This is a genomic window from Shinella sp. G-2, assembly GCF_050172695.1.
Taxonomy (GTDB): Bacteria; Pseudomonadota; Alphaproteobacteria; order Rhizobiales; family Rhizobiaceae; genus Shinella.
In genome coordinates, this window is sequence record NZ_JBBEYH010000009.1 from 112358 (window position 1) to 169015 (window position 56658).

Below are 56658 nucleotides of genomic sequence, written 5' to 3' on the forward strand. Positions count from 1 at the left end.
CCCTCGCCCGCAAATACAATGCCGCCATCGTCTATGCGCAGCACGAGGACTATCCGGAGATTGCCGACGTGACGGCGGACTTCGTCTATGCCCGCCTGCAGAAGGGCTCGGACGACATCAAGACCTGCTATCCGGAAAAGGCGCTCGACGAATGGGCGGCGCGTCTGAAGGATTGGGCCGGCGGCGGCGAGCCCTCGGATCTGCCGAAGATCGACCCCGACACCAGGCCGGCGAAAAAGCCCCGCGATGTCTTCGCCTTCTTCATCACCTCGGGCAAGGTGAATGCGCCGAACGGCGCGCGGGCGCTTCAGACGCGCGTGGGATGAGAAGGAGCGTCGGCGTCAGATGACGCCATGCGCCTTCAGCAGCGCCTGCTCGTCGCCGGAGACCCAGCCAAACACCTTTGGCTGGCCGTCCAGCATCTGGACAAGGTAGTGAACGTCGAAATCGATGGCGATATCCGGCTGGTCCGCACGCGTGTAGAGCGCGGTCCATGCGACATGCGCCAGGCAATGGCGGTCGTCTATCGGAGAAAGGCGGATATCGCGGATGCGCATTTCCTTTGTCCCGATGTCCCGGTAACGCGCATAGCCTTCAGTCATGGCCTCTCTGAAATGCCCGTCGTTCTTCCCGGCCGCCACGCCGGCGGGCGAGGCCGCAATGAAGTCCGTCGCATAGAGGGCCGCGACGTCCTCCATGTCAGCGTCTCCACCGAGCGACTGGTTGAAAAGCCTCTCATACCGCTCGAAGAAGGCCCTGACGCTGCTTTCCATCGACGAACCTCCTATGGCCATGGCGGGATCGCCTCCGGCAGATCTTCCGCAATCAACCCTTCGCCCGCTTTGTGGCCCGCCGCGCCGTGGCGCCATACGGCGCTAGCGGCCGCTTCGAAGGCGGGCATGCCCTGGGCAAGATGCGCGCCGACGATGCCGGCGAGCACATCGCCGGAGCCGGCTGTCGCAAGCCAGGGCGGCGCGTTTTCGTTGACGAGCGCGCGCCCGTCCGGCGCGGCGATAACCGTATCCGCCCCTTTGAGAACAAGCACGGCATTGCTGCGCGCGGCCGCACGTTGCGCACGCTCGATTTTCGAGAGGCTCCTGTCGGCGGCAAGATCGGGGAACAGCCGGGCGAATTCCCCGTCATGGGGCGTCAGCACCAGGCGTGGATTTCCACCGGCAAAGAGGGCGAAAAGGTCGTCCGGCGCGTCGCGGAAGGCGCTGATGCCATCGGCATCGAGCACGAGGCTGCGGCCGCTTTCGGCGAGCTGGCGGACATAGCGGCGCGCCTTGCCGGCATCGCCGAAGCCAGGGCCGAGCACGAAGGTTTTCAGCCGTGCGTCTTCGATGAGGGCGGCAAGATCCGCTTCGCTATCGAGGGATTTCAGCATCACGCCGGTAAGATGCGCCGCGTTGGCGGAAAGGGCCTCGCCGGGCGACAGCAACGTGACGAGCCCTGCCCCCGCATGCAGGCCTGCCAGGGCGGAGAGCCGGGCCGCGCCGGTGGCCGTCGCCGGGCCGGAAAAGACGGCAAGATGGCCGCGCACATATTTGTGCGTCACCCCCGTCTGCACCGGCAGCGCCAGGCGCCAGACCGCCGGACGGTTGATCCGCATGTGGCCGGCATGGCGCGCGAGGATGCGCGCGGGAATGCCGATATCGAAAACCTCCACCGTCCCTGCCATCGCCCGTCCCGGCAGGAGCAGATGACCGGGCTTGCGGCACTGGAAGGTGACCGTCGCCACCGCCTCGAAGGCCGCGCCGCGCACCTGCCCCGTGCGCCCGTCGATGCCGGACGGCAGATCGACCGCAAGGACGGGCAGGACAGTCTGGCCGACGGCCGCGATGAGCCGCGCCACCGTCTCCGGCACGTCGCGCGACAGGCCCGCACCAAACAGCGCGTCGACAACGACATCGCCGGCTCGCGGAACATAATCGGCCAGCGGTCTCGTTGCGCCCGCAAAGGCGGCGAAGGCCGTCGCGGCGTCGCCCGTCAAGGCCGCGGCATCGCCGAGCGTGTAGACGGCAATATCGGCGCCGGCCTCCTGCAGGGCACGGGCAGCGACATAGCCATCGCCGCCATTGTTGCCGGGGCCGCAGAGCACGGCAAAGCGCAGCGCGCCGGGAAAAAGGCGAAGCGCCGCGGCGGCAACCGCGTGCCCGGCCCGCTCCATCAGCCCGTAGCTCGAAAGGCCCGATGCGGCGGCGGCGCGGTCAATGCGGCCCATGTCCTCGGGCGTAGCGATCAGCGTATCGATCTCGTGGTGCATGCCGCCAGCATGACCGTAAAGCGGTGGCCGAGGCAAGCCCGGAGGCCCATCCAGTCTCAAGCCTGTTTTTTATGCATATGCCCATTCGATATGCTCAAATTTGCAGCTTTCGACGCCACCCCTGCGCGCGACGGCGCAGGCATGCGGCGCGTGACGGAAAAAGAGATAATTTTTAGGCAGTTGCCTCTAGCCCTTTTGTCCGGAAAGCCGCATCATCGCCGCCGTGAGGACGAGCGGGATCGTGCGGCAAGCGGATTTATTCCATCTGGCACGCATTCTGCTTTCAAGTTGGCATGCCACGTGCATTAAAGTTCCCAGCGGGCGCAGTTCCGCGCAAACGGGAGAAGCGGAGAGACATTTTCTCATGAAAAAGATCGAAGCGATCATCAAGCCTTTCAAACTCGATGAGGTGAAGGAGGCTCTTCAGGAAGTCGGCCTGCAGGGTATCACCGTCACCGAGGCGAAGGGCTTTGGACGCCAGAAGGGGCACACGGAGCTTTACCGTGGCGCCGAATACGTCGTCGACTTCCTGCCCAAGGTGAAGGTCGAGGTCGTTCTGGCGGACGAGAACGCGGAAGCCGTGATCGAGGCGATCCGCAACGCGGCCCAGACCGGCCGCATCGGCGATGGCAAGATCTTTGTCTCCAACGTCGAGGAAGTCATCCGCATCCGCACCGGTGAAACCGGCGTCGACGCCATCTAATCCCGCCCGGCCGTCCGGCCGAGGCTCTACTCGTCATTTCACACAGGGACCAATACACATGACGACTGCCAACGAAATCCTCAAGCAGATCAAGGAAAACGACGTCAAGTTCGTCGACTTGCGCTTTACCGACCCGCGCGGCAAGCTGCATCACGTCACGATGGATGTCGGTTGCGTCGACGAAGACATGTTTGCCGACGGCGTCATGTTCGACGGCTCCTCGATCGGCGGCTGGAAGGCCATCAACGAGTCCGACATGGTCCTGATGCCCGATCCGGCGACGGTGCACATCGATCCGTTCTTCGCCCAGTCGACCCTCGTCGTCATGTGCGACATCCTCGAGCCGGTCTCGGGCGAAGCCTACAATCGCGACCCGCGCGGAACGGCCAAGAAGGCAGAAGCCTATCTCAAGGCCTCGGGTATCGGCGACACCGTCTATGCCGGCCCGGAGCCGGAATTCTTCGTCTTCGACGACGTCAAGTACAAGGCCGACCCGTACAATACGGGCTTCAAGCTGGATTCGTCCGAACTGCCGTCCAACGACGACACCGATTATGAAACCGGCAACCTCGGCCATCGTCCGCGCGTCAAGGGCGGCTATTTCCCGGTCCCGCCGGTCGATTCGTGCCAGGACATGCGTTCGGAAATGCTCACGGTGCTCACCGAGATGGGCGTCACCGTCGAAAAGCAGCACCACGAAGTGGCTGCCGCCCAGCACGAGCTCGGCGTCAAGTTCGACACGCTCGTGCGCAGCGCCGACAAGGTGCAGATCTACAAATACGTCGTGCACCAGGTCGCCAATGCCTACGGCAAGACGGCCACCTTCATGCCGAAGCCGATCTTCGGCGACAACGGCTCGGGCATGCACGTTCACCTGTCGATCTGGAAGGATTCGAAGCCCCAGTTCGCCGGCGACGAATATGCCGGCCTGTCGGAAAGCTGCCTCTACTTCATCGGCGGCATCATCAAGCATGCCAAGTCGATCAACGCCTTCACCAACCCGACGACGAACTCCTACAAGCGTCTCGTCCCGGGTTATGAAGCGCCGGTCCTGCTCGCCTACTCGGCCCGCAACCGCTCCGCCTCCTGCCGCATTCCGTTCGGCACGGGTCCGAAGTCCAAGCGCGTCGAAATCCGCTTCCCCGACCCGCTCGGCAACCCCTATCTCGGCTTCGCCGCCATGCTGATGGCCGGCCTCGACGGCATCAAGAACAAGATCCATCCCGGCAAGGCCATGGACAAGGATCTCTACGACCTGCCGCCGAAGGAACTGAAGAAGATCCCGACGGTCTGCGGCTCGCTGCGCGAAGCGCTGGAGAACCTCGACAAGGACCGCAAGTACCTGACGGCCGGCGGCGTGTTCGACGACGACCAGATCGATTCCTACATCGAGCTGAAGATGGCGGAAGTCATGCGCTTCGAAATGACGCCGCACCCGGTCGAGTTCGACATGTACTACTCGGCCTGATCGGCCGGTTTCCTCCCGCCTTCGGGCGGGAGGGTCCAGAAGACGAAAAACCCGGCCACTGGCCGGGTTTTTTATTGTCTGAACGGTTTGGCGCAGCTCGCGCTACTGCTGAAGCCGCTGCTTCAGCAGGTTCAGGTATTCCTCGTTGGAATCGTCGGCATTCGCCCCGGACGCGGCGCCCGCCGCCGGCTTGCAGCTTGGCTTGTAGTCCAGCGCCATGCCGGCCTTGACGCAGACGCCGACCTGCCAGCCGGGCGGCAAGGCCGTGAGGTCGACGGTCTTCCATTTGGGGTGGCCGGTGGTCTTCAACTTGTCGAGCCCACCGATGATGAGGTTCGAAAAATCCGCCACCGTCTTGCAGCTGTCGCGATGATAGGCGTTGCGCTTGGTATCGTAGTCATAGGTCATCATCACGGCCTTCACCGCGATGAGATCCACCGGCTGGTCCTGGAAGGAATAGGTGCCGGCGTCGATGCGCGAGGGCGTATAGGTCGCCAGAAGCGGCGCCTCGGTGATCGGCACCAGGTGGAATTTCGCCTTGTCGATGCTGTTGCCGGTAAAGAGCGCGGCCGGCGCGCCGGCAACGTAGAAGAAGGCGTCGATCTCGCCGGACAGCAGCTTCGGCAGCGCCTCGTCCGGGTTGATGTCCATGCGCTCGCCGGCCTTCACCTGCAGGATGTCCATGATGAGCGTCGCGGTGAGGAAGGTGCCGCTGTCCTTCTTGCCGACGGCGATCTTCTTGCCGGCAAGGTCCTTCATGCTGGCGATGTCCTTGCGGGCCAGCACATGGATTTCCTCGTTGTAGAGCGGGAACATGATGCGCACGCCCTTCACGGCCTTCTGCACCTCCGGGTCGTTCGCCTCGAAGGTCTTCAGATATTCCAGCACGTCGCTCTGCACGATGCCGAACTGCGTGTTGCGCCGGTTGCGCACGCCGACGAAGTTTTCCAGCGAGCCGGCGCTTTCGACGACGTTCAGCTTCAGGCCGCAGTCGGCGCCGAGGGCGGCGATGTCGCGGCCGATCTTGATATAGGTGCCCTGCGGGCCGCCCGTCATGATGTTGCGCTCAAACCCTTCGGCCGATGCGCCGCCGGCCGAAAGCGCAAGGCCGAGTGCGGCCGCCAGAACAGATCGCTTCATCGAGGTCTCCTTCCCAAGGGCATTTCCGGCAAACGCTTGTCGTGTTGGCGTCCGGAAGTGCGAAAATAAAACCGGCGGCCGGACCGCGGTCAAATCAGCAATCGCTGTCGAGATCGCGCATCATGTTGCGAAGCGTCAGGACCGGCACGCGCTTGAAGACATTGCCAAGCGCATTGGTGACGCATTCGCCGGAAAGCAGCGTGCGTTCCAGCTGGTCGCGCTGCACGCTCGTCAGACGGTCGAGCCCGGGCGTATCGCGCATCGCCTCGGCCACCAGCGCGGCATTGCGCGGGCTGCGGCCTTCGGCGGGCCTGGCATTGTCGAGCGCCGGCTTGTCGCCGCCGTCCTCCTCCGGACGGCTCGGCTGCACGGCGCGCGCGGCTGTCTCCAGCGCGCCGATGCGTTTTGTAAGTGCCGCATTCCGGGCGTTGAGTTCGGAAATCGTCTGGTCCCTGCGCGCGATTTCCGCGCGCAGGGCCGGCACATCCTGCTTGCGCAGCGTGTCTGCGGCCGATTGCGCCTGCTTGAGCTGGGCGCGCAGATCTTCCGCTTCCGCGCCGAGACGTTCGGCCTCGGCACTGCGTGTGGTCTGCTGTTGGTTGCGGGTCTCTTCGAGCGTCTTTTTGAGCCGTGCGATCTCATCCATGCTGAGCGAGAGCTGCCGATCCCGGTCGCGCTTGGCGTCTTCGGCGCGTTTTTGCAGTGCCTCGGCATCGGCGACCCGTTGCCGCGCGAGCTCGAGGTCGTTCTTCAGCCCCGGCACGATCTCCTGCGTCAGCTTGGCATTCTCGGCGAGCGCGACCGTCGCCTCGGAGGTATCGGCAGCCTTGGACGTATCGGCGTTCTTGCCGAGGGTTTCCACCTGGCGCTTCAGCGCGCCGTTCTCCTCGCTCAGCGTCTGCGCCTTCTGCGTGCTTTCCTCGATCTGCGCGACGCGGGCATCGAGTTCCCTGGCAAGGTCGGCGATGCGCTGGTCGCGCTGCTCGATCTCGCCGGAGGGCGTTGCCCCGTCCATCATGCGGAAAGCGCCGTAGCCGCCGGCCGCCCCGAGCGCGAGGCTCACCACGGAGGCGAACAGGATGCCGCCGATACCGGAGCCGCCGCCCGCTGCCGATCCGTTGCCGCTCCTGCCCCACTGATTGTTCATGCTGTCAGACCCATCCAGACCTCTATCTTCGAGGTACGCCGAAACGCCTGGTGGCGCAAGCGCCGCTCCCCTCGTGTGAAGAACGGATGACGGATGGGAACTATTGATGTTTCAACGCAATTACCCAAATATAAGCGGAAAGGTAGGTACGCGATGAAGATGCGTGACGCAAAATTTGCCATCGGCGACGTGGTCCGCCACCGGATATTCCCCTTCCGCGGCGTGATCTTCGATGTCGACCCCGAATTCGCCAATACGGAAGAGTGGTGGAACGCCATTCCGGCCGAAATACGGCCCTCGAAGGATCAGCCCTTCTATCACCTCTTCGCGGAGAACGAGGACACGGAATACGTGGCCTATGTCTCTGAACAGAACCTCATTCCCGATGACAGCGGCCAGCCGATCCGCCATCCGCAGGTCCGGGCGCTGATGGACTCCGACCACGGCCATTATCGCTGGAAGGAACAGAGCGGCATCTTCCACTGATCGCCATCTTCCACTGGCCGCCATCTTTCACTGGCTTGTCAGACCTTGACGCAACAAAAAACCCGGCCGATGGCCGGGTTTTTCATGATTGCATGGGCGTTGCCGCTTACTGGCTCTTGGCTGCCTTCTGGGCGTCTTCGAGCTTCTTGCGGGCTTCCTCGGCCTTCTTCTGCATTTCTTCCTGCAGCAGGCGCTGGCGCTCTTCGAGCTGCGACTGTTCGATCGGCTCGCCGTCGAACACGCCGGTGAAGCCTTCGAGCGAGATCTTGATCGGGTTCGGTGCGCGCTGGAAGTTGATCGAGGTGAAGACCACCTCGCCGCCCTTCTTCAGGCTTGCGATCATCTGGTCGCTCAGCAGCACTTCGGCGACGCACTTGTCGGGCATGCAGATCGCGTAGTCGATCTTCTGACCCTTGCCGCCGTCGATCTGCATCTGGACGCCGGCCGGGATGAGACGCGCGCTCGGCACCGAAATCTGCATGATCTTGCGGTTCGTCTTGCCGGATACCGTGATGAGGCCAACGGCCGTGATGAGCTGGCCGCTATTGGCCGTCAGCAGGTTCTGCACGATGCAGACGTCGTTGTCTTCCTGCTTGGTGCAGACCTTGAACCAGCCCTTCGGCGGAGCGGCCTGCTGCTGTGCCAGCGAAGCCGACGGTGCGGCCGCCAGGGCGACGGTAGCAGCAAAGGCGGAAAGCACGGTCCGCTTGATGAGATTCGATGTGAAGATCATAACGAGTTCGGTCTCCTGAAAATCCGGTGCCGGAGCGACGCCGCCCCTCCTAAAGCCCCTCGCGGGCGTTGTGGTCAGCCGTGCGCTCTCCTGTCGGCGAATTGAGGCATTTGCATGACCCGCTTCGGCGTAACCTGTTACAATGGGCCGCGCCGGATATCCAGCCTTTCCTTGCGAAAATCCTGCGCGCCTTCTATTTCCGCCCCGCCACGGTACTGTCCCCATTCGGGCGGCTATAATGGACAAGAATCATTCCGGACCAGACTCCGGCCCAGACAAGGAGACACCCTTGCGCGCCTTCCCGATGGCCTTTGCCGTCTCACTGCTCGCCCTTTCCGCCCTGCCCGGGCGCGCCGCGCCGCTGCACGGCATCGCGATGCACGGCGAGCCGGCCCTGCCGCCGGATTACAAGCATTTCAGCTACGTCAATCCGGACGTGAAGAAGGGCGGGCGCATCGCTTATGGCGTCGTCGGAACCTTCGACAATCTCAATCCCTTCATCCTGAAGAGCATGCGCACGACGGCGCGCGGCGTCTGGGATCCGGAATTCGGCAATCTTGTCTACGAATCGATGATGCAGCGCTCGCGCGACGAGGCCTTCACCATGTATGGCCTGCTCGCCGAAACGGTGGAATGGGACGAGGACCGCACCTTCGTGCAGTTCAACCTCAATCCGAAAGCGCATTGGGCGGACGGCAAGCCGGTGACGCCCGAGGACGTGATCTTCACCTTCGAGCTTCTGCGCGACAAGGGCCGCACGCCCTTCAACCGGCGCCTGGAAGGCGTCGGCAAACTGGAAAAGCTGGGCGAACACAGCGTCCGCTTCACCTTCAACGACAAGGCGGACCGCGAACTGCCGCTGCTGCTCGCCCTCTCTCCGATCCTGCCGAAACACGCCATCGACGTCGAGACCTTCGACCGCACGTCGCTCGCCCCGCCGCTCGGCTCCGGTCCCTACAGGGTCAAGGAGGTCAAGCCCGGCGAGGAGATCGTCTATGTCCGTGACCCGGACTATTGGGGCAAGGACATTCCTTCCAAGATCGGCTTCGACAATTACGACGAGATCTCCGTCGAGTATTTCCTGCAGGAGAACACGCTGTTCGAGGCCTTCAAGAAGGGCGAGATCGACCTCTATCAGGAAGGCAATCCGACGAAATGGGCACGCGGCTACGATTTCCCAAATGCGCTGTCGGGCGCCGTCGTCAAGGATAGCATCGCGCCGAAGACACCCTCCGGCATGCTCGGCTTCGTCTTCAACACCCGCCGCCCGGTCTTCCAGAACCAGGACCTGCGCAAGGCGCTGACGCTGGTCTTCGATTTCGAATGGGTAAACCGCAGCCTCTTCGAGAACGCCTACAAGCGCACGGAAAGCTACTGGCAGAACTCCGACCTCAGTTCCATGGCCGCGCCGGCCGATGCGCGCGAACGCGAGATCGCCGGCCCGGCGCTGGCGCGGATCGAGCCGGATATCCTCGCCGGCACGCATCGCCTTCCCAGGACCGACGGTTCCGGCCGCGACCGCAAGGTGCTGCGCGAGGCGATGGATTACTTCGAGAAGGCCGGCTACGCCATCAAGGACGGCCGCATGGTGGATGCTGGCGGAAAGCCGCTCGTCTTCGAGATCATGACGCAGAATGCCGACCAGGAGAAACTGGCGCTCGCCTACCAGCGGTTCCTTGCCGCGCTCGGCGTGCGTGCCGGCATCCGGACGGTCGATGATTCGCAGTACCAGAGCCGCAGCCAGACCTTCGACTACGACATCATCATCAAGGCCTTCCCCTCCTCGCTCTCGCCGGGCATCGACCAGATCAGCTATTGGGGCTCGATTTCGCGCGAGCGGCAGGGCAGCTCGAACTTTGCGGGCGTTGCCGATCCCGATGTCGATCGCATCATCGACGCCATGCTGAGGGCGCGCACGGCGGAGGACTTCCGCTCGGCCGTGCGCCTGCACGACAGGATGCTGCTTTCCGGCTATTATGTCGTGCCGCTCTACCATCTCGGTCAGCAATGGGTGGCCCATTCCAAACATATCGCCCGGCCGGAGACGGTTCCGCTCTACGGATTCCAGTTTCCGACCTGGTGGGATGCGCGGGCGCAATGACAAGGGGCATCCCCAGAATTGGGGTTACATCGAGGTAACCTGTTGAAAGCGGCGGCGGGCCGGCCTATCTCGGCGGTAACTTCGAACTTGCCGCGCAATGTCCTGTAACGATTTTCATTTCAGGTGTTGCGCGAGCGCCGGCAGATGCCGGCAGCGTGAAAGGAAAACCGGATGGAAGCCATTTCGATCGATGTCGTCTCGGATGTCGTCTGCCCCTGGTGCTATCTCGGCCGCCAGCGCCTCGAACAGGCGATCGACAACGTGAAGGACGAACTCGCCGTCTCGGTGACGTTCCGACCCTACCAGCTCAATCCCGACATGCCCGCCGAAGGCGTCGACCACAAGAAGCACCTTGCCGAAAAGCTCGGCGGCGCCGAGGCCGTCAACCGCGCCCACGACACCTTGACCGGTCTCGGCCAGCAGGACGGCATCGCCTTCGATTTCCCGGCGGTGAAGATCAGCCCGAACACGCTCGATGCCCATCGTCTGCTGCGCTGGGCGATGATCGAGGGGCCGCAGGTGCAGAGCCGCGTCGCGCTCGCCCTCTTCAAGGCCTATTTCGAGGAAGGCCGCAATGTCGGCGACCGCGCCGTTCTGCTCGACGTCGCCGAAACCGCCGGTATGGACCGGGCGGTCGTCAGCGCGCTGTTTTCCGCCGGCGCCGATGTCGATTCGGTCAAGGAAGAGATCGGCATGGCCCGCGACATGGGCGTTACCGGCGTTCCCTGCTTCATCATCGACAACAAATACGCGGTGATGGGGGCGCAGTCGGTGGATGTGCTGACCAATGCCTTCCGCGAGATCGCGGCGATGAAGGCGCAGGAGCGCATCGGAAAGAACTGAGCCTTGAACGGCAGCCGTTCATCCGGCTGCCGCCTCCTTCTCCGGGCGGGAGAAGGACGACAGGAGATACGGATGACGGACGGTCCCGCTCTCAGGTCGGCTGCTTCGCCAGCCCCGCCAATTGCGTCATCACCTGCGCCGCCCCGGTCAGGCGCTTTTCCGGCGTCGGATATTCGCGCGCGAGGAACAGGCTCTGGTCTGGCCGGATCTTCGCCATCGTTCCCTGCTTGGCGATATAGCCGACCAGCGCCGCAGGGTTCGGGAACTCCTTGTGGCGGAACTGCACGACGACGCCCTTCGGCCCGGCATCGAGCTTTTCGACATTGGCCACGCGGCAGAGCGACTTGATGTAGACGATCTTCAGGAGGTGCTGCACCTCGAGCGGCAGCGGCCCGAACCGGTCGATCAGTTCGGCGCCGAAGGCGTCGATGTCGCCAAGCTCGGTGATCTCGCCGAGGCGGCGATAGAGGCCGAGGCGAAGATGCAGGTCCGGCACGTACTCGTCGGGGATCATCACCGGCGTGCCGACGGAGATCTGCGGCGACCAGCCGCTATCGGCAATCTCCTCGTCACCCTTGATTTCGGCGACCGCCTCCTCGAGCATCTGCTGGTAGAGCTCGAAGCCGACTTCCTTGATATGACCGGACTGTTCCTCGCCGAGCAGGTTGCCCGCGCCGCGAATGTCGAGGTCGTGGCTGGCGAGCTGGAAACCGGCGCCGAGCGTGTCGAGCGATTGCAGCACCTTGAGGCGGCGCTCCGCCATGCCCGTCAGCGTGCGGTTGACCGGCAGCGTCAGGAGCGCGAAGGCGCGCACCTTCGACCGGCCGACACGGCCGCGCAACTGGTAGAGCTGCGCAAGGCCGAACATGTCGGCGCGGTGGATGATCATCGTGTTGGCCGTCGGCACGTCGAGGCCGGATTCGACGATGGTGGTCGACAGCAGCACATCGTAGCGGCCTTCGTAGAAGGCGTTCATGATGTCTTCGAGTTCCGTCGCCGGCATCTGGCCATGCGCGACGGCCACCTTCAGCTCCGGCACGTCCTGCCGCAGGAAATCATGGATTTCCGAGAGATCGCTGAGGCGCGGGCAGACATAGAAGCTCTGGCCGCCGCGATAATGTTCGCGCATCAGCGTCTCGCGGATGACGAGCGGATCGAAGGGGGAGATGAAGGTGCGCACCGCCATGCGGTCGACCGGAGGCGTGGTGATCAGCGACAGTTCGCGCACGCCCGTCATGGCAAGTTGCAGGGTGCGCGGGATGGGCGTTGCCGACAGCGTCAGCACATGCACGTCGCTCTTCAGCTCCTTCAGCCGCTCCTTGTGCTTGACGCCGAAGTGCTGCTCCTCGTCGATGATGAGGAGGCCGAGATTGGCGAACTTGATCGAGCTGCCGAGCAGCGCATGCGTGCCGACGACGATATCCGTCTTGCCCTCGGAAAGCTCCTTCTTGGTCAGCGCCAGTTCCTTCGAGCCGACGAGGCGGGACGCCTGCTGCAGGCGGATCGGCAGACCGCGGAAGCGGTCGGAGAAGGTCTTGAAATGCTGGCGAGAGAGCAGCGTGGTCGGTACCACGACGGCGACCTGCACGCCGTTCATCGCCGCGATGAAGGCGGCGCGCAGCGCCACTTCCGTCTTGCCGAAGCCGACGTCGCCGCAGACCAGCCGGTCCATCGGACGGCCCGCGCCGAGATCCTCGCGCACCGCGTCGATGGCATTCGCCTGATCGTCGGTCTCGTCATAGGGGAAGCGGGCGGCAAATTCGTCATAGACGCCGTCGGGCGCGGCGAGCACCGGCGCATGGCGCACGAGGCGCGCGGCGGCAATCTGGATGAGCCCGTTCGCCATGTCGAGCAGGCGCTTCTTGAGCTTGGCCTTGCGCGCCTGCCAGGCGACGCCGCCCAGCTTGTCGAGCATCGCATCGGTGCCCTCGCCGCCATAGCGCGACAGCAGGTCGATGTTTTCGACGGGCAGGAAGAGCTTGGCCTCGTCGGCATAGACGAGTTCAAGGCAGGCATGCGGCGCACCGGCCGCCTCGATGGTGCGCAGGCCGACGAAACGCCCGATGCCGTGTTCGGCATGCACGACGATGGAGCCTTCGTCGAGACCGGCGACCTCGGTGAGGAAGTCCGCCCCGCGCTTGCGCCGCTTGGAGCGCCGCACCATGCGGTCGCCGAGAATGTCCTGTTCGCCGATGACGACGACATCGCCCGCCTCGAAGCCGCTTTCGAGGCTGAGGACGGCCGATCCCGCCTCGCCCGGCTTCAGCTTGCGCAGATCGCCGAATTTCTCGACGGGCACGACATTGCCGAGCCCGTGTTCGGCAAGCACCTGCAGCAGGCGATCGAGCGAACCTTCCGACCAGCCGGTGACGAGCACCTTGGCGCCGGTGGCCCGCTTGTCGGCAATGTGTTTCACCGCCTGGTCGAAGACGTTGACGCGCGCGCCATCGGCATCCTCGCTGCCGGCCGGCCGCGCCCAACGCATGCCGGTGCGCGCCTCGACGGCCTCCACATGGCGCGCCTCGCCTTCATGCTCGTTGAAGGGCGATAGCCGGATGGCGTTGCGTTCGTCGAGCTCGCGGGCGAAGCGTTCGGCGTCGAGATAGAGCAGGCCCGGCGGCACCGGCTTGTAGGGCGTGGCCTGCGCCACCTGCCCCTTGCCGGGCGTCGCGGAGGCAAGGCGCGCGTCGTAGTAGTCGCGCACCAGGCGCGAGCGCTCGATAGCCGCCTCCCGTACGGTATGGTCCGTGACGATACGAAAGCCGTCGAGATAGTCGAAGGCCGTTTCCAGCCCGCCGTAGAACAGCGGCAGCCAGTGCTCCATGCCCGCATAGCGCCGTCCCTCGGAAACGGCCTGGTAGAGCGCGTCGTCGCGCGTCGCCGCACCGAAGGAAGAGAGATACTGCTTGCGGAAATGCGAGATCGTCTCCGGCGTCAGCGTCACCTCGCTCATCGGGTTGAGATCGAGGGAGCGCGCCTGGCCGGTCGTGCGCTGGCTGGCGGGGTCGAAGGACCGGATCGATTCCAGCGTGTCGCCGAAGAAATCGAGGCGAACGGGCTCGAGGCTCCCCGGAACGAACACGTCGAGGATACCGCCGCGCACGGCATATTCGCCGACCTCGCGCACGGTCGCGACCCGCTCGAAGCCGTTGCGCTCCAGCCGGGCGGCAATATCGTCCATGCGGACCTGGTTGCCGGGCCTTGCCGAGAAGGCGAGGCTTTCGATGGTCGGCCGCGGCGCCGTCTTCTGCAGCATGGCATTGACGGTGACGAGCACGATGGCCGCATGCGGCTTCTTCTGGTGCGCGATCAGCGCCGACAGCGCGGAAAGCCGCCGGGCGGACACTTCGGCGCTGGGCGAGACGCGGTCATAGGGAAGGCAGTCCCAGCCGGGCAGCGTCAGCACCGGAATGTCGGGCGCCACGAAGCCGAGCATCTGTTCGAGGTCGGAAATGCGCTGGCCGTCGGAGAGCACATAGGCGACGGGGCCGGTCTTGCGGGCAAGGTCGGCAAGGATCAGCGGCTCGACGCCGGAGGGGACCGCGCCGATGGTCATCGGCCGGCCCGCCGCGGCGATGCGTTCAGGGGAGAATCCGGGGATCATGCGCTGGTATCTTTGAAGAGCGGCGAAAAATCGGGGCGATAGGCGGCGATGCGCGGGAAGAGACCATCGCGGAATTCGGCCGGCACCGGCTTTTCGCCGGTCACCCACTTCACGAGGTCGTTGTCCTCCTCGGCCATGATGCGTTCGAGTTCGTCCAGTTCCTCCTCGGAGAGCGTGGCGATCTCGGCATCGGCGAAGGCGCCGAGCACCAGGTCCATCTCGCGGATGCCCCGGTGCCAACAGCGGAAAAGGATGCGCTTGCGCCGCGGGTCGATCTCGGCGCTCGAGCGTGTCGTTCCCGTCATGATCGTCCTCGCTTTCCAAGCCGCAGTCCAGTTGGCGCTTCTATAGACCGGCAAAAGCCGCTTGTCAGCCTTGCCAAAGGCATGATCTCCGGCGATTTTGCCCGCCATGAGACCTGCCCTGCTCGATCCGCTCTTCGCCCCCCTCTCCTCGCTTCCCGGCATCGGCCCGAAGCTGGGCGATCTTTTCGCGCGCCTTCTCGGCCACGAGAGCATCGAGGATTGCCGGGTCATCGACCTCGTCTTCCACTTCCCCCACTCCATCGTCGACCGGCGCAACCAGCCGGGCATCGCCAATGCGCAGCAGGGCGTCATCGTCACCATCACCGGCCGCGTCGATCGCCATCAGCCTCCGCCGCCGGGCAAGGCGAACATGCCCTACCGTGTCTTCCTGCAGGACGAGACGGGAGAACTGGCGCTCACCTTCTTCCGCGCCAAGGGCAACTGGCTGGAAAAGGCACTGCCCATCGACGAGACCGTGGTGGTGAGCGGCAAGGTCGACTGGTTCAACGGCCGTCCCTCCATGGTGCATCCGGACTACATGGTCCGGCTCGGCGAGGCGGACAACCTGCCGCTGGTCGAGCCCGTGCATGGCCTGACCGCGGGCCTGACGGCGCGCGTGCTGCGCAAGGCGGTAGAAGCCGCGCTCACACGCGTGCCGCACCTGCCGGAATGGATCGATGCGACGCTGGCGCAACGGCAGAGTTTTCCTTCCGCCTTCGATGCCTTCCACCGCCTGCACGATCCGCGCGACGAGACGGATCTCGATCCGCAGGCCCCGGCCCGCCGGCGCCTTGCCTATGACGAATTCCTCGCCGGTCAGATCTCGCTCGCCCTCGTGCGCCAGCGTCTGCGCAAGGTGGCTGGCCGGCCGGTGAACGCCACGTGTGCGCTCAGTCGCCCGGTCATCGACGCCCTGCCCTTTTCGCTGACCAACAGCCAGCAGACGGCCATTGCCGAGGTGCTGAAGGACATGGCCGGCGAGCAGCGCATGCTGCGGCTGCTGCAAGGCGATGTCGGGGCCGGCAAGACGGCGGTGGCGCTGATGGCGATGCTGGCGGCCGTCGAATCCGGCGGCCAGGCGGTGCTGATGGCGCCGACGGAAATCCTCGCGCGCCAGCATTTTGCAACGCTTTCCCGCATGGCGGCGCCGGCGGGCGTCACCATCGACGTGCTGACCGGCCGCACCAAAGGCCGCGAGCGCGACGCCATCCTCGAACGCATCGCCTCCGGCGAGACGCAGATGGTCATCGGCACGCATGCGCTCTTCCAGGACAATGTCGCCTACAAGGATCTCGTGCTTGCCGTGGTCGACGAGCAGCACCGCTTCGGCGTGCACCAGCGCCTGCGCCTGACGGCCAAGGGCATCTCGCCGCACATGCTCGTCATGACCGCGACGCCCATTCCCCGCACGCTCGTTCTCGCCGCCTTCGGCGACATGGACGTTTCCAAGCTCACGGAAAAGCCGGCCGGCCGCAAGCCGATCCAGACCGTCGTCGTGCCGCAGGAACGCACCGGCGATATCGTCGACCGGCTGCGCGCGGCGCTCGCCGAGGGCAAGAAGGCTTACTGGATCTGCCCGCTGGTCGAGGAAACGGAAGAAAGCGAGCTGATGTCCGTTGAGGAGCGGCACGCGACGCTCGCCAGCATCTTCGGTCCCGCCGCCGGCCTCGTGCACGGGCGCATGAGCGGGCCGGAAAAGGACGCCGCCATGCTGGCCTTCAAGAATGGCGAGACGCGGCTTCTGGTGGCAACGACGGTTGTGGAGGTGGGCGTGGACGTGCCGGATGCCTCCATCATGGTGATCGAACATGCCGAACGCTTCGGCCTTGCCCAGCTTCACCAGCTGCGCGGCCGCGTCGGGCGCGGCGCGGAGGCGTCGAGCTGCATCCTGCTCTACAAGGGGCCGCTCAGCGAGAACGGCCATGCGCGCCTGTCCATCCTGCGCGAGACGGAGGACGGCTTCCGCATCGCCGAGGAAGACCTGAAGCTGCGCGGCGAAGGCGAGCTTCTCGGCACAAGGCAATCCGGCACGCCGGGCTTCCTCGTGGCCAGCCTCGAAGCCCATGGCGACCTTCTGGAAATCGCCCGCAAGGACGCCGTCTATGTGCTGGAACGCGATCCGGACCTGACGAGCGAACGCGGCGAGGCGATCCGCACGCTGCTCTATCTTCACCGCCGGGACGAGGCGATCCGGTTCCTGCGCGCCGGGTGACCACACAATCGTGATTTCGTGGCTTTGACGCAGGGGCGCATACTCGCAGCGCATCAGCGAAAAAGGAGAAATGCCATGAAGACAGTTCTCGTCGTCGCAGCAGCGCTCGGCCTTTCGGCATCCGCGGCCCTTGCCGATTGCGCCTGGCACAACAAGACCTCGGCCGACGCCAAGGTCGACAAGACCATCACGACGGCAAGCGTCGTCACCACCGAAAAACAGTCCCGCCTTCCGGCGACAACCGACCCGATCCTCCTGCAGGAGCAAGAGGACGCGGCTGTCGCGGACTAGGCGCCCGGGGCCGTCCCGTCCTCGGGACGGCGTCCCCGGAGCGTTTCCGCTTCGGCTGGAAAGGCTTTAGCCCTTTTTCTTGCCCTTCGCCCTGGCCTTGCGCTCGTCGCTTTCGACCAGTTGCAGCGTCTTTTCCGGTGGCGTGACGAGACCGACCGAAATGATGAGCTTGGCGGCATCCTCCGCGCTCATGTCGAGCGGGACGAGCTTCTCGCGCGGCACGTAGACGAGAAAGCCGGCTGTCGGAAACGGTGTCGGCGGCAGGAAGCAGGCGACCATGTCCCGGCCCATGGACTGGAACTTCGTCGCGATCTCGCCGCGCGCATCCGTCGCCACGAAGACGATCGACCAGAGGCCCGGGCTCGGATATTCGATCATCGCCGCCTTGTTGAAGGAATTGCCCTTGTCCTTCAGCACCGTCTCGAAGATCTGCTTCAGGCTCTTGTGCACCGTGCGCACCAGCGGCGTGCGGTTGAAGAGCGAATCGCCGAACTCCACCACCGTGCGGCCGATCAGGTTCTTGCCGAGGAAACCGACAAGGGTGATCAGCACCAGCGCGATCAGCAGACCGAAGCCGGGAATGGCGAACTGGAGGTAGTTTTCCGGGTTGTACTGCGCGGGGATATAGGGCTTCACCCAGCTATCCGCCCAGCGGATGAAGGTCCAGGTCAGCCATATGGTGATGGCGATCGGCGCGCAGATGACGAGGCCGGTGAGGAAATTGTTGCGCAGTCGCATGGCAAGCGACTGCCTGGGAACGAGGTCGGTCATCGGCGATCCAGCTTGAGGCGAGCGTGGGAGGCCGCTCAGCCGTAGAAACCCGGATGATAGGAAACGGTTCCCTCGCCGTAAACCGGTGAAAACGCCACACGCATGAAATACTCCGGCGGCACGCCATCCAGCGTCAGCCTCGGATCCGCTGCGAAACCGAAGCGGCTGTAATAGGCGGGATCGCCGAGCAGAACGCAGCCGGCAGCGCCCACCGCCTTCAATTGCTCCAGCCCCGCGCGCACCAGCTTGCCGCCGATGCCCTCGCCCTGCCGGGCGGGATCGACGGAAATCGGGCCGAGACCGTACCAGTCCGGGCTGCCGTCGGAAACGGTGACCGGAGAGAACGCGACATGCCCGACGAGGACGCCGTCCGCTTCCGCCACCAGCGAAAGCGTCAGCGCGCCGGCGGCGCGCAGGCGATCGATGATGATATGTTCCGTGCCGTCGGCATGCGCCGCCGTCTTGAACGCCGCCTCCGTCAGGGTGCGGATGCCATCGATATCCCCGTCGCGCTCCGGCCGGACGATCATTCGACCGTCACGGACTTGGCAAGGTTGCGCGGCTGGTCGACGTCGGTGCCCATGAAGATGGCCGTGTGATAGGCCAGAAGCTGGATCGGCAGCGAATAGATCATCGGGGCGATGATCTCGTCGACATGCGGCAGAATGATCGTCGCCATCGTCGTGAGCTTGGAGGCTGCCGCGCCCTTCTCGTCGGTGATGAAGATGATGCGCCCGCCGCGCGCGGCGACTTCCTGCATGTTCGACACGGTCTTCTCGAAGAAGCGGTCATGCGGCGCGATAACGATGACCGGCATGTTCTCGTCGATCAGCGCGATGGGACCATGCTTCAATTCGCCTGCGGCATAGCCTTCGGCGTGGATATAGGAGATTTCCTTGAGCTTCAGCGCGCCTTCCATGGCCAGCGGATAGCTGGTGCCGCGGCCGAGATAGAGCACGTCCTTGCACTTGGAGAGTTCACGCGAAAGCTGTTCGATGGCCGGCTGAATGGTGTTCAGCACGCTTGCCATGATGCGCGGCATCTCGGCGAGATTGCGGACCAGGTCCTTCTCCTGAGCCTCCGTCAGCGTGCCGCGCGCCTTGCCGGCGCCGATGGCGAGAGCGGCAAGCACGGCAAGCTGGCAGGTGAAGGCCTTGGTCGAGGCGACGCCGATTTCCGGCCCGGCAAGGATCGGGAAGACGGCATCGGATTCGCGCGCGATGGTCGATTCCTTGGCATTGACCACGGCGCCGATCTTCAGGCCGTGCTCCTTGCAATAGCGCAGCGACGCCAGCGTGTCGGCGGTTTCGCCGGACTGCGAGATGAAGAGCGCGGCCGAGGCAGGGTTCAGCGGGATTTCGCGGTAGCGGAATTCGGAGGCGACATCGATCTCCACCGGCAGGCGCGCATAGCGCTCGAACCAGTATTTGCCGATGAGACCGGCCAGATAGGCCGTGCCACAGGCGGAAATGGCAAGGTTCGGCACCGTCGCGAAATCGATGTCGCCGGCAACCGGGCGGATGGTTTGCGTGACGAAATCGACATAGCGGCTGAGCGCATGGGAAATCGCTTCCGGCTGCTCATGGATTTCCTTTTCCATGAAGTGCCGGTGGTTGCCCTTGTCGATGAGATAGGCGGCGGCCGACGAGATCTGCTTCTGACGCTCGACGCGATTGCCGTCCATGTCGAAGATGAAGGCGCCGTCCCGGCCGATGACGGCCCAGTCGCCATCGACGAGATAGCTGATCTCGTTGGTGAAGGGGGCGAGCGCGATGGCGTCGGAACCGAGGAACATCTCGCCGCGGCCATGACCGATGGCGAGCGGCGGGCCATTGCGGGCCGCCATCACGGTCGACGGGTCATCCTCGAAGATCACGGCCAGCGCATAGGCGCCGGTGACGCGGCGCAGCATGGCATGCATGGCCTCGCGGCGGCCAAGGCCGTCGCGCAGGAGCTTTGCGATGAGCTGCGCGACGACTTCCGTGTCGGTCTGCGTGGTGAAGGTCGCGCCGCCGGCGGTCAGCTCGTCCTTGATCTCGGAGAAGTTCTCGATGATGCCGTTGTGCACGACGGCGACGCCATCGACGAAATGCGGATGGGCATTGCCTTCGGTCGGCGCGCCATGCGTTGCCCATCGGGTATGGGCGATGCCGATCGTGCCGTCGAGCGGCTCTTCGGCAAGACGCTTCTCCAGGTTGAACAGCTTGCCCTCGGCGCGGCGACGGGCGAGCTTGCCGTCGACGATGGTGGCGACGCCGGCGGAATCGTAGCCGCGATATTCAAGGCGCTTCAGGGCATCGACAAGCCGGCCCGCAACAGGCTGGTTTCCAACGATACCGACAATTCCGCACATGGGCTGCTCCGCTTCCTTCGGGGGATTCGACTAGCTGCCTTCGTAGAGCTTTTTCCCCGCAGTGCAACACGACCACGCTCACTTTCGATTGCAAGCGTTAACGTGGGCGCGCCCACTCGGTCATTTCGCTGCCTTCTTCTTCGCGTCCTTGATCGCCTGGTTGCGTGCGCGGATGAGCACGGCCCGCCCTTCCTTGTTCTCCTGCCGCGCCCGGCCGAAGGCGACCGCATTGTCGGGCACATCGGCCGTGATCACGCTGCCGGAGGCGACATAGGCGCCATTGCCGATCGTGACGGGGGCGACCAGCGCCGTGTTCGAGCCGATAAAGGCGTTCTCGCCGATTCGCGTCACATGCTTGTTGATGCCGTCGTAGTTGCAGGTGATCGTGCCGGCGCCGACATTGGTATGGGCGCCGATGAAGGCATCGCCGATATAGCTGAGATGGTTGACCTTGGCGCCGGCGCCGATCTCCGCCTTCTTCACCTCGGTGAAGTTGCCGACCTTCGACCCGACGCCGAGATTGGCGCCCGGCCGCAGGCGGGCATAGGGACCGATCTCGGCCTCGGCCGAAACATGCGCGCCCTCGATATGCGAGAAGGAATGGATGACCGCGCCGCTCTCGATGGTGACGCCGGGGCCGAAGACGACATTCGGCTCGATCGTCACGTCGCGGCCGATCTGCGTGTCATAGGCAAGAAAGACGGTTTCCGGCGCGATCATGGAAACGCCGTCGATCATCATGTCGCGGCGACGCCGCTGCTGCCAGAGGCGTTCGATGACCGCCAGTTCGGCGCGCGTGTTGCAGCCGGTCAATTCCTCTTCGGGGGCCTCGACGGCAATGGCCCGCCCGCCGGCGGCGCGCGCGACTTCGACGATGTCGGTGAGATAGTATTCGCCCTTCGCATTGGCATTGCCGATCCGGCCGATGAGGTCGAGGGCTTTCCGGCCGGAAATCGCCATCAGGCCGCCATTGCAATAGGTGATGGCCCGCTCGGCTTCGCTTGCATCCTTGTGCTCGCGAATCGCCAGCAACGCGCCGTTCTCCACGATGAGGCGGCCGTAGCCGGTCGGATCGGCCGTCTCGAAACCGATGACGACAACGTCGGCGCCGGCCGCAAGTCCCTCGCGGGCGGCGATCAGCGGCGTTTCGGTGATGAGCGGCGTATCGCCGAAGACGACGAGGAGGTCGTCATATCCCTTGGCTATCGCCTCGCGGGCGGCGAGAACGGCATGGGCTGTGCCGAGCCGTTCCGTCTGGATATGCACGGAGCTTTCGACGGCCGCGTTCTTCGCCGCCGCCTCCACCTTCTCCGCGTCGCGGCCCAACACGAGCGCGATGTCGGAAATGCCGGCCTTTGCCAGGGCATCGACGACATGGGCGATCATCGGCCGGCCGGCCACCGGATGCAGCACCTTCGACTGCGAGGATTTCATCCGCGTGCTTTCGCCGGCGGCCAGGATCACGGCCAGGCACGTGCGCTGCGTTCGGTCTGCGGTCATGAGAATCCCTCGTTCATCCGTATTCGATGCCGTTCCTTAGCAAAAAGGCACGGATGCAGACAAAGGGATTTCTCGGGGGCTCAACCGCTATTGCTGCGCAGCCGGCTCTCGGTGAGAAGGCCGCTTTCGTCGAGGATCGGATAGGCGACGGAAACGAGATGGGCGTTGACGCGCTTCAGGTCGCGCAGCATGTCGAGATGCAGCGAACTCGTCTGGAGACTGTCGAGCCGGCCGTCGCGCAGCCGCTCCAGATGCCGTTCGGACGATTGTTTCTCCATGCGCCGCACGTCCACCTTCACCTCCATCAACTGGCGGGCAAGGCCGGAATCGCGCGTCACGAAGATCGTCTGGGCGATGCGCAGGTTCTCGATCGTCAGGTTGAAGAGGTTGGCGAGTTCCTTGTAGCCGTCGTCGGAGAATTTCAGCCCGTTGGCGATCTTCTTGCGCACCTGCTCCTGCAGGCCCTTCTCGATGATGTCGCCGACATGTTCGAGATTGATCGCGTAGTCGATGATGATGATGGAGCGGGCCGCGCATTCACCGGAGACGCCCTGCCGCCCGAGGCGCGACAGATAGATCTTTACCTCCTGCTGCAGGCCGTCGACCTGGCGTTCCAGTTCGCCGATATCCTTCATCGGGGCCATGTTGTTGTCGTTGAAGGCCCGCATGGTGCGGATCAGCATGGCTTCGATGAGGTCGCCGACGCGCAGCACCTCGCGTGTTGCGCCCGAAAGCGCGACGACCGGGCTCGAAAGCGCGGTGTCGTCGAGATATTTCGGCCCGGTTTCCGGCTGCTTTTCCTCCGGCACCAGCTTTTCCATCAGGCGCGACAGCGCGCCGGAAAGCGGCCACATGGCCAGCGCGACCGCCAGGTTGAAGACAAGATGCACGTCGACGGGCAGCTTGGCCGCCGGGAGCGGCAGGCGCGCCAGGAGATCGGCGATCTGTCCGGCGAAAGGCAGGACGACGAGGCAGCCGACCCCGCGCACCAGGAGATTGCCGAGCGTCACGCGCCGCGCCGAGGCGGCGGCCTTCATCGTCGCGATGACGGGCGGCACGGCGCCGCCGAGATTGGCGCCGAGAACGAGAATGACCGTCAGGGCTGGCGAGAGAATGCCCATCGCCGTCAGCGACAGAATGAGCACGACCACCGCGAGACTGGAGGAGGAAATGATGGCAAGCACGGTGGAGAAGGCGAGCGCCGCCGGCCATGCGCCGTCAAGCAGCTTCAGGAAGGCCGCCAGCGCCGGCGACTGACGCATCGGCTCCGTCGCGAGGCTGAGAAGATGCAGCGACAGCAGCATCAGGCCGATGCCGACCAGTGCGGATCCAAGCCCCTGCCGGGCCGTGGAACTCGACGACTTGTAGAGAACGACGCCGACGAGGATGATCAAGGGCGAGATCGATTCGATGCCCGTCGCCACCAGCCAGGCGGTAACGGCCGTGCCGACATTGGCGCCGAGCAGCACGATCTGCGCCATGCGCGCCCGCACCAGATTCTTTTCCACGAAGGAGGCGATCATCAGCGCCGTCGCGGTCGAACTCTGCAGTGCGACAGTCGCGGCGAAACCGGCGAAGAAGGAGCGGAACGGCCCGCGCGTGCCGAGCGCAAGGCCCGAGCGCAGCTTGACCCCGAAGGCCCGCGTCACGCCGTCTTTCACCAGCGCAAGGCCGAAGAGCAGCAGCGCGACCGCGCCGAAAAGGTTGATCATGACGATCGTGGATTCCACCTTTTTATTCCCTCCCCCTGGCTTCGCGACGGACTCATCGAAGCGAACCCTCATCGGAACACGAATTTTCAAATTATGACAGTGGAATTCAGCCGGAATATGCCAATAATTTCAGAAAAAAATCTTTTGCCGGCAAAGGAAATCGCCAAATGCCGGCCGTTTTGCGGCAACCATGATTTTGCAGGATGAGGCACGCGCGCTCTCCACTTCAATTCCTGCAAACTTTCCGTTAAGAGACGGTTTCCGGCCGCACGGCCGACGATATGAGGAAATTTAGACGATGCTCGACGCCCTGAGACGCGCTTCCCAGACCTGGGTGGCAAAAGCCCTGATGATCGTACTGGTCGGTTCCTTCGCAGTCTGGGGCGTTTCGGGCTTCCTCGTCACCGGCACGGCGAACGCCGTCATCACGGTCGGCGACGTCAAGGTCTCGCCGACGGACTTCCGGTTTGCCTATCTGAACCAGATCTCAGCCCTGTCGCGACGCTTCGGCATGCAGCTGAATGCCGAACAGGCCCGCGCCGTCGGCGTCGAGAACCAGGTTTTTGCCGAGCTTGCCGCCGGCGCGGCGCTTGACCAGCTGTCGCGCGACATGAACCTTGGCCTGTCCGAGGGACGCCTCGCCCAGCTCATCGGCGACGATCCGAACTTCCGCGGCGTCAACGGCCAGTTCGACCGCACGGCCTTCTCGGCCGTACTGCGCAATGCCGGCCTGCGGGAAAACGACTACATCAACAACCGCAGCCAGGCTGCGATCCGCACGCAGGTCGTGGAAGCCGTCACCGACGGTTACAAGGCGCCCGACGTGCTGACGGCGGCGTTGCGTCAATACGGCAAGGAGGCGCGCACCATCGATTTCCTTCTGCTGAGCAATGCGAATATCGACCCGGTGAAGGCGCCTGCCGACGACGTGCTCGCGCCCTGGTTCGAACAGAACAAGGCGAAGTACCGCGCGCCGGAATACCGCAAGTTCGTCTATGTCGCGCTTGAGCCGAAGGACATCATGGACACGGCCGCCATCACCGACGAGGCGCTGAAGGCCGACTACGAGAAGAACAAGGAAAAGTATCGGACGCCGGCAACACGCACCGTCGAGCAGCTGACCTTCAAGGATCGCGCGGCCGCGGACGCCGCTGCCGCCAAGCTCGCCGCCGGCACCACCTTCGACGCCCTCGTCACCGAGGAAGGCAAGACCTCCACCGACGTGCTGCTCGGCGACTTCACCAAGGCGAACGTGCCGGACCAGAAGCTGGCCGAGCCCGCCTTCGCGGTCGCAGCCGATGGCGGCACGACGCCGGTCATCGATGGCACCTTCGGACCGATCATCCTGCGCATCACCAACATCCGTCCGGAAAACCTGAAGACCTTCGACGAGGTGAAGGAAGAGCTGCGCAACGAGCTTGCGCTCACCGAGGCCGCCAATGGTATTCTCGCCGTGCATGACCGCATCGAGGACAGCCGCGCAGAAGGCCTGACGCTCGCCGAGGCCGCCGCCAAGAACAACCTCAAGGCCGTGACGGTCGAAGCGGCCGATGCCCAGGGCAACGACCAGAAGGGCGAGGAAGTCTACGGTCTGCCGGAAAAGGCCGCCCTTATCGGCGAGGTCTTCAAGACGGATGTCGGCATGGAAACCCAGCCGCTCAATGTCGGGCGCGAAGGCTATGCCTGGTTCGAGGTTCTCGACGTGATCCCCGATCACGACCGCACGCTGGACGAAGTGCGCGAACGCGTCGTCGCCGACTGGACGGCCGAACAGCAGCGCCAGACGCTTGCCAAGAAGGCGGAAGAGCTGGCCGAGCGCGTGCGCAAGGGCGGCGATCTTGCCGCCATCGCCACCGAGCTTGGCATGGTCGTGGAGAACAAGACGGGCCTGCACCGTGGCGCGCAGGACCCGATCCTCAGCCCCGCCGCCGTCGAAGCGGCCTTTGGCGGTCCGCTCGGCCATATTGCCGCGGCGCCCGGCGTCGATGGCGAAGGCCAGATTCTCCTGAAGGTGACGGACGTAAACGCGGACGCGACCACCGACGCGCTTTCCAACGAGGAGCAGCAGATCGCGGCCCTCGCCCGCACCAGCGGCGACGACATCCTCGACCAGATGGTGAACGCGCTGCAGGCCACCTACGGCGTCTCGATCAACCGCGCGCTCGCCGAACAGAGCATGGCGCGGCAATAAGGGAAGAAGGAACCGCATGTCCGACCTGAAACCCTACATCGCCAAGGTCGCCGCCGGCAAAGCGCTCGACCGGGAAGAGGCCCGCGGCGCCTTCGAGATCATCATGTCGGGCGCGGCGACGCCCTCGCAGATCGGCGGCTTCCTGATGGCGCTGCGCGTGCGCGGCGAGACCGTGGACGAGCTCTACGGCGCCGTCGGCTCCATGCGCGCCCGCATGCTGCCGGTCGACGTGCCGGCCGACGCCATGGACATCGTCGGCACGGGCGGCGACGGTGCCGGCACCTACAATATCTCCACGCTCGCGGCGATCATCGTCGCGGGCGCCGGCGTTCCGGTCGCCAAGCACGGCAATCGCGCGCTCAGCTCCAAGTCGGGCACGGCCGACGCGCTGTCCTGCCTCGGCGTCAAGCTCGATATCGGCCCCGCCGAAATCGCCCGCTGCGTGCACGATGCCGGCCTCGGCTTCATGTTCGCGCAGTTGCATCACCCCGCGATGAAGCATGTCGGCCCGTCGCGCGTCGAACTCGGCACGCGCACCATCTTCAACCTGCTCGGTCCGCTCTCCAATCCCGGCGGCGTCAAGCGGCAGTTGCTCGGTGTCTTCTCGCCGCAATGGCTGGTGCCGATCGCCGAGGTGATGCGCGACCTCGGCTCGGAAAGCATCTGGGTCGTGCATGGTGAAGGCCTCGACGAGATCACCACGACCGGCACCACGCAGGTCGCGGCGCTGGAGGACGGCAAGATCCGCACCTTCGAACTGACGCCGGCCGATTTCGGCCTGCCACAAGTCACGCTCGACGATCTGCGCGGCGGCGACGGCGCGCACAATGCCGCCGCTCTCCTGTCCGTGCTCGGCGGCGCGCATATGCCCTATCGCGATATCTCGCTCGCCAATGCCGCCGCCTCGATCGTCGTCGCCGGCAAGGCGGAAACGCTGGCCGACGGCATGAAGCGCGCGACCGAATCGCTGGAAGGCGGCCGCGCCCGCGCCGCGCTGGAACGTCTCGTAGCGGTTTCCAACGAAGGCCAGGCGGAGTAGGATTGGCCATGACCGACATTCTGAAGAAGATCGAAGCCTACAAGCTGCAGGAAATCGCCGCCGCCAAGGCGCGCGTCGCCCCTGCCGAGCTTCGCGCCCGCATTCGCGACCAGGAGCCGCCGCGCGGCTTCTTCGCCAGCCTCAGGGACCGCAAGGCCGAAGGCCGTTTCGGCCTCATCGCCGAGATCAAGAAGGCAAGCCCTTCCAGGGGCCTCATCCGCCCGGACTTCGATCCGCCGGCGCTCGCCAGGGCCTATGAGGCGGGCGGCGCGGCGTGTCTCTCCGTGCTGACGGATACGCCGAGCTTCCAGGGCGCGCCGGAATTCCTGACCGCCGCACGCGAAGCCTGCGCGCTGCCTGCGCTGCGCAAGGATTTCATGTTCGACAGCTACCAGGTGCTGGAAGCCCGTGCCTGGGGCGCGGACTGCATTCTCCTCATCATGGCCTCGCTTGGCGACGACGCGGCGAAGATGCTGGAAGACGCCGCCTTCTCGCTCGGCATGGACGTGCTGATCGAGGTGCATGACGAAGAGGAAATGGAACGCGCGCTGAAGCTCAAGTCCAAGCTCGTCGGCGTCAACAACCGCAACCTGCGCACCTTCGACGTCGACCTCGCCGTCTCGGAAAAGCTGGCCGGCATGGTGCCGGACGACCGGCTGCTCGTCGGCGAGAGCGGCATCTTCACCCATGCCGATTGCGCGCGCCTCGGCAAGGTCGGCATTTCCACTTTCCTCGTCGGCGAAAGCCTGATGCGCAAGGACGACGTGACGGCCGCCACGCGCGAACTGCTCACCGGCGACGCCGGCATGCTGGCGGCGGAATGATGGCCGACGACGGCCGCACGCTCACCCATATCGACGCCTCCGGCGAAGCCAACATGGTGGATGTCGGCGACAAGGCCGAGACGGTGCGCATCGCCGTCGCCGAGGGCTTCATCCGCATGGCGCCGGCGACGCTCGACCTCATCCTCAAGGGCGATGCCAAGAAAGGCGACGTGATCGGCACGGCGCGCCTTGCCGGCATCATGGCCGCCAAGCAGACGGCAAGCCTCATCCCCCTCTGCCACCCGCTGATGCTGACCAAGGTGGCGTTGGAGATCCGCGAGGACCGTGCGCTTCCCGGCCTCAGGGTCGAGGCCATGGCCAAGCTCACCGGCCGCACCGGCGTGGAAATGGAGGCTCTGACGGCCGTCAGCGTCGCCTGCCTCACCGTCTACGACATGGCGAAGGCCGCCGACCGCGAAATGGAAATCGGCGGCGTGCGCCTCCGGGAAAAATCCGGCGGCCGTTCGGGCGACTACAAGCGGGAAGACGCCTGATGGCCCTCCTGCCCGTCGCCGACGCCCTAGAGCGCCTGCTGTCGGCGGCGAAGCCGGTTCGCCGGGTGGAGACGGTTGCGCTGCACGAGGCGGAAGGCCGCGTGCTCGCCGAGGACGTCGCCGCCCGCCTCACCCAGCCGCCCTTCGACAATTCCGCCATGGATGGCTACGCCGTCCGTCACGCCGACATCGCCGAGCGCGGCGCGATCCTCACGGTCGCCGGCACCTCGGCCGCCGGCCATGCCTTCATGGGCACCGCCGGGCGGGGCGAGGCCGTGCGTATCTTCACCGGCGCACCGCTGCCCGCCTTTGCCGATACGGTTCTTCTTCAGGAAGATGCCGAAGTCCTCGAGGACGGCCGCATCCGCACGACGTTCCTCACGCCGAAAGGCCGGCATATCCGCCCGCGCGGCCAGGATTTCTCCGAAGGCGACGTGGTGCTGAAGGCCGGAGACGTGCTCGATGCCGGCCGCCTGACGGTCGCGGCCGCGATGAACCATGCCCATCTTGCCGTCTATGCCCGCCCCCGCATCGCCGTGCTGGCGACCGGCGACGAACTCGTGCCGCCGGGCACGCCACCCGGCGCCAGCCAGATCATCGCCTCCAACACCTATGGCGTTTCGGCCATCGCGCGGGCCGCGGGCGCGGAGATCATCGACCTCGGCATCGTCGGCGACGACAAGCAGGCCCTGCTTGCGGCCGTGCGCAAGGCCCTGGCGCAGGACATCGACGTGCTCGTCACGCTCGGCGGCGCTTCGGTCGGCGATTTCGACCTCGTCCAGCCGGTGCTCGGCGAGGCCGGCATGGAACTCGATTTCTGGCGCATCGCCATGCGCCCCGGCAAGCCCCTGATGGTCGGCCGCCTCGGCCCCGTGCAGTTCGTCGGCCTTCCCGGCAATCCCGTTTCCAGCCTCGTCTGCGCCCATCTCTTCCTCGAACCGCTGGTCCGCCGCCTCGCCCATCTGCCGCCGAAGAACCGGCTGCGGCAGGCCGTGGCCGCCGTGCCGCTCAAGGAAAACGACCATCGGCAGGACTATGTGCGGGCGCGAATCGCGCTCGACCCGGCGGGCAACCTGACGGTCACGCCCTTCGACAAGCAGGATTCTTCCATGATGCAGGTCTTCGCGAAAGCCGAAGGTCTGCTGGTTCGTCCCCCCAATGCCCCTGCGGCCTCGGCGGGCGCGCCCTGCACGGTCCTCCTGCTGCGCGATCCCGCCGCCTGAACAGTATTATTGTTTCAGCGGCCTCTTGCAGAACACATATGGAACAGATAGTGTATGTTCTGGATTTGTTTCACGATTCTCGGTGGAGAGGCCATGCTGACGCGCAAACAACAGGAACTGCTCCTGTTCATTCACGAGCGTATGAAGGAATCCGGCATTCCTCCGTCCTTCGACGAGATGAAGGATGCCCTGGATCTCGCCTCCAAATCTGGCATCCATCGCCTCATCACCGCGCTCGAAGAGCGCGGCTTCATCCGCCGCCTGCCCAACCGGGCGCGCGCGCTTGAAGTCATCAAGCTGCCGGACGCCTATTCGCCGAGCCTGCAGCCGCGTCGCGGCTTCTCGCCCTCCGTCATCGAAGGCAGCCGTGGCAAGCAGCCGGCGGCGCCCGCACCCGTGCAGCGCAGTGCGCCTTCTGCGGTCGAGATGTCCTCCTCGGTCTCCGTGCCGGTCATGGGCCGCATCGCCGCCGGCGTGCCGATCTCGGCCATCCAGAACAATACCCACGACATTACCGTGCCCGCCGAGATGATCGGCAGCGGCGACCACTACGCCCTGGAAGTGAAGGGCGATTCGATGATCGAGGCCGGCATTCTCGACGGCGACACGGTCATCATCCGCAATGCCAGTAGCGCCAATCCCGGCGAGATCATCGTTGCGCTCGTCGATGACGAGGAAGCAACGCTGAAGCGCTTCCGCCGCAAGGGCGCCTCCATTGCGCTCGAAGCCGCCAACCCCGCCTACGAAACCCGCATTTTCGGGCCGGATCGCGTCAAGATCCAGGGCAAGCTCGTCGGCCTCATCCGCCGCTACAACTGAGCCGCCACCGCCGGCGTGAAACTGCCGGTGCGCCAGTCATAGGCGCGATGTCGCGCCCAGGGCCGGTCGAGCGTTTCGACCGCGGGGGTCACGATGGCGGAGGACAGAGGAGCGGCAGACAGGCGCGCGGATACACCCGTACCCGCGTCAGCCGATTGCCCCGCGTCGGCAGGTCTGATTTCCAGTGCGCCCGTTCGCCGCAAGTGGCGAGCCGTCACCAGTCGCGCGCCTGAACGGCACGCATCGATCCGCAACGGAAACGGCACGACGACGAGATCGGCATTGTCGCAGGCCGTGCCGAGAAACGCGGTGTCTTCCAGCGTGACGATCCGCCAGCCGCTCGGCGATATCGCAGCACAGAAGGCTTTCGCCTCGCAGACGAAGGCCCGCGTCTTTCCGGCCGTGGCGAACGCGTCCGTCATGGCGGCCAGGGCGTTTTGCCGGTCCGCCTTCCGGCGCGGCCGCTTCCCATCCCTGGCAGTTTCGCCTGCACCGTCGGCGGCGTTCGCTTCTTCACGAAACAGTCCGGCGGTCTTCCGCAGCTCAGGCTTCCGGTGGCCGCTCAGGCGAAGCGCGCGGCGCCATTGATCGTAGATGAAGTCCGTCGGCCGGGCGCGGTTCGTTGCGGCACTGTCGTTCTCAAGGATGGCGACGAGACGCCCGTCTTCCGATACCAGCACTTCCGGCGCCGCGCCGCCTGGCCAGAACGCAAGGCCGGCGCCGAACAGCACGAGCAGCGTCCCGGCATGCCGCAGGCGCGTGCGCAGCAGGCAGGCAAGGCCGCCGCCGAGACCGATCAGCAGGAAGGCGAGCGGGGGAATGCGGCCCGTCACGATCTCCCCCTTCCAGCCGGCCACCCAGTTCGACAGCGCGATCATCCATTCGATGCCTTTGCCCATGATGGCGAAGGGAATGGCGTCGAGACCGAAGGGCATCAGCAGCACGGCGATGAGGCCGAACGGCATGACGATGGCGCTGATCACAGGCATGGCCAGCAGATTGCCGGCGAGCCCATAGGCGGGAATGCGGTGAAAGTGGCCGACGGAATAGATCAGCGTCGCAACGCCGCCGATCAGCGAGGACAGAAGCAGTCCGCCGAGGAAGCGGCCCACCGCCCCGCCGAAAAGCTGGAACGGTCCTCCCCGCCCCTCCTGCCGCGCCGGTCGCTCCCGCCAGGCGGCATAGCCGGCAACGAGGCCGAGCGTTGCCGCATAGGACATCTGGAAACCCGGATTGGTGATGGCCGACGGTGTCACCGCAAGGATGATGATCGCCGAAAGCGCCACATTGCGCAGGCTGATGGCCGAACGGCCGAAAAGCACGGCGACGAGCATGACGCAGATCATGATCCAGGAGCGCACCGCCGAGATCGCGCCGCCCGAAACGAGAATGTAGAGCGTCACCATGACGAGCGCACCCGCGGCCGCGATCTTCTTCGTCGGATAGCGTTCGGCGAACCCCGGTATGAGCGCCAGGAGCCCGCGTGCGCCGACCAGGAAGATGCCGGCCGCCAGCACCATGTTCAGCCCCGAAATGGCAAGCACATGGGCAAGTCCCGCCTGCCGCAGAGCCTCGACCGTGTCCTCGTCGATCGCGCGCTGTTCTGCCGTCACGAGCGCGGCGGCGATCGCGCCGGCATCGCCGCCGATGCGGCTGCGGATATGCTCGGTGAGGTTGTTGCGCCAGCCCGCGATCGTCTCCCGGATACGCCCCTCGAAACCGCTTTCTCCGGCCACGACCGCCGTCGGCGCGCTGTAGAAATAGCCGATGGCGCCCGTACCCGCGAAATAGGCGTCGAAGGTGAAATCGTTGAGCCCGGCAAGGGCGGGCCCGGAGGGCGGGTTGAGACGCGCTCGCCCGTTTATGCCGCCGCCGATCGCGACCGGCTCATGCCGGCTGCGCGCAAGCACGGTCACCACGCCGGGTGCGCGTTTCAGCACCGGATCGCGCGTTGCCTCCAGCGCGATGCGATAGCGAATGGCCCCGCGCGCATCGCTTTCCCGCGCCAGCACCCGGCCGCCGATCTCGCTCGTGACGGGTGCGTCCAGAACGACCGTATTCAGCCGCGCGCTTTCGAGCGCTGCAAGCAGCATGCCCGCCGGTACGAGGAACGCCGCGCCGGCCGCAAGCGCGATCCAGTCCTCGCGATGCCTGAGCCGCAAGGCAGGCCAGAGCGTCACGCAGAGAAGCAGGATCAGGACGCGGAGCGGCGGATCCGATGCGGCCGCGAACCAGAGCGCCGCCCCCATGCCGAGAAAGACCGGAACGAAGAGGAAGAAGTGGCCATGCGCCCGCTCCTGCGCAAAGGCCTCGGCGAGGTTCTGCCGGCCGAAGGCGCGATGCCCGAAGCGGAAAGCGGCATGGCGCAGGCGCGCCGAAAGCGTCGGACGCCGCCCTGTCGGGCCTGGCGCGGCTGGCGCGACGGCATCGGGAAGTGTTGTCCGGAAGGCATCGGCCTCGGACATGTCTTCCCGCTCGGCGACTTCCACCTTGGCCATGTCCCCGGCCCCGTTCCCTCCATGCGATTGTGCAATCGAACGGAGAAATCTTCAACCGTCAGATGCTTCGCAATTGCTAAGCCAGACAGAAAGGATGCCACCTCCATAATTTGAAGGACACTCTCAAAGGTTGCTTGCAACTTCCCGGAAAGGGTAGATATTGCGTTGCCGGAAAGTCCATTTCCGCAATGCACAATTTGCCTTTCGTATCGCTTGGCAGGGCACCGTAAATGGGCTAGCAAAACGAGCATGTTCATGGGCCGGGCACAACCTCGTGCCGCCATTTGAAACAACGGAGGATCGTTATGACAGGAACAAGCGCGGGTGTATCGATCGATGGCAAGACAGTCGAACTGCCGACGCGATCCGGGACGATCGGCCCCGATGTAATCGACATCGGCACCCTGTACAAACATACCGGCGCCTTCACCTACGACCCCGGCTTTACCTCCACGGCTTCCTGCGAATCGAAGATCACCTATATCGACGGTGACGAAGGCGTTCTGCTGCACCGCGGCTATCCCATCGAGCAGCTGGCCGAACACGGCGATTTCCTCGAAGTCTGCTACCTTCTGTTGTACGGCGAACTGCCGACAAAGACCCAGAAGGCCGACTTCGACTACCGCGTCACGCACCACACCATGGTGCACGAGCAGATGAGCCGCTTCTTCACCGGCTTCCGCCGCGACGCCCATCCGATGGCCGTCATGTGCGGCTGCGTCGGCGCCCTCTCCGCCTTCTACCATGACTCGACCGACATCACCGATCCGCACCAGCGCATGGTCGCTTCGCTGCGTATGATCGCCAAGATGCCGACGATCGCCGCCATGGCCTACAAGTACCATATCGGCCAGCCCTTCGTTTACCCGAAGAACGACCTCGACTATGCGTCGAACTTCCTGCGCATGTGCTTTGCCGTTCCCTGCGAGGACTACGTGGTCAACCCGGTGCTTGCCCGCGCCATGGACCGCATCTTCATCCTGCATGCCGACCACGAGCAGAACGCCTCCACCTCGACGGTCCGCCTCGCCGGCTCTTCGGGCGCCAACCCCTTCGCCTGTATCGCGGCCGGCATTGCCTGCCTCTGGGGCCCGGCGCATGGCGGCGCCAACGAAGCGGCGCTGAACATGCTCGCGGAAATCGGCTCGGTCGAGCGCATTCCGGAATATGTCGCCCGCGCCAAGGACAAGAACGATCCGTTCCGCCTGATGGGCTTCGGCCACCGCGTCTACAAGAACTACGATCCGCGCGCCCGCATCATGCAGAAGACGACGCATGAGGTTCTCGGCGAGCTCGGCATCAAGGACGATCCGATGCTGGAAGTGGCGATCGAGCTCGAGCGCATCGCGCTGACCGACGAATACTTCATCGAGAAGAAGCTCTACCCGAACATCGACTTCTACTCCGGCATCACGCTGAAGGCGCTGGGCTTCCCCACCACCATGTTCACCGTGCTCTTCGCGCTCGCCCGCACCGTCGGCTGGATCGCCCAGTGGAACGAGATGATCGAAGATCCGGAACAGCGCATCGGCCGTCCGCGCCAGCTCTATGTCGGCGCCCCGAAGCGCGACTACGTGCCGGTTTCCAAGCGCTGATTTCAGCCCCCCCCCGAAAAGAAGAAAACCCGGTCAGAACTGACCGGGTTTTTTTGTTGCGAGAAGATCGAGGATCACCGCCGCGCCGGTCTCGCCGGGCGGGCGCTCCGTCTGCATGCGGGCATGAACGAGGTCGTAGCCTTCCAGCACGCCGCGGCGCTGCAGCGTGTCGGCCGAAAGCCGCTCGAACCAGCGCGTCAGCGTGCCGGCGCGCACCTGCTCGTTGAGGAATTCCGGAACGATGACATAGTCCGCGATGATGTTGGGGATCGCCGCCGTCCAGACCTTCACCTTGCGCAGGAAGAAGAAGTTTGCCAGCCAGTCGAAGCGGTAGGTGGAAATGACGGGCACGCGGGCAAGCGCAAGTTCCAGAATGACCGTGCCGGAGGCGGCGACGGCCGCATCGGCCTCAGCGAAGGCGCGCCACTTGTCCTCGCTCGACGTGGTGATGAGAGGCTGCGCAGGCCAGTCCGCCGTCAATTGGCGCACGAGCGCTTCCTGCCGCGGCACGGTGGGCAGAAGGAAGCGGATGCCGGGATGGCGCGCGGAAAGCTCCGTCGCCATCTCCGCGAAGACCGGCAGCAGCCGGTTGATTTCCGTGCTGCGCGAGCCGGGAAGCAGCAGGCAGGCGGGTGCAGCCGGGGTCTCGCCCTCCCGCGCCAGCCGCGCCGCGCGAACGCGGCCGATATCCGGATCGTTGATCAGCCGGTGGCCGACATAGGTCGTCTTCGGGCCGCCGAGCCGCTCCATGGCCGCGGGCTCGAAGGGCAGCAGCGCCAGCACGTGATCGACATAGGCGCGCATGCGCGGCGCGCGCTCTTCCTTCCAGGCCCAGACGCTGGGGCAGACATAGTTGACGACGGGAAGATCCGGCAGAGCCTTGCGCACGCGCCTTGCGACGCGGTGGGTGAAGTCCGGGCTGTCGATGATAAGCAGCGCGTCCGGCCGCGCGGCGATCAGGGCATCGGCCGTCTGGCGGATGCGGCGCAGCAGCAGCGGCAGGCGCTTCAGCACCTGGGAAATGCCCATGATGGAAAGTTCGGAAAAGTCGAACAGGGATGTCAGACCCTGCCGCTCCAGCGCCTCGCCGCCGACCCCGACAAGCTCGACACCGCCGGGATAGGCCGTGCGAAGCGCCGCGATGAGATCGCCACCCAAAAGGTCGCCGGAGACTTCGCCGGCGATCACGCCGATCCTGATCGTCTTTCCCGTCATCGCGCGGTCTCCATTTCCCCGGGCACGATCCCCGTCACGAAGAGGCCGTGCGCATTCGCTTCGGCAATGAGTACGTCGCGCTCCAGCACCAGCGAGCGGCCGGCCTCCACGGCAATGCCGGCCAGCCCCGCCGCCTTCGCCCGCCGCAGCGTCTCGACGCCGATGGAGGGCAGGTCCGCGCGCATGTCCTGTCCCGGCTTGCAGAGCTTCACCAGCACGCCCTTGCGGCGCTGCGAGATGCGGCCCGCGGCGCGGAGCGCAGCAACGCGCTCCAGCATGCCATCCGTGCCCTCCGCACCCTCCAGCGCCACCACGCGCCCGCCGACGGCGACGGCGCCCTGCCCCACGTCGAGCCGGCCCAGGGCGAGCGCGGCGGCGGCAGCGGCGGTTATGTCGGCCTCGGCCGCGCCATCCGGCGCCACGCTGCCCAGCGGGCCTTCGCTGCCGAGCAGATCGGGCACGATGTCATGGGCGCCGACAATGCGGACGCCCTCGGCCTCAATGAGGCGAATGACCATTTTCAGAACGGTATCGTCGCCGCCCTTGAGCAGCGTGCGCACGACCGATGGCAGAATGAACAGCGCCTTGAGTGGCGCATGGATATCTCGCCATTCCGGCCGGCGGCGCACCCAGCCGGACAGCACGGCCCGGCCGATGCCCTGCCGGCGAAAGGCCGCGCCGATGCCGGCATAGTTGCCGATGGAGATGAATTCGTGATCGAAGCCCGACCAGGTCTCCGCCGACTCGTTGCTCAGCGCCAGAATATAGGGATCTTCGCCGCGTGCGCGGGCGGCATCGGCGACATAGCGCGGCAGCATGCCTCCGCCGGCGATGATGGCCAGCCGGTCGCGTGCTTCGGGCCGGCTCACCGTCATGATGCTCAGCCCTTGCCCCGGTTCGGGGACGACAGGGCGCGGTCGCTTTCGGCGCTGATGAAATCGAGGATCTGCATCACGGCCACGCTGCCGGTATAGTCGTCGCGGATCGCCGCGGCATTGGCGCGGACCGAACCTTCGCCTTCGAAAATCTGCTTGAAGGCGCGGCGGACCTCGTGGATCGCCGGCTTTTCCATGCCGGCGCGAGCCATGCCGACGACGTTGAGGCCACCGAGGATGCCCGGATTGCCGTTCAGCATGCCATAGGGGATGACATCGTAGGACACCGCCGAAAGGCCGCCGATGAAGGCCTGCCGGCCAATGCGGGTGAACTGGTGCACGGCCGAGCCGCCGCCGAGAATGACGCGGTCCTCGACCTTCACATGGCCGGCGAGCATGACGTTGTTCGACATGACGATGTGGTCGCCGAGGATGCAGTCATGCGCGACATGCGAATTGGCGAGGAGAAGATTGTGGTTGCCGACGACGGTCTTGCCGCCGCCTTCCGTCGTGCCGGTGTTGATCGTCACGCCTTCGCGGAAGGTGCACATCTCGCCGACGGTCAGCGTCGTCTCGGCGCCGTCGTGATGCAGGCTCTGCGGATCGCCGCCGATGACGGCATTGGCGAAGATGCGTGTGCCGCGACCGATAACGGTGCGGCCGGTCACCACCACATGTGTCAGAAGTTCCACGCCCTCGTGAAGAACGACCTTCGGCCCGACATGACAGAACGGGCCGACGACAACGTTCTCACCGACGACCGCCCCGTCCTCGATGACGGAGAGCGGGTGGATCTTCGCACTGGCGGCAATCATTTTCAGGCATCTTCCTTTTTCACGATCATCGCGCCGATATCAGCTTCGGCGGCAAGTTGCCCATCAACTTTTGCGTCGCAGTGAAACTTCCAGATATTGCCGCGCTGCTTCTGCTTCTTCACGTGGAATTCCACGCGGTCGCCCGGCACGACGGGCCGGCGGAAGCGCGCATTGTCGATCGTCATGAAATAGACGAGGTTCGAGCCGGACTGCGCCTTGCGTGCGCAGATCGCGCCGGCCGTCTGCGCCATGCCTTCGACGAGCAGCACGCCCGGCATGATCGGATGATCGGGGAAATGCCCCATGAAGTGCGGCTCGTTGACCGTCACGTTCTTGATGCCGATCGCCGAATCGTCCCCGTCGATCTCGATGATCTTGTCGACGAGCAGGAACGGATAGCGATGGGGAAGCAGCTTGAGGATTTCACGCAGGTCCGCGACGCCGAGCGCGGTCTTGGCCTCTTCACTCATCTTTGCTCCCCTTCTTCTGGACTCGAGTGCTGGAGCGCATGACGAGTTCCGCCATGTCGCGCAGGAAATCGCGCATCGGGCGCGCGGGAATGCCGCCGTATTTCTCGCCGGCCGGGATATCGGCGATGACGCCGCTCATCGCCGCGATCTGAACGCCGTCGCCGATGGTGATGTGACCATTGATGCCGGAAGCGCCGCCGATCATCACGCCGTCGCCAATACGCGTGCTGCCGGCAATGCCGACCTTGCTGACGATGCCGCAATGGCGGCCGATGCGCACGTTGTGGCCGACCTGGACCTGATTGTCGATCTTGGTCCCCTCGCCGATCACCGTATCGTCCATCGTGCCGCGGTCGATCGTCGTGTTCGCGCCGATCTCCACGTCGTCCTGGATGATGACGCGGCCGATCTGCACGATCTTGATCATGCCGGGCTTCAGCCCCGGCGCATAACCGAAGCCGTCCTGGCCGATGCGTGCGCCGGGATGGATGATGACATTGTTGCCGATGAGCGCGCACTGGATCGTCGCGCCGGCGGCGATGGTGCAGTTGCGGCCGATCCGGACGCCGGCGCCGATGACCGCGCCTGGGCCGATATGCGTGCCTTCGCCGATCTCGGCGCCCTTGCCGACCACGGCCATGGGTTCGACGACCACACCGGGCTCGAGGCGGGCCTGCGGATCGATGAACGCGCCGGACGTGCCGGCCGCCGAGGTCATCGGCTCCGGCCGCATCGCGGACGGATGCAGCAAGGCGCCGGCAATGGCGAAGGCCGTATGGGGGCGCTTGATCAGGAGAACGGAAATATGCGCCGGCACGAGCGAGGCCAGCGCCGGGTCGCACAGGATCGCCGTCGCCTCGCTCGTTTCGAGCTCGGCGCGCATCTTGCGGGACAGCATGTAACAGAGATCGCCGTCCTTCGCCCGGTTTACGGGCGAGACGCTGCGCACGATGCGATCGGCATGCGCAGCATCGGCAAGTTCCGCCCCGAGGGCGACCGCAAGGTCGCCCAGACGCATACCGTCATGGGGCGGAAAGAACCAATTATGCTCCATCGACACGACTCCAGAACATTCCTGTTCGCGCAGTTCTGGACGCGAGGCCTTAGAACTGGGTTGCAATGCCGAACTTGAAGCGCTGAACCTCGTCGAAGGATTCCTTCTTGATCGGGATCGCATAGTCGAAGCGCAGCGGGCCGAACGGCGACGCCCAGATGATGCTGGCGCCGGCGGAAGCGCGCAGGCTCATGCCCGTGCCTTCGACCTTGTCTGCGGCGACGGTCTTCACATCGTTGCCATAGAGCGTGCCGGCGTCGACGAAGACGGCGCCACGGAAGCCCGAGTCACGCGGCAGCATCGGCAGCGGGAACGAGGCTTCGGCAGAAGCCGTGAAGTAGGTCGTGCCGCCGAGCGAGTCGCCCGTCGACGTCGCGCGGGGACCGATGCCACCCGATTCGAAGCCGCGGATTTCGGAGGCCGACAGCGTGAACTGGTCGTAGACCTTCGTGTCGCTGCCAATGCCCCACATGTGGCCGGCGCTGGCGCTGAGCGAGCCGATGACATCCGCATCTTCCAGGAGCGTGTGGAAGTAACGCGCCTTGCCCGAAATCTTGTAGTAGTCGGAATCGCCACCGAGGCCGGCGAATTCCTGCGTGATCTGCGCGAAGATGCCATCACGCGGCAGCGTGCGGTCGTCGAGCGTATCGTAGGTCAGGCTGTGCGAGATCGACGAACGGACCCACGGACCATCGGTGACGACGTGCTGGTACGGCGACGACAGCTGCGTGAGGTCGTTCGAGTTGTAGTCGAGCCTCGTGTAGTTGTAGCGGAACGTCGTCGACAGGTCTTCGGTGATCGGAGCCGTCACGCGCAGGGTGAAGCCCTTCGAGTTGACGTCGTAGAAATCTTCGCTCTCGTCCGAGTCGCTGAAGATGTCGAAGCCGGCAGCCAGGCGGTAGCCGAGGAAATAGGGCTCGGTGAACGACAGGCTGTAGTTGCGCGAGTTGCCGCCACGGCCGGCCGAAACGCGGATGTACTGGCCACGGCCGAGGAAGTTCTTTTCTTCGATCGAGGCTTCCAGCTTGAAGCCGCCGCTCTTGCCGGTCTCATAGCCGGCGCCGATGCCGAACGAACCGGTCGACTGGTCCTGAACATCGACGACGAGCACGACGCGGTCAGACTGGCTGCCCGGCGCGGTCGAGATGTTGACCGACGAGAAGTAGCCGAGGGCTTCGAGGCGGCGCTTGGCGCGCGTGATGACTTCCTGGTTGAAGGCGTCGCCTTCACCGATATCGAACTCGCGACGGATGACGTAGTCGCGCGTACGGGTGTTGCCGCGGATTTCGATGCGCTCGACATAGGCGCGCTCGCCCTGGTCGACCAGGTAGTCGACGGCGATGGTGCCGTTGCCGAGGTCGCGGTTGCCGCGCGGCGTCACGCGGGCGAAGGGATAACCCTTGGCCGCGACGCGCTGCGAAATCTCGGACATCGAGTCCTGCACGTCCTTCGCACGGTAGGTGCTGCCCGGACGGGTTTCGACGAGGCCCTTCAGCTCTTCGGGGTCGATGCCTTCAACCGTCGATTCGACGTTGACGTCACCGAAATTGTAGCGCTGGCCTTCTTCCACCGTGAAGGTGACGACATATTCGTTCGAGGCTTCGTCAAGCACGGCTTCCGACGAGATGACGCGGAAGTCGGCATAGCCGCTGTTGAAGTAGAACTGGCGCAGCGCCTCTTCGTCGGCGCGCAGCTTCTCTTCGCTGTAGACGTCCTTGCGGGTCAGGAACGAGAGGAAGTTCGACTTCTTGGTGAGGATGACCGAACGCAGGCGGCTGTTGCTGTAAGCCTCGTTGCCGACGAAATTGATCTGGGAGATCTTCGTGCGGTCGCCTTCGTCGACGACGAAGGCAAGGTTCACGCGGCCGTTGCCGAGCGGATAGGTCTGGGTGGTGACGGTCGCGTCGCTGCGGCCGATCGCGGCATAGGCGTCGCGGATGGCCTGCTTGTCGGCTTCGATCGTCGTTTCGCTGTACGGACCGAGCGAGCGCGAACGGATGACGTTCTGCAGCTTGTCGTCCTTGATCTTGCGGTTGCCGTTGATGACGACTTCGTTCAGCAGCTGGTTCTCGTTGACGACGACGACCAGCGTGCCGCCGGAGACCGAGATCTTGACGTCGGAGAAATAGCCCGTCGCGTAGAGGCGACGCACCGATTCATCGATGTCCGAATTGGAGAAGTTCTTGCCGGGCTGGATCGAGATGTTGGCCTTGACCGTATCCGCGCTCACGCGGTCGGCGCCACGCACCTGGATGCTGCGGATGGTAGCCGCTTCAGCGCCAGAGGCGGAGACAAGCGTGGCAACAGAGCCGCCCGTGACAACCATACTCGCCGACAATGCAACGGCAGACACGGCGTTCAAAAAGTTTGAACCAGCTTTCATGTTCACTACTTACCTTCGTTTTATCGCCCGGCAGGCATGCCCGATTCCGGACACGTTTGCCGTTTTAACCGCTTTTGCCATCTAAGCAAGGTCACGCGTTAATTTCTGTTTACTTCAATTCAAACCGTGGCCCGAAGGCCACTACATGCTTTTCAACACGGTAAACAGACTGTTAGCGCGACCACCTTCCGGACTGCGGCTCCCCTTTGAATTCATGCCGGCAAGGCCGGCCCCTCTCAGCTGAAAACCGTGGTTATGTCGTTCCAGGTCGCAAAGACCATCAGCATGAGCACCAGCGCCATGCCGATGCGGAATGCGATCTCCTGCGCCCCGGGACCGATAGGCCTGCCACGGACAGCTTCCACCGCATAGAACATCAGATGGCCGCCATCAAGTACCGGAACCGGCATCAGGTTCAAAAGTCCAATGGAAACAGAGAGCACGGCGGCAAGCTGCAGCACCGCGGCAACACCCAGCGTCGCCATCTGGCCGGAAGCCTGCGCGACGCGGATAGGACCGCCGAGCTGATCGGCCTTCATGCGGCCCGCCAGAATGTTCGACAGATAGTCGAACGTGCCCGTCACAATGTGCCAGCTCTGCAGCGCGCCCTGCCCCACGGCCTCCAGCGGGCTGTATTCGACAACGCGGAAGTTGCCGGTTTCCTGCGTGGTGACGATGCCGATCTGGCCGAGCTCGACCTTGTTGCCGAACTGGTCGGTGACCTCCGTGCGCTTCGGCACCATGGGCAGGTCGAGATCCTGGCCGTCGCGGCGCACCGTCACGATGATCTTGAGTTCCGGGCGCACGCTGACATAGCGGCGCACATCATCGAAGGTGGTCACCGGCACGCCGTCGAGCGCCACCAAGAGGTCGCCGGGGCGCACGCCCGCCTCCAGTGCCGCACTGTCGGGACGCACTTCCGCGACGATCGGATCGGCAATCTGGCGGCCATAGAGGGAGAACATCACGGCGAAGATCGCGATGGCGAGAATGAAATTGGCGATGGGACCGGCAGCCACGGTGACCGCCCGCTTCCAGAGCGCAGCGCCGAGGAAGGTGCGCTTGCGCACCTCTTCGGGCAGACCCGCCACGGCATTATAGTCCGGGATCGACGCCGGATCGTCGTCGCCGAAGAACTTCACATAGCCGCCGAGCGGAATGGCGCACAGCTTCCAGCGCGTGCCGTGCCGGTCGGTAAACCCGCAAAGCTCAGGGCCGAAGCCGACGGAAAAGGCCGTGATGCCGATTCCCGACCAGCGGCCGGCAAGGTAGTGGCCCATCTCATGCACGAAGACGATCAGCGTCAGCACGATGAGGAAAGGAATGATATAGCCCGTCAACAAACCGACGGAGCCTGCGAGGATATCCATTCTTCCAGTCCCTAATCTGTCGTGGTCACGGGCCGAAAAGGAACACGCCCGCCGGCGTGTTCGCGGAGCCCGACACGAGTGCGTCGCCGAGCGCAATGAGGAACGCGGCGAAGCAGGCGAAAACAAGGCCGTCGACACGGTCCATGACGCCGCCATGTCCCGGAATGAGGCGGCTGGAATCCTTGACGCCGAAACGGCGCTTGATGAAGGATTCGAAGAGGTCGCCGACCTGGCTGAACACCGAGAGCACGAGCGCGATGGTCGGCACCCACAGGCCGTTCAGCGGAAAGAACGCCATATGCACCAGCGTGCCGGCGATAACGGCGGAAATGGCCCCGCCAATGGCGCCGGACCAGGTCTTGCCCGGCGAGATCGGCGGGGCGAGCTTCGGCCCGCCGATGGCCCGGCCGATGAAATAGGCAAGGATGTCCGTCGCCCAGACGACGGCGAAGATGAAGACCATGGCGGCGAAGCCATCGGCCCCATCGCCGCGGATGGCGGCAAGCGAGATCGCCGTCAGGCCGGAATAGAGGATGCCGCCCGGCAGCCAGCCCGTTGCCTTGGAGACAAACGCGTAGAGCACGCCAAGCACCGTCGTGCCGATGAGCACGGGCAGCGCCAGTTCGTCGAAGCCGAAGATCACGAGGCCGGCCATGATGGCGACGGACAGCCAGCCGAAGGCGTTGCCGCGGAAGTCCTTTTCCATCAGCCGCGTGATGGTCGACCATTCGTAATAGATCAGCAGCGCGATGGCGGCGGCGAGCGCACGGAAGGCGAAGCCCCCGAACCATGTCGCGGCAAGCACGACGACCGCCAGCACGATGCCGGACATGATGCGCAGGCGCAGTTCACTCTGCATTACGAACCCACCGCTAGCGTGGTGGCAGGCTGCAGCCCCCCGAACCGGCGTTCCCGCATGGCATAGCGGGAAAGCGCGGACAGGAAGGTCTCGCGCGAAAAGTCCGGCCAGAAATCGGGAATGAACATCAGTTCGGCATAGGCGGCCTGCCACAGCAGGAAATTGGAAAGCCGTTCCTCGCCGCTGGTGCGGATGATGAGGTCGGGATCGGGAATGCCTGACGTATCGAGCGCGGCGCCGATACGCTCCGGCGTGATGGCGGCCGCATCGAGCCGCCCGGCCGCAACGTCGGCAGCCAGCACCCGCACGGCGCGGGCAATCTCGTCGCGCGCGCCGTAATTGAAGGCGATCACCAGGGTGATGCCCTTGTTGGCGCGCGTGGTTTCTTCCGCTTCAAGCAGCAGCGGCAGGATATCGCCGGACAGGTTCTCCCGGTCACCGATGATGCGGATGCGCACATTCTGCTTGTGCAGCACCGCGAGGTCGCGCCGGATGAAGGTCTTGAGGAGACCCATGAGGTCGGAGACCTCGCTTTCGGGCCGGCTCCAGTTCTCCGAGGAGAAGGCGAAGAGCGTCAGGTAGGAGACGCCGCATTCGCCGGCCGTCTTCACGGCCTCGCGCACGGCCTCGACACCCTTGCGATGCCCCATGGCGCGCGGCAGGCCGCGCGCATTCGCCCAGCGTCCGTTGCCATCCATGATGATGGCGACGTGTGCCGGTACGGTGCTGGGCGAAAGCTGGTTCATGTGCAATCCGGTAAAGAGAAATGGATGCAGGCGGCCAAAGCCTTAAACCTGCATGATTTCCTTTTCCTTGTCGGCAAGCAAGCGATCGACCTCCAAAATCGTGTCGTCGGTCATCTTCTGCACCCTTTCCGACTGGCTGCGGGAAAGGTCCTGGCCGATATCGCCATCCTTCTCGGCCTTCTTCAGGTCGTCCATGCCGTCGCGGCGCACGTGGCGGATCGCCACCTTGGCCTTTTCGGCATAGTCATGGGCGACCTTGACCAGCGACTTGCGGCGCTCTTCGTTGAGCTCCGGCAGCGGAATGCGCAGGTTCTGGCCGTCGATGATCGGGTTGAGGCCGAGATTCGATTCGCGGATGCCACGCTCGACGGCGCCGACCATGCCCTTGTCCCAGACGGAAACCGAAAGCATGCGGGGCTCGGGAACGGAGATGTTGGCGACCTGGTTCAGCGGCACGCGCGAACCATAGGCCTCGACCTGCACCGGATCGAGCACGTTGGCCGAGGCGCGGCCGGTGCGCAGCGACGCGATGTCGTTCTTGAACGCATTGATTGCACCGTCCATGCGGCGCTTCAGTTCCTTCAGGTCAATACCTTCACTCATCGGAATACTCCCGTTTGCAGTCCTGGCTGCACGCAGCGAGCGTGCGCGCCTCAAGAATCAGTTGTCGGTAACGATGGTACCGCGTCCGCCACCGGTCAATATTTCGGCAAATCCGCCCTTTTCATGGATGGAGAAGACGATGATCGGAATGGCGTTTTCGCGCGCCAGCGCAACGGCGGCGACGTCCATGACGGCAAGGCCCTTTTCCAGCACTTCGCTGTGCGTCAGGCGGTCGAAGCGGGTCGCATGCGGATCCTTCTTCGGGTCGGCGGAATAGATGCCGTCGACCTGCGTGCCCTTGAAGATCGCCTCGGCGCCCATTTCGGCGGCGCGCAGCGCGGCGGCCGAGTCGGTCGTGAAGAACGGGTTGCCCGTGCCGCCGGCGAAGATCACCACGCGGCCGAGCGAGAAATGATGCAGCGTCGCGCGCTGCGAGAAGCTTTCGCAGATCTCCGGCATGGCGATGGCCGAGAGCACGACGGTGTCGATGTCGAGCTTGCGCAGCGAGGTGGCGAGCGCCAGCGCGTTGATGACGGTCGCCAGCATGCCCATGTGATCGCCGGTGACGCGGTCGCCGCCCTTGGAGGCAACGGCAACGCCGCGGAAGATGTTGCCGCCGCCGACGACGACGCCGACTTCAACGCCGAGCGCGCGGGCTTCCGCGATGTCGGAGGCGATGCGGTCGGCAACGGCGACGTCGATGCCGAAGCCCTGCGATCCCATCAGCGCCTCGCCCGAGGCTTTCAGCAGAACACGTTTGTAGATTGGCTTGGCAGTCATTGTCGCTCCTGAACGCATGCGCCTGCTCGCCCGATCCGGCTGCCGGGCGGAGCCGGGGATGGCTCAACACAGGGCAGCCCTGGCCGCAGCGGAATTTCGGGGCAGGCATATCGGCAAGCCGGATACACGAAGGGCGCCGCGTTGTCACGCGGCGCCCTCAGCTTTTCCCAATCGGGATTAAGAAAATCAGCCCTTGGCGACGGCTGCGACTTCAGCGGCGAAGTCCGATTCTTCCTTTTCGACGCCTTCGCCGAGCAGGAGACGGGCCATGCCGACGACTTCGATCGGCGCGCCGACGGTCTTTTCAGCTTCCTTGACGGCAGCGCCGACGGTCAGGTCGGGGTTCATGACGAAGGCCTGCGACAGCAGGGCGACTTCCTCGAAGAACTTGCGCATGCGGCCTTCGACCATCTTCTCGATGATGTTTTCCGGCTTGCCGGAGGCGCGGGACTGCTCGATGAAGACGTTGCGTTCGCGTTCTGCAACGGCCGCGTCGACTTCTTCGGCGCGGATGGCGAGCGGAGCCGTGGCGGCAACGTGCATGGCAACCTGGCGGCCGATGGCGTTCAGGGCTTCCTTGTCGCCGGTCGACTTCAGCGCGACGAGAACGCCAAGCTTGCCGAGACGGTCGGCGGCGGCGTTGTGGATGTAGGTCGCGACGACGCCGTCTTCGACCGACAGCAGGACCGAGCGGCGCAGGTTCATGTTTTCGCCGATGGTGGCGACGGCGTCCTTGATGGTGTCGGTGACCGACTTGCCGGTTGCCGGGTAGATGGCGGCGCCAACGGCGTCAACGGTGCCGTCGGTGGTGAGCGCCACGTCGGCAACGCCGCGGACCATGGACTGGAAGGCATCGTTGCGGGCAACGAAGTCGGTTTCGGAGTTGACTTCGACGACAACGGCCTTGGTGCCGGAGCTGGCGACGCCGATCAGGCCTTCGGCAGCGGTGCGGCCCGACTTCTTGTCGGCCTTGGCGATGCCCTTGGCGCGCAGCCAGTCGATTGCCGCTTCGATGTCACCGTTGTTTTCAGCCAGCGCCTTCTTGCAGTCCATCATGCCTGCGCCGGACTTTTCGCGCAGTTCCTTCACCAGTGCAGCGGTGATTTCAGCCATTGTGAGCCTCTTGTCGGTTCTTGTTGCGTGTCGCCGGAAAACCTCGGCGAACTCAAGGTTTTGGGAACGAATGTACCCGGAAGTATGACAGGGTGATGAAGATCACCGCCGGCCTGTCGCTTCAACCACTTGGGGATCGTGGGCAGACAGGACCTTCAAACAAGCCGAGGCCAGGGATCGTCTCTCTGGCCTCGGTTGGATAGAAAAGCGGGAGCGAAGGGTTCGCTCCGACCTTGGCCTTACGCTTCGGCTTCGAGAGCCGGCTCGACCGGAGCTTCGGCGGAAGCGCCGAGGTCACGGCCCGAGGCGCCCTGCTGGCGAGCGATGCCGTCGATGGCAGCGCGGGCGATCAGGTCGCAGTACAGCGAGATGGCGCGCGAGGCGTCGTCGTTGCCGGGGATCGGGAAGTCGATCGGGTCCGGATCGCAGTTGGAGTCGATGATGGCGACGACCGGGATGCCGAGACGCTTGGCTTCCTGGATCGCGATCGATTCCTTGTTGGTGTCGATGATGAACATCAGGTCCGGGGTGCCGCCCATGTCGCGGATACCGCCGAGAGCCTTTTCAAGCTTCTCGCGTTCGCGCTCGAGGTTCAGGCGTTCCTTCTTGGAATAGCCGGAGCCTTCCGAAGCCAGGATTTCGTCGAGCTTGCGCAGGCGCTGGATCGAGTTGGAGATCGTCTTCCAGTTCGTCAGCATGCCGCCGAGCCAGCGGGCGTTGACGTAGTACTGGGCCGAACGCTTGGCAGCGTCGGCGATGATCTCGGACGCCTGGCGCTTGGTGCCGACGAAGAGAACGCGGCCGCCGCCGGCGACGGTGTCGGACACGACCTGAAGGGCGCGCGACAGCATCGGAACGGTCTGTGCCAGGTCGATAATGTGAACGTTGTTACGATCGCCGAAGATGTACGGCTTCATCTTCGGGTTCCAGCGGTGCGTCTGGTGGCCGAAGTGAACACCAGCTTCCAGAAGCTGGCGCATAGAGAAATCGGGCAATGCCATGCCTAGTTATCCTTTTCCGGTTGAACCTCCGCAAGGCGAACAGCACTTCCTTCGGAAATGCCACCGGGCGGAACAGCCCGGATTTCTCCCGGACGATCCCATGCCTCACGTGTGGAATGAGCGGCCCTTTAACCGCAGTTTCCCGGCAAATCAAGGGCAGCGGGGTAAAAAATGCATTCTGGCAGCTTTACTTGCATTCCTGCGGCTTGAACATTTCCAGCTTGGCGAGCTTCCCGCTCAGGACGAACTCGCCGTAATCCATGGTGAGATCGCGGGTGATTCCATTCTCGTAGAGCTTGAAGGACATGCGGTAGACCGGCAGCGCGTCGCCTTCGCTGTTGTCATTGTAATAGGCGATGGAGACGGGCCAGAAGGCCTGCTTGGAGAAGGTGCCGGCCTTGTCCGCATCCGGGTCGCCTGCCTTCGGCGTTTCCTTCTTGCCGACGACGGCGGTGGTCATCAGCGTCTTGTCGCCCGAATCCGAGCCGTCGTAGATGCGCGATTCGAAGAAACGTTCGCCCTTCTTGGCGTGTTCGATGACCTCGAGCATGTGTTCGGTCGGGAACCGGCTCGCGGCAAGCTCCACCTGCTTGGTGGCCGGTGCGGTCAGGTCGACGCTGACGCCGGCCTTTTCCTCGCGCGCCGTGCCACGCACTTCCTTGTCCAGCTTCTCGTCGGTGAAGGAGCGGGTGAGGAAGCGGAAACTGCCGCCCTTCAGGTCTTCGTAGGTCGTCGTCTGCTGATCGGTGAGGCGCGTTTCCTCGCCGGTATTGACCTGCGTGACGAAGCGGAAGCTCACCGTATAGCCGTCGCAGGGGCTGCCGTTGAACTCGTAGACCATGCGGCCATACATGCCGGCGATGCCGGAGCGCTCGGTCGCGTCCTTGAGCTGGAGGTCGTAGACGGCGCGGTGCGGCGCAAGCCCGCTCGCCGGGTTGGCAAAAGCGCTGGTAACGCCGCTGCCGGCGAAGCATGCCCCGGCCATCAGCGCCGTGACAATGGCTGAACGAAACATCCGTTTCCTCCTGTTGAATCCGGTGGCGATGTTATATGAACTCTTTCGGCAAAAGCGAGGCAATATCCGCGCGATGCCACAGTCATTTCCAACATTGCGGGAAGATGTGCCGCAATGTCCCATACCGCACCGCCCCGCGCCCATGCGGCGGCAATCAAGAACGGAGACCGGAATGTCCGCTGAAATCGAAAATCGCGTCAAGGAACTGGGCTACGACATTCCCGTGGCGGCAGCCCCGGCGGCCAACTACGTGCCCTTCGTCATCAGCGGCAACATGCTCCACATCTCCGGCCAGCTGCCGATGCAGGACGGCAAGCTCGCCTATACCGGCCATCTCGGCAAGAATGTCGACGTCGCCGGCGGCCAGAAGGCGGCGGAACTGTGCGCCCTCGGCCTCCTTGCCCAGGCCAAGGCCGCGCTCGGCGATCTCTCGCGCATCAAGCGCATCGTCAAGATCAACGGCTTCGTCGCCTCCGCGCCCGAATTCGTCGAACAGCACCTCGTCCTCAACGGCGCGTCCAACTTCCTCGTCGGCGCACTGGGCGATGCCGGCAAGCATGCCCGCGCCGCCGTCGGCATGGCCTCGCTGCCGCTCAATGCCGCCGTCGAGATCGACGCGATCATGGAAATCGCCTGATGCACAAGTTCAACTGGCTGACCGAGCGGCCGATCGCCCATCGCGGCTACCACGACCGCAACCGGGCCGTCTGGGAAAACACGCTCTCCGCCTTCGCGCGCGCCGCCGATGCGGGTTTCGCCATCGAATGCGACCTGCAATATTCGGCCGATGCCATTCCGGTCGTCTTCCATGACGACGACCTGAAGCGCCTTTGCGGCGTCGAGGGCGACGTGCGCAAGCGCACGGCCGCCGAACTCGGCCTGCTGACCGTCGGCGGTACCGCCGACAAGGTGCCGACGCTGCGCCAGCTTCTCGACCTCGTGAAGGGCCGCGTGCCGCTGGTGCTGGAGCTGAAAGGCCGCAAGGACGACGACGAGGGCTTCGCCATGGCCGTGCTCGATACCATCGAGGACTATGCCGGCCCCATCGCGCTGATGAGCTTCGACCACTGGCTCTTGAAGGATCTCAAGGCGATCGGCACCAGCCGCCCCGTCGGACTGACGGCGGAAGGCCCGCGCCCGGAGAATTTCGCCGTCCACGAGGAGGCGATGCAGCTCGAACTCGACTTCATCTCCTATTACTACGGGCACCTGCCGAACGCCTTCATCAGCCGGCAACGCGAACTCGGCAAGCAGGTCATCACCTGGACGGTGCGCGACGACGAGGCGCGCACGATCACGGCCGAAAATGCGGACCAGATGACCTTCGAGGGCTTCGATCCGCGCGAGCCGCTGACCGCCTGAGCATGGAAAGGGCCGTGCGCATCCGCGTCGAAACCACGTTCGCCGACATTCCGGCGGAAGACTGGGGGCGCCTTGCCGGCGCCTCCAGGGCCGATGCGCAGGTTCCCTACAATCCCTTCGTCAGCCACGCCTTTCTCTCCGCGCTGGAAGAATCCGGCTGCGCCATCGCCGAGACCGGCTGGCTCGGCCAGCACCTGTTGCTGGAGGGCGACGACGGAACCTTGCACGGCGCCCTGCCCGTCTACCTGAAGAACCACAGCCAAGGCGAATATGTCTTCGACCATGGCTGGGCCGACGCGCTCGAACGCGCCGGCGGGCGCTACTATCCGAAGCTGCAGGCTTCCATCCCCTTCACGCCCGCCACCGGCCCGCGCCTGCTTCACCGCGTCGACCAGCCGGTCGTCGAGACGCAGGCGGCCCTTGCCGAAGGCCTCAAGGAGCTTGCAAGACGCCACGGCGTCTCCTCCGCCCATGTCACCTTCGTGCCGGAGGCGGAAATGCCGGTCTTCGAGGCGGCAGGCTACCTGCACCGCACCGACCAGCAGTTCCACTTCCTCAACGAAGGCTATGGCTCGCACGACGACTTCCTCGAAACGCTCGCGTCCCGCAAGCGCAAGGCGCTGAAGAAGGAACGCCGGGCCGCGCTGGAACACGGCATCGAGATCGACTGGCTGACCGGCAAGGATCTGACCGAAGCCGTCTGGGACCAGTTCTTCACCTTCTACATGGATACCGGCAGCCGCAAATGGGGCCGGCCCTATCTCAACCGCGCGTTCTACAGCCTGATCGGCGAGCGCATGGCCGACGACATCCTGCTCGTCATGGCGCGGCGCGATGGCCGTTACATCGCCGGCGCGATCAATTTCATCGGCGGCGACACACTCTATGGCCGCCACTGGGGCTGCATCGAGGACCACCCCTTCCTGCATTTCGAGGTCTGCTATCACCAGGCCATCGATTTCGCGATCGAGAGGGGGCTGGCCCGGGTGGAGGCCGGCGCGCAGGGCGAGCACAAGCTGGCGCGCGGCTACCTGCCCGTCATCACCCATTCCGCCCACTACATCGCGCACGCGGGCCTCAAACGCGCCGTCGCCGACTATCTCGAGCGCGAGCGCCGCGACGTCGAGGCGATGGGCGACTATCTTGCCGAGCACGGCCCCTTCCGCCGGGGCGGCGAACACAACGAGACGGAATAGGACCGGGAGACGAGCATGAGCTACGACACCAACAACATTTTCGCCAAGATCCTGCGCGGCGAGATTCCCTCGCACCGCGTCTATGAGGACGAGCACGCCGTTGCCTTCATGGATGTGATGCCGCAGGCGAACGGGCATGCGCTGGTCATTCCCAAGGCACCCTCGCGCAACATCCTCGATGCCGACCCGCAGACCCTCGCCCACCTGATGCCCGTGGTGCAGAAGGTGGCCGTGGCGGCGAAGGAGGCCTTCGAGGCGGATGGCATCACGGTCATCCAGTTCAACGAGCCGGCCGCGGGCCAGACCGTCTATCACCTGCATTTCCACGTCATCCCGCGCGTCGAGGGCCTGCCGCTGAAGCCGCATTCCGGCACGATGGAAGACCAGGGCGTTCTGGCGGCCAATGCCGAAAAACTCAGAAAGGCGCTTGCGAAATGAACACCGTCACCCGCCGCACGCTTCTTCTCGGTCTCGGTAGCCTCGTCCTCCTCGCGGCGCTGCCGGCCATCCCCGCCTTTGCGGCGGACCGGCCCGAGGAGATCGTCGAAAAGATCTACGCCGCTTATGACAACGACGGCAACGGGCCGCGGGACGTGCCCTATCTGCCAGACGTCGCCGAACAGCTCTCGGGTGAAAACCATCCCGGTTTCGATTTCTTCATCGATGCGCAGGATTTCGACAAGGTGCACGCCGTCGTGTCGCTGGAATCGGAGAGCGACACGGATGCCGTCGTCAGCGCGCGGGTCACGAATTTCGCCGTCACGAAGGTCGTCGAGATCGTCTTCGTGAAACGCGGCGCGGACTGGAAGATCGCCAACGTACGCTACCCCGTCGCCAACGGCTTCGATCTGCGCCAGAGCGTCGGCCTTGGCGTGCCGTAAGACGGTGAAATCAGCCGAAGCGATGCCTCTTCGGCTGGAAATGCTCTTTGTGCTTGTCGCATTGTCCGACGCCGAAGCAGTCTCGCTTCGGCTGGAAATGCTCAGGCGCCAAGCAGAGCAAGCCCCACGGCCAGGAAGCCGATGGCCGCGGCGATGCCGAGAATCTGCCGGAAGCGGCCGCCGAAGAAGAAGCACAGCGCGCCGAAGATGACGGCGCCGAGCCGCAGCCAGAGCGGCGAGGTCTCCAGCGTTCCCGTCGGGAAGAAGATCATCTTGGCGATGACCGCCGCCACCAGCGCCGTCGCGACCGCCCGCACCCAGTTGAGGATTTCGGAGCGCTCGTCGATGCGATTGCCGACAAGGACGCCCGCCCAGCGCCAGAGATCCGTCGCAAGCCATCCGGCGATGGCGATGTAGAGATAGGGCCAGAGACCGTCGAAACTCATTGGCTTGCCTCCCGCCGGCGCAGCGTCCGCTCGCCCCACCAGGCCGCCGTCCCGCCGATGACGCCGGCCAGCAGGATATCGTATTGCGGCGCGATGACCGCAAAGAGCCAGCCGAGCGCGAGGCCGATGCCGAGCGCGAAATAGATCACGCGATGGCGGGCCGAAATCCAGATCGAGGTGAGGAAATAGACCGGCGTCAGGAAGAACAGGCAGCCCGAAACGATGGGCGGAAATTCCGACACCGCACCATAGACCAGCCCCACCAGCACAATGTTCGTCAGCGTCAGCGTGATGCCGAAACCGGCGAAGAAGGCGACACGCCCCTCGCGCGGAATGTCACGCACCCGCTCCATGGCGAAAACCCAGGCGGTGATCGCCACGAAATGCGAGAGGATCAGCAAGATCCAGGTCGGCGTGCGGGACGTGCGGATTTCCGGCACCAGCGCCGCGACCATCGGCATCATACGCACGGACGAGAGCGTCACCGCGATGAAGGCCGTCGCCACATGGGCGCCCGACAACATGGAGCCGACGAGGATGACCTTGGCCGGCAGCGCCCAGACGATGCCGGTCATGAACATCACCTGCCCGACCGGCACCTTCGCCTCCGCCGTGAAGGCGGCGAAGCCGACGAAGGACAGCATGAGGATGATTGCCGGCAGGCTGAAAAGGCCGCGCATGCCCTGGAGGAACCAATGGGCCTGGGATCGATGTTCTGGGTCGGCGGTCATGAAATCTCTTGGCAGAAAAAGAAGGCAAGCCAGCAAAAAGAAAGCCGGGCAGTTTCCTGCCCGGCCCATGCGATTTGTAAAGCCGTTATTTCTTGCGCGGCACCTTCGGCACCGCACCGGAGGACTTGCGCGGCGGCTCGTCCTTCGGCTCCTCGGCCTTGGCTTCTACCGCCTTCTTCGACAACTTGGCCTTGGTCGGCGCAGCCTCGGCGGCGACGGTTTCCTTGGCCTTGCGGGGCTTGGCCGGCTTGACGGCTTCCTCGATCTCGGCCTTCGGCTTGATCCGCGTCGTCTCGGGCACGGCGTCGAGGATCAGGCCCTTCGAGCCGTCTTCCTTCATGCCGACGGAAACGCGGACGACGCCGCCCTTCTTGAGCTTGCCGAAGAGGATTTCGTCGGCGAGCTTCTTCTTGATGTTCTCCTGGATGACGCGCGCCAGCGGACGGGCACCCATCTTCTCGTCGTAGCCCTTCTCCGCCAGCCAGGCGATCGCCTCAGGCTGCAGGTCGAAGGTGACGTTGCGCTCGGCAAGCTGGGTTTCCAGCTGCATGACGAACTTCTGCACGACCTGATGGATGACCGGCGTCGGCAGCGAGCCGAAGGGGATGATCGCATCGAGGCGGTTGCGGAACTCCGGCGTGAACAGGCGGTTGATCGCCTCCATGTCCTCGCCTTCGCGCTTGGACGAGCCGAAGCCGATGGCGGCCTTGGCCATGTCGGATGCGCCCGCATTGGTCGTCATGATCAGGATGACGTTGCGGAAGTCGATCTTCTTGCCGTTATGGTCGGTCAGCGAGCCATGGTCCATGACCTGCAACAGGATGTTGTAGAGGTCCGGATGGGCCTTCTCGATCTCGTCGAGCAGCAGCACGCAGTGCGGGTGCTGGTCGACGCCATCGGTCAGGAGACCGCCCTGGTCGAAGCCGACATAGCCGGGAGGTGCACCGAGCAGACGCGAGACGGTGTGCCGCTCCATGTATTCCGACATGTCAAAGCGCAGCAGTTCCACGCCGAGGGAGCTGGCAAGCTGCTTGGCGACTTCCGTCTTGCCGACGCCGGTGGGGCCGGAGAAGAGGTAGCAGCCGATCGGCTTGTTCGGTTCGCGAAGGCCGGCGCGCGACAGCTTGATCGCCGAGGCCAGCGCCTCGATGGCGAGATCCTGGCCGTAGACTACCGAGCGCAGTTCCTTCTCGAGGCCCGCGAGCACCTGCTCGTCGTCCTTGGAGACGGTCTTGGGCGGAATGCGGGCCATGGTGGCGATCGTCGCCTCGATCTCCTTTTCGGTGATCAGCTTGCGGCGCTTGCCGACGGGCAGCAGCATCTGGGCCGCGCCGGTCTCGTCGATCACGTCGATCGCCTTGTCCGGCAGCTTGCGGTCATTGATGTAGCGCGCCGACAGTTCCACCGCCGTCTTGATCGCCTCGTTGGAGTATTTCAGCTTGTGATACTCTTCGAAGTAGGGCTTGAGGCCCTTCATGATCTCGATCGTATCGTCGATGGTCGGCTCGTTCACGTCGATCTTCTGGAAGCGGCGCACGAGCGCCCGGTCCTTCTCGAAGAACTGGCGGTATTCCTTGTAGGTCGTCGAGCCGATGCAGCGGATCGCGCCGGAGGACAGCGCCGGCTTCAAGAGGTTCGATGCATCCATCGCGCCGCCGGATGTGGCGCCGGCGCCGATGACCGTATGGATCTCGTCGATGAACAGCACGGCGCCCGGATAGTCTTCCAGTTCCTTGACGACCTGCTTCAGGCGCTCCTCGAAATCGCCGCGATAGCGCGTGCCGGCGAGCAGCGTGCCCATGTCGAGCGAGAAGATCGTCGCATCCGCGAGCGCTTCCGGCACCTTGCCTTCGACGATGCGCTTGGCGAGACCTTCGGCGATGGCGGTCTTGCCGACGCCCGGGTCGCCCACATAGAGCGGGTTGTTCTTGGAGCGGCGGCACAGGACCTGGATCGTGCGGTTGACCTCGGCATGGCGGCCGATCAGCGGATCGATCTTGCCGTTCTTGGCCTTCTCGTTGAGGTTCACGCAATAGGCGGTCAGGGCATCCTGCTTCTTGGCAGTCTCCTCCTGCTCATTGCCGCCCCGCGACTGCTTGGGCTCGTTCTCGGTGTCGTCGGAACCGCGCACCTGGCGCTGCTCGGACGCGCCCGGCCGCTTGCCGATGCCGTGCGAGATGAAGTTGACGGCGTCGTAGCGCGTCATCTCCTGCTCCTGCAGGAAATAGGCGGCATGGCTCTCGCGCTCGGCGAAGATGGCGACGAGCACGTTGGCGCCGGTCACTTCCTCGCGGCCGGAAGACTGGACATGGATCACCGCGCGCTGGATGACGCGCTGGAAGCCCGAAGTGGGTTTGGAATCCTCTTCGTACCCCGTCACGAGGTTTGCGAGGTCATGATCGACATAGTCGGTAACGGTCTTGCGCAGAACGTCGAGATTCACGTTGCAGGCGCCCATCACGGCGGCCGCGTCGGCGTCGTCGATCAGCGCGAGAAGGAGGTGTTCGAGCGTCGCATATTCGTGGTGGCGCTCGTTCGCATAGGTCAGTGCCTGGTGGAGGGCCTTTTCAAGGCTGGCAGAAAATGTTGGCACGTTCGTTCCTCATTTCTTTTCCATGACACATTGCAGCGGGTGCTGGTGCTGGCGGGAGAAATCCATCACCTGTGTCACTTTGGTTTCGGCAACCTCGTAGGTGAACACGCCACACTCGCCTACGCCATGATTGTGCACATGCAGCATGATCCGCGTGGCCGCTTCCCGGTCCTTCTGGAAGAAGCGCTCCAGAATGTGGATCACGAACTCCATGGGCGTATAGTCGTCATTCAGAAGCAGGACGCGGTACAGGCTCGGCTTCTTGGTCTTAGGTTTCGTGCGGGTAATGACCGAGGTGCCGCGACCGGGAGTGTCGCCGCCCTCATCGCCATCCTGCATCCGAACCCGTCTCACTTCCATGCGTGGTCATTCCCTTGATTACAGTCGTTTGCTCCGGGCTTTTCCCCGAGGCTGCCTTCTGGAACTGTTATCTAATGTCTCGGCAGACGATTGTAAGACCCTCGCTTCGCACTGCAATCATAATCGCCGACCATCCGAAGGAAATAGCGAAATTTGCTGCCGCTGCGTCAGCCTCGCGCAATCCCCGGAAAACGCAAAGGCCGGCTGCGGTTGCCCGCAGCCGGCCGATAAACGCTATACGCGTACGCAGAACGTGGGAGGATCAGGCTGCGACGGCAGCCTTGGCAGCAGCGGTGGCCTTGGCGACCGGTGCTTCGTAGGGCTTGTAGGCGCCCTTGGCGAGATCGGCATACATTTCGCCGAGCTTGGTGGCTTCGGCGACGAAGCCTTCGTAGGAGGACTTCACGAAGGCCGTCTGCAGTTCGAGAGCAGCTTCGACGCTCTTGACGCCCGACAGCTTCTCGAAGTGAGC

Annotated in this window: 53 protein-coding genes (2 of these 53 only partly in view); 21 read left to right on the forward strand and 32 right to left on the reverse strand. The window is 64.6% G+C overall.

Annotated features, from left to right (window positions below):
• Window positions 1-326, forward strand: the 3' portion of a protein-coding gene (locus tag V8U06_RS16290; RefSeq protein WP_427141538.1) for a DUF72 domain-containing protein. Its footprint begins 478 nt before the window's first position; 326 of the gene's 804 nt are visible here — the last part of the coding sequence; the start codon falls outside the window, past its left edge; its stop codon occupies window positions 324-326.
• Between the two features lie 15 nt (window positions 327-341).
• Here the strand turns inward: V8U06_RS16290 and V8U06_RS16295 are convergent, their stop codons facing one another.
• Window positions 342-773: a nuclear transport factor 2 family protein gene (locus V8U06_RS16295; protein WP_427141539.1), complete on the reverse strand. Its 432-nt coding sequence runs from the start codon at window positions 771-773 to the stop codon at window positions 342-344.
• A gap of 11 nt (window positions 774-784) precedes the next feature.
• Entirely contained in the window at window positions 785-2266 is a 1482-nt protein-coding gene (locus V8U06_RS16300; RefSeq protein ID WP_427141540.1) for an NAD(P)H-hydrate dehydratase, read from the reverse strand.
• Window positions 2267-2630: 364 nt separating this feature from the next.
• On the opposite strand from V8U06_RS16300, the gene V8U06_RS16305 reads away from it, so the two are divergent.
• Together V8U06_RS16305 and glnA are read left to right on the forward strand one after the other, a co-directional pair.
• On the forward strand, window positions 2631-2969 hold the full coding sequence (locus V8U06_RS16305) for a P-II family nitrogen regulator (protein ID WP_003515720.1): 339 nt from the start codon (window positions 2631-2633) through the stop codon (window positions 2967-2969).
• Between the two features lie 58 nt (window positions 2970-3027).
• Complete coding sequence (gene glnA, locus V8U06_RS16310; protein ID WP_427141541.1) at window positions 3028-4437, forward strand: type I glutamate--ammonia ligase; 1410 nt, start codon at window positions 3028-3030, stop codon at window positions 4435-4437.
• Window positions 4438-4539: 102 nt separating this feature from the next.
• On the opposite strand, the gene V8U06_RS16315 is transcribed toward glnA, so the two are convergent.
• Together V8U06_RS16315 and V8U06_RS16320 are read right to left on the reverse strand one after the other, a co-directional pair.
• The gene (locus V8U06_RS16315; protein ID WP_226919130.1) at window positions 4540-5577 is read right to left on the reverse strand and encodes a TAXI family TRAP transporter solute-binding subunit; all 1038 of its coding nucleotides are present in this window, start codon (window positions 5575-5577) and stop codon (window positions 4540-4542) included.
• Between the two features lie 94 nt (window positions 5578-5671).
• Window positions 5672-6724 carry a hypothetical protein gene (locus tag V8U06_RS16320; protein ID WP_427141542.1) on the reverse strand — a complete coding sequence of 351 codons (1053 nt, stop codon included), beginning with the start codon at window positions 6722-6724 and terminating at the stop codon, window positions 5672-5674.
• 153 nt (window positions 6725-6877) lie between these two features.
• Between V8U06_RS16320 and hspQ the strand changes: the two genes are divergently transcribed.
• Entirely contained in the window at window positions 6878-7210 is a 333-nt protein-coding gene (gene hspQ, locus V8U06_RS16325; RefSeq protein WP_226919128.1) for a heat shock protein HspQ, read from the forward strand.
• Between the two features lie 106 nt (window positions 7211-7316).
• Here the strand turns inward: hspQ and V8U06_RS16330 are convergent, their stop codons facing one another.
• Complete coding sequence (locus V8U06_RS16330) at window positions 7317-7943, reverse strand: invasion associated locus B family protein (protein WP_226919127.1); 627 nt, start codon at window positions 7941-7943, stop codon at window positions 7317-7319.
• Between the two features lie 304 nt (window positions 7944-8247).
• On the opposite strand from V8U06_RS16330, the gene V8U06_RS16335 reads away from it, so the two are divergent.
• Both V8U06_RS16335 and V8U06_RS16340 read left to right on the forward strand, forming a co-directional pair.
• Window positions 8248-10044 (forward strand): extracellular solute-binding protein, encoded by a 1797-nt coding sequence (locus V8U06_RS16335; protein WP_427141581.1) that lies wholly within the window; start codon window positions 8248-8250, stop codon window positions 10042-10044.
• Between the two features lie 171 nt (window positions 10045-10215).
• On the forward strand, window positions 10216-10887 hold the full coding sequence (locus tag V8U06_RS16340; protein WP_427141543.1) for a DsbA family oxidoreductase: 672 nt from the start codon (window positions 10216-10218) through the stop codon (window positions 10885-10887).
• A gap of 91 nt (window positions 10888-10978) precedes the next feature.
• Here the strand turns inward: V8U06_RS16340 and mfd are convergent, their stop codons facing one another.
• Both mfd and V8U06_RS16350 read right to left on the reverse strand, forming a co-directional pair.
• The gene (gene mfd, locus V8U06_RS16345) at window positions 10979-14491 is read right to left on the reverse strand and encodes a transcription-repair coupling factor (protein WP_427141544.1); all 3513 of its coding nucleotides are present in this window, start codon (window positions 14489-14491) and stop codon (window positions 10979-10981) included.
• A complete protein-coding gene (locus V8U06_RS16350) occupies window positions 14488-14796 on the reverse strand; it encodes a succinate dehydrogenase assembly factor 2 (protein ID WP_226919123.1) in 309 nt (102 codons plus the stop codon). The genes mfd and V8U06_RS16350 overlap by 4 nt, the downstream gene beginning before the upstream one ends.
• Before the next feature lie 106 nt (window positions 14797-14902).
• On the opposite strand from V8U06_RS16350, the gene recG reads away from it, so the two are divergent.
• Together recG and V8U06_RS16360 are read left to right on the forward strand one after the other, a co-directional pair.
• A complete protein-coding gene (recG, locus tag V8U06_RS16355) occupies window positions 14903-17008 on the forward strand; it encodes an ATP-dependent DNA helicase RecG (protein WP_427141545.1) in 2106 nt (701 codons plus the stop codon).
• A 75-nt stretch (window positions 17009-17083) separates the two neighbouring features.
• Window positions 17084-17299 (forward strand): hypothetical protein, encoded by a 216-nt coding sequence (locus V8U06_RS16360; RefSeq protein ID WP_427141546.1) that lies wholly within the window; start codon window positions 17084-17086, stop codon window positions 17297-17299.
• Window positions 17300-17365: 66 nt separating this feature from the next.
• Here the strand turns inward: V8U06_RS16360 and V8U06_RS16365 are convergent, their stop codons facing one another.
• The 5 genes from V8U06_RS16365 to V8U06_RS16385 form a co-directional block, all read right to left on the reverse strand.
• Window positions 17366-18070: a DUF502 domain-containing protein gene (locus V8U06_RS16365; RefSeq protein ID WP_427141547.1), complete on the reverse strand. Its 705-nt coding sequence runs from the start codon at window positions 18068-18070 to the stop codon at window positions 17366-17368.
• A gap of 35 nt (window positions 18071-18105) precedes the next feature.
• Entirely contained in the window at window positions 18106-18600 is a 495-nt protein-coding gene (locus V8U06_RS16370; protein WP_427141548.1) for a GNAT family N-acetyltransferase, read from the reverse strand.
• On the reverse strand, window positions 18597-20423 hold the full coding sequence (glmS, locus tag V8U06_RS16375) for a glutamine--fructose-6-phosphate transaminase (isomerizing) (RefSeq protein ID WP_427141549.1): 1827 nt from the start codon (window positions 20421-20423) through the stop codon (window positions 18597-18599). The genes V8U06_RS16370 and glmS overlap by 4 nt, the downstream gene beginning before the upstream one ends.
• Window positions 20424-20543: 120 nt before the next feature.
• A complete protein-coding gene (gene glmU / locus V8U06_RS16380) occupies window positions 20544-21923 on the reverse strand; it encodes a bifunctional UDP-N-acetylglucosamine diphosphorylase/glucosamine-1-phosphate N-acetyltransferase GlmU (protein WP_427141550.1) in 1380 nt (459 codons plus the stop codon).
• Window positions 21924-22003: 80 nt separating this feature from the next.
• The gene (locus V8U06_RS16385; protein WP_427141551.1) at window positions 22004-23653 is read right to left on the reverse strand and encodes a Na/Pi cotransporter family protein; all 1650 of its coding nucleotides are present in this window, start codon (window positions 23651-23653) and stop codon (window positions 22004-22006) included.
• 280 nt (window positions 23654-23933) lie between these two features.
• Between V8U06_RS16385 and V8U06_RS16390 the strand changes: the two genes are divergently transcribed.
• The 6 genes from V8U06_RS16390 to lexA all read left to right on the forward strand — a co-directional run bounded on the left by V8U06_RS16390 (window position 23934) and on the right by lexA (window position 30225).
• Entirely contained in the window at window positions 23934-25826 is a 1893-nt protein-coding gene (locus V8U06_RS16390) for a SurA N-terminal domain-containing protein (RefSeq protein WP_427141552.1), read from the forward strand.
• A gap of 16 nt (window positions 25827-25842) precedes the next feature.
• Window positions 25843-26865: an anthranilate phosphoribosyltransferase gene (trpD, locus tag V8U06_RS16395; protein WP_427141553.1), complete on the forward strand. Its 1023-nt coding sequence runs from the start codon at window positions 25843-25845 to the stop codon at window positions 26863-26865.
• 8 nt (window positions 26866-26873) lie between these two features.
• Window positions 26874-27689 (forward strand): indole-3-glycerol phosphate synthase TrpC, encoded by an 816-nt coding sequence (gene trpC / locus V8U06_RS16400; RefSeq protein ID WP_427141554.1) that lies wholly within the window; start codon window positions 26874-26876, stop codon window positions 27687-27689.
• On the forward strand, window positions 27689-28183 hold the full coding sequence (gene moaC / locus V8U06_RS16405) for a cyclic pyranopterin monophosphate synthase MoaC (RefSeq protein ID WP_427141582.1): 495 nt from the start codon (window positions 27689-27691) through the stop codon (window positions 28181-28183). Before trpC ends, moaC begins: the two co-directional genes overlap by 1 nt.
• Window positions 28183-29406 (forward strand): molybdopterin molybdotransferase MoeA, encoded by a 1224-nt coding sequence (locus V8U06_RS16410; protein ID WP_427141555.1) that lies wholly within the window; start codon window positions 28183-28185, stop codon window positions 29404-29406. Before moaC ends, V8U06_RS16410 begins: the two co-directional genes overlap by 1 nt.
• Window positions 29407-29499: 93 nt before the next feature.
• Window positions 29500-30225 carry a transcriptional repressor LexA gene (gene lexA, locus V8U06_RS16415; RefSeq protein WP_427141556.1) on the forward strand — a complete coding sequence of 242 codons (726 nt, stop codon included), beginning with the start codon at window positions 29500-29502 and terminating at the stop codon, window positions 30223-30225.
• On the opposite strand, the gene V8U06_RS16420 is transcribed toward lexA, so the two are convergent.
• On the reverse strand, window positions 30216-32723 hold the full coding sequence (locus V8U06_RS16420; RefSeq protein ID WP_427141557.1) for a ComEC/Rec2 family competence protein: 2508 nt from the start codon (window positions 32721-32723) through the stop codon (window positions 30216-30218). The two genes, lexA and V8U06_RS16420, sit on opposite strands and share 10 nt — an antisense overlap.
• A gap of 305 nt (window positions 32724-33028) precedes the next feature.
• Between V8U06_RS16420 and gltA the strand changes: the two genes are divergently transcribed.
• Entirely contained in the window at window positions 33029-34318 is a 1290-nt protein-coding gene (gene gltA, locus V8U06_RS16425) for a citrate synthase (RefSeq protein ID WP_427141558.1), read from the forward strand.
• Between the two features lie 33 nt (window positions 34319-34351).
• Here the strand turns inward: gltA and lpxB are convergent, their stop codons facing one another.
• From lpxB to bamA, 6 genes are read right to left on the reverse strand one after another with little or no spacing between them, the layout of a single operon-like run.
• On the reverse strand, window positions 34352-35533 hold the full coding sequence (gene lpxB / locus V8U06_RS16430) for a lipid-A-disaccharide synthase (RefSeq protein ID WP_427141559.1): 1182 nt from the start codon (window positions 35531-35533) through the stop codon (window positions 34352-34354).
• On the reverse strand, window positions 35530-36408 hold the full coding sequence (locus tag V8U06_RS16435) for an LpxI family protein (protein ID WP_427141560.1): 879 nt from the start codon (window positions 36406-36408) through the stop codon (window positions 35530-35532). Before V8U06_RS16435 ends, lpxB begins: the two co-directional genes overlap by 4 nt.
• 5 nt (window positions 36409-36413) lie before the next feature.
• The gene (lpxA, locus tag V8U06_RS16440) at window positions 36414-37229 is read right to left on the reverse strand and encodes an acyl-ACP--UDP-N-acetylglucosamine O-acyltransferase (protein WP_427141583.1); all 816 of its coding nucleotides are present in this window, start codon (window positions 37227-37229) and stop codon (window positions 36414-36416) included.
• Window positions 37226-37693, reverse strand: a complete 468-nt coding sequence (gene fabZ, locus V8U06_RS16445) for a 3-hydroxyacyl-ACP dehydratase FabZ (RefSeq protein ID WP_226919105.1) — start codon at window positions 37691-37693, stop codon at window positions 37226-37228. The genes lpxA and fabZ overlap by 4 nt, the downstream gene beginning before the upstream one ends.
• Complete coding sequence (lpxD, locus tag V8U06_RS16450; RefSeq protein WP_427141561.1) at window positions 37686-38747, reverse strand: UDP-3-O-(3-hydroxymyristoyl)glucosamine N-acyltransferase; 1062 nt, start codon at window positions 38745-38747, stop codon at window positions 37686-37688. The genes fabZ and lpxD overlap by 8 nt, the downstream gene beginning before the upstream one ends.
• A gap of 49 nt (window positions 38748-38796) precedes the next feature.
• Window positions 38797-41073: an outer membrane protein assembly factor BamA gene (gene bamA / locus V8U06_RS16455; RefSeq protein ID WP_427141562.1), complete on the reverse strand. Its 2277-nt coding sequence runs from the start codon at window positions 41071-41073 to the stop codon at window positions 38797-38799.
• Here bamA and V8U06_RS16460 point away from each other — a divergent pair.
• Entirely contained in the window at window positions 41045-41215 is a 171-nt protein-coding gene (locus V8U06_RS16460; protein WP_427141584.1) for a hypothetical protein, read from the forward strand. The two genes, bamA and V8U06_RS16460, sit on opposite strands and share 29 nt — an antisense overlap.
• A gap of 151 nt (window positions 41216-41366) precedes the next feature.
• On the opposite strand, the gene rseP is transcribed toward V8U06_RS16460, so the two are convergent.
• The 8 genes from rseP to V8U06_RS16500 all read right to left on the reverse strand — a co-directional run bounded on the left by rseP (window position 41367) and on the right by V8U06_RS16500 (window position 48617).
• A complete protein-coding gene (gene rseP / locus V8U06_RS16465; RefSeq protein ID WP_427141563.1) occupies window positions 41367-42500 on the reverse strand; it encodes an RIP metalloprotease RseP in 1134 nt (377 codons plus the stop codon).
• 25 nt (window positions 42501-42525) lie between these two features.
• Window positions 42526-43359, reverse strand: a complete 834-nt coding sequence (locus V8U06_RS16470; RefSeq protein WP_427141564.1) for a phosphatidate cytidylyltransferase — start codon at window positions 43357-43359, stop codon at window positions 42526-42528.
• Window positions 43359-44105, reverse strand: a complete 747-nt coding sequence (locus V8U06_RS16475) for an isoprenyl transferase (protein ID WP_427141565.1) — start codon at window positions 44103-44105, stop codon at window positions 43359-43361. Before V8U06_RS16475 ends, V8U06_RS16470 begins: the two co-directional genes overlap by 1 nt.
• 42 nt (window positions 44106-44147) lie before the next feature.
• Window positions 44148-44708: a ribosome recycling factor gene (gene frr, locus V8U06_RS16480; RefSeq protein ID WP_226919099.1), complete on the reverse strand. Its 561-nt coding sequence runs from the start codon at window positions 44706-44708 to the stop codon at window positions 44148-44150.
• Between the two features lie 57 nt (window positions 44709-44765).
• Window positions 44766-45488: a UMP kinase gene (pyrH, locus tag V8U06_RS16485; RefSeq protein WP_226919098.1), complete on the reverse strand. Its 723-nt coding sequence runs from the start codon at window positions 45486-45488 to the stop codon at window positions 44766-44768.
• A 186-nt stretch (window positions 45489-45674) separates the two neighbouring features.
• Window positions 45675-46601, reverse strand: coding sequence for a translation elongation factor Ts (gene tsf, locus V8U06_RS16490; RefSeq protein ID WP_226919097.1), 927 nt, complete (start codon window positions 46599-46601; stop codon window positions 45675-45677).
• Between the two features lie 239 nt (window positions 46602-46840).
• Complete coding sequence (gene rpsB, locus V8U06_RS16495) at window positions 46841-47602, reverse strand: 30S ribosomal protein S2 (RefSeq protein ID WP_371826620.1); 762 nt, start codon at window positions 47600-47602, stop codon at window positions 46841-46843.
• A 187-nt stretch (window positions 47603-47789) separates the two neighbouring features.
• Window positions 47790-48617: a cell envelope integrity EipB family protein gene (locus V8U06_RS16500; protein ID WP_427141566.1), complete on the reverse strand. Its 828-nt coding sequence runs from the start codon at window positions 48615-48617 to the stop codon at window positions 47790-47792.
• Between the two features lie 172 nt (window positions 48618-48789).
• Between V8U06_RS16500 and V8U06_RS16505 the strand changes: the two genes are divergently transcribed.
• Genes V8U06_RS16505 through V8U06_RS16525 form a run of 5 tightly spaced genes read left to right on the forward strand, consistent with a single transcriptional unit; the run spans window position 48790 to window position 52056 of the window.
• Window positions 48790-49254, forward strand: coding sequence for a RidA family protein (locus tag V8U06_RS16505; RefSeq protein WP_226919095.1), 465 nt, complete (start codon window positions 48790-48792; stop codon window positions 49252-49254).
• On the forward strand, window positions 49254-49979 hold the full coding sequence (locus tag V8U06_RS16510; protein WP_427141567.1) for a glycerophosphodiester phosphodiesterase: 726 nt from the start codon (window positions 49254-49256) through the stop codon (window positions 49977-49979). The genes V8U06_RS16505 and V8U06_RS16510 overlap by 1 nt, the downstream gene beginning before the upstream one ends.
• Before the next feature lie 2 nt (window positions 49980-49981).
• Complete coding sequence (locus V8U06_RS16515) at window positions 49982-51175, forward strand: GNAT family N-acetyltransferase (RefSeq protein WP_427141568.1); 1194 nt, start codon at window positions 49982-49984, stop codon at window positions 51173-51175.
• Between the two features lie 15 nt (window positions 51176-51190).
• A complete protein-coding gene (locus tag V8U06_RS16520) occupies window positions 51191-51613 on the forward strand; it encodes an HIT family protein (protein ID WP_427141569.1) in 423 nt (140 codons plus the stop codon).
• On the forward strand, window positions 51610-52056 hold the full coding sequence (locus V8U06_RS16525) for a hypothetical protein (RefSeq protein ID WP_427141570.1): 447 nt from the start codon (window positions 51610-51612) through the stop codon (window positions 52054-52056). Before V8U06_RS16520 ends, V8U06_RS16525 begins: the two co-directional genes overlap by 4 nt.
• A gap of 101 nt (window positions 52057-52157) precedes the next feature.
• Here V8U06_RS16525 and V8U06_RS16530 read toward each other — a convergent pair whose 3' ends face one another.
• From V8U06_RS16530 to V8U06_RS16550, 5 genes are all read right to left on the reverse strand, one after another.
• Window positions 52158-52502 (reverse strand): AzlD domain-containing protein, encoded by a 345-nt coding sequence (locus V8U06_RS16530; RefSeq protein WP_427141571.1) that lies wholly within the window; start codon window positions 52500-52502, stop codon window positions 52158-52160.
• Window positions 52499-53233 carry an AzlC family ABC transporter permease gene (locus V8U06_RS16535; RefSeq protein ID WP_427141572.1) on the reverse strand — a complete coding sequence of 245 codons (735 nt, stop codon included), beginning with the start codon at window positions 53231-53233 and terminating at the stop codon, window positions 52499-52501. Before V8U06_RS16535 ends, V8U06_RS16530 begins: the two co-directional genes overlap by 4 nt.
• Window positions 53234-53318: 85 nt before the next feature.
• Window positions 53319-55826, reverse strand: a complete 2508-nt coding sequence (gene clpA, locus V8U06_RS16540; protein WP_427141573.1) for an ATP-dependent Clp protease ATP-binding subunit ClpA — start codon at window positions 55824-55826, stop codon at window positions 53319-53321.
• Between the two features lie 9 nt (window positions 55827-55835).
• Window positions 55836-56186, reverse strand: coding sequence for an ATP-dependent Clp protease adapter ClpS (gene clpS / locus V8U06_RS16545; protein WP_427141574.1), 351 nt, complete (start codon window positions 56184-56186; stop codon window positions 55836-55838).
• 262 nt (window positions 56187-56448) lie between these two features.
• Window positions 56449-56658: the 3' portion of a phasin family protein gene (locus V8U06_RS16550; protein WP_427141575.1), read on the reverse strand. The gene runs 144 nt beyond the window's last position; 210 of the gene's 354 nt are visible here — the last part of the coding sequence; the start codon falls outside the window, past its right edge; its stop codon occupies window positions 56449-56451.

Excerpts from the sequence above, each read along its gene's own strand:
- glmU (WP_427141550.1), bottom strand. The coding sequence starts at position 21,923 with ATGACCGCAGACCGAACGCAGCGCACGTGCCTGGCCGTGATCCTGGCC.
- V8U06_RS16335 (WP_427141581.1), top strand. The coding sequence starts at position 8,248 with ATGGCCTTTGCCGTCTCACTGCTCGCCCTTTCCGCCCTGCCCGGGCGC.
- V8U06_RS16420 (WP_427141557.1), bottom strand. The coding sequence starts at position 32,723 with ATGGCCAAGGTGGAAGTCGCCGAGCGGGAAGACATGTCCGAGGCCGAT.
- V8U06_RS16305 (WP_003515720.1), top strand. The coding sequence starts at position 2,631 with ATGAAAAAGATCGAAGCGATCATCAAGCCTTTCAAACTCGATGAGGTG.
- V8U06_RS16320 (WP_427141542.1), bottom strand. The coding sequence starts at position 6,724 with ATGAACAATCAGTGGGGCAGGAGCGGCAACGGATCGGCAGCGGGCGGC.
- trpC (WP_427141554.1), top strand. The coding sequence starts at position 26,874 with ATGACCGACATTCTGAAGAAGATCGAAGCCTACAAGCTGCAGGAAATC.
- V8U06_RS16390 (WP_427141552.1), top strand. The coding sequence starts at position 23,934 with ATGCTCGACGCCCTGAGACGCGCTTCCCAGACCTGGGTGGCAAAAGCC.
- moaC (WP_427141582.1), top strand. The coding sequence starts at position 27,689 with ATGGCCGACGACGGCCGCACGCTCACCCATATCGACGCCTCCGGCGAA.
- V8U06_RS16330 (WP_226919127.1), bottom strand. The coding sequence starts at position 7,943 with ATGATCTTCACATCGAATCTCATCAAGCGGACCGTGCTTTCCGCCTTT.
- trpD (WP_427141553.1), top strand. The coding sequence starts at position 25,843 with ATGTCCGACCTGAAACCCTACATCGCCAAGGTCGCCGCCGGCAAAGCG.
- V8U06_RS16475 (WP_427141565.1), bottom strand. The coding sequence starts at position 44,105 with ATGAACCAGCTTTCGCCCAGCACCGTACCGGCACACGTCGCCATCATC.
- rseP (WP_427141563.1), bottom strand. The coding sequence starts at position 42,500 with ATGGATATCCTCGCAGGCTCCGTCGGTTTGTTGACGGGCTATATCATT.
- pyrH (WP_226919098.1), bottom strand. The coding sequence starts at position 45,488 with ATGACTGCCAAGCCAATCTACAAACGTGTTCTGCTGAAAGCCTCGGGC.
- clpS (WP_427141574.1), bottom strand. The coding sequence starts at position 56,186 with ATGGAAGTGAGACGGGTTCGGATGCAGGATGGCGATGAGGGCGGCGAC.
- rpsB (WP_371826620.1), bottom strand. The coding sequence starts at position 47,602 with ATGGCATTGCCCGATTTCTCTATGCGCCAGCTTCTGGAAGCTGGTGTT.
- V8U06_RS16530 (WP_427141571.1), bottom strand. The coding sequence starts at position 52,502 with ATGAGTTTCGACGGTCTCTGGCCCTATCTCTACATCGCCATCGCCGGA.
- lpxB (WP_427141559.1), bottom strand. The coding sequence starts at position 35,533 with ATGACGGGAAAGACGATCAGGATCGGCGTGATCGCCGGCGAAGTCTCC.
- glmS (WP_427141549.1), bottom strand. The coding sequence starts at position 20,423 with ATGTGCGGAATTGTCGGTATCGTTGGAAACCAGCCTGTTGCGGGCCGG.
- V8U06_RS16350 (WP_226919123.1), bottom strand. The coding sequence starts at position 14,796 with ATGACGGGAACGACACGCTCGAGCGCCGAGATCGACCCGCGGCGCAAG.
- V8U06_RS16295 (WP_427141539.1), bottom strand. The coding sequence starts at position 773 with ATGGAAAGCAGCGTCAGGGCCTTCTTCGAGCGGTATGAGAGGCTTTTC.
- tsf (WP_226919097.1), bottom strand. The coding sequence starts at position 46,601 with ATGGCTGAAATCACCGCTGCACTGGTGAAGGAACTGCGCGAAAAGTCC.
- bamA (WP_427141562.1), bottom strand. The coding sequence starts at position 41,073 with ATGGTTGTCACGGGCGGCTCTGTTGCCACGCTTGTCTCCGCCTCTGGC.
- V8U06_RS16410 (WP_427141555.1), top strand. The coding sequence starts at position 28,183 with ATGGCCCTCCTGCCCGTCGCCGACGCCCTAGAGCGCCTGCTGTCGGCG.
- V8U06_RS16515 (WP_427141568.1), top strand. The coding sequence starts at position 49,982 with ATGGAAAGGGCCGTGCGCATCCGCGTCGAAACCACGTTCGCCGACATT.
- V8U06_RS16505 (WP_226919095.1), top strand. The coding sequence starts at position 48,790 with ATGTCCGCTGAAATCGAAAATCGCGTCAAGGAACTGGGCTACGACATT.
- recG (WP_427141545.1), top strand. The coding sequence starts at position 14,903 with ATGAGACCTGCCCTGCTCGATCCGCTCTTCGCCCCCCTCTCCTCGCTT.
- frr (WP_226919099.1), bottom strand. The coding sequence starts at position 44,708 with ATGAGTGAAGGTATTGACCTGAAGGAACTGAAGCGCCGCATGGACGGT.
- mfd (WP_427141544.1), bottom strand. The coding sequence starts at position 14,491 with ATGATCCCCGGATTCTCCCCTGAACGCATCGCCGCGGCGGGCCGGCCG.
- gltA (WP_427141558.1), top strand. The coding sequence starts at position 33,029 with ATGACAGGAACAAGCGCGGGTGTATCGATCGATGGCAAGACAGTCGAA.
- hspQ (WP_226919128.1), top strand. The coding sequence starts at position 6,878 with ATGAAGATGCGTGACGCAAAATTTGCCATCGGCGACGTGGTCCGCCAC.
- fabZ (WP_226919105.1), bottom strand. The coding sequence starts at position 37,693 with ATGAGTGAAGAGGCCAAGACCGCGCTCGGCGTCGCGGACCTGCGTGAA.
- V8U06_RS16470 (WP_427141564.1), bottom strand. The coding sequence starts at position 43,359 with ATGCAGAGTGAACTGCGCCTGCGCATCATGTCCGGCATCGTGCTGGCG.
- V8U06_RS16340 (WP_427141543.1), top strand. The coding sequence starts at position 10,216 with ATGGAAGCCATTTCGATCGATGTCGTCTCGGATGTCGTCTGCCCCTGG.
- glnA (WP_427141541.1), top strand. The coding sequence starts at position 3,028 with ATGACGACTGCCAACGAAATCCTCAAGCAGATCAAGGAAAACGACGTC.
- V8U06_RS16315 (WP_226919130.1), bottom strand. The coding sequence starts at position 5,577 with ATGAAGCGATCTGTTCTGGCGGCCGCACTCGGCCTTGCGCTTTCGGCC.
- V8U06_RS16510 (WP_427141567.1), top strand. The coding sequence starts at position 49,254 with ATGCACAAGTTCAACTGGCTGACCGAGCGGCCGATCGCCCATCGCGGC.
- V8U06_RS16520 (WP_427141569.1), top strand. The coding sequence starts at position 51,191 with ATGAGCTACGACACCAACAACATTTTCGCCAAGATCCTGCGCGGCGAG.
- V8U06_RS16435 (WP_427141560.1), bottom strand. The coding sequence starts at position 36,408 with ATGACGGTGAGCCGGCCCGAAGCACGCGACCGGCTGGCCATCATCGCC.
- lpxD (WP_427141561.1), bottom strand. The coding sequence starts at position 38,747 with ATGGAGCATAATTGGTTCTTTCCGCCCCATGACGGTATGCGTCTGGGC.
- V8U06_RS16370 (WP_427141548.1), bottom strand. The coding sequence starts at position 18,600 with ATGATCGTCCGGCCGGAGCGCGACGGGGATATCGATGGCATCCGCACC.
- V8U06_RS16535 (WP_427141572.1), bottom strand. The coding sequence starts at position 53,233 with ATGACCGCCGACCCAGAACATCGATCCCAGGCCCATTGGTTCCTCCAG.
- V8U06_RS16525 (WP_427141570.1), top strand. The coding sequence starts at position 51,610 with ATGAACACCGTCACCCGCCGCACGCTTCTTCTCGGTCTCGGTAGCCTC.
- V8U06_RS16300 (WP_427141540.1), bottom strand. The coding sequence starts at position 2,266 with ATGCACCACGAGATCGATACGCTGATCGCTACGCCCGAGGACATGGGC.
- V8U06_RS16360 (WP_427141546.1), top strand. The coding sequence starts at position 17,084 with ATGAAGACAGTTCTCGTCGTCGCAGCAGCGCTCGGCCTTTCGGCATCC.
- V8U06_RS16500 (WP_427141566.1), bottom strand. The coding sequence starts at position 48,617 with ATGTTTCGTTCAGCCATTGTCACGGCGCTGATGGCCGGGGCATGCTTC.
- lexA (WP_427141556.1), top strand. The coding sequence starts at position 29,500 with ATGCTGACGCGCAAACAACAGGAACTGCTCCTGTTCATTCACGAGCGT.
- V8U06_RS16365 (WP_427141547.1), bottom strand. The coding sequence starts at position 18,070 with ATGACCGACCTCGTTCCCAGGCAGTCGCTTGCCATGCGACTGCGCAAC.